This is a genomic window from Mesorhizobium sp. M0771 (assembly GCF_040320155.1).
Taxonomy (GTDB): Bacteria; Pseudomonadota; Alphaproteobacteria; order Rhizobiales; family Rhizobiaceae; genus Mesorhizobium.
The window spans coordinates 55,512-112,279 of record NZ_JAMYPC010000008.1 but is presented as its reverse complement, the minus strand read 5'-3'; the positions used below and the strand labels follow the sequence as shown (position 1 = coordinate 112,279).

Annotated in this window: 53 protein-coding genes (2 of these 53 cut by a window edge); 14 read left to right on the top strand and 39 right to left on the bottom strand. The window is 63.3% G+C overall.

Features of this window, described 5'->3' with window-relative positions:
* From NKI05_RS14675 to NKI05_RS14665, 3 genes are all read right to left on the bottom strand, one after another.
* Positions 1-1,304, bottom strand: the 5' portion of a protein-coding gene (locus tag NKI05_RS14675; RefSeq protein ID WP_023697759.1) for an EAL domain-containing protein. Its footprint begins 811 nt before the window's first position; only the first 1,304 of its 2,115 coding nucleotides appear in the window; it begins with the start codon at positions 1,302-1,304; the stop codon falls past the left edge of the window.
* Between the two features lie 142 nt (positions 1,305-1,446).
* Positions 1,447-2,004, bottom strand: coding sequence for an RNA polymerase sigma factor (locus NKI05_RS14670; protein ID WP_023697760.1), 558 nt, complete (start codon positions 2,002-2,004; stop codon positions 1,447-1,449).
* Positions 2,005-2,154: 150 nt separating this feature from the next.
* Complete coding sequence (locus tag NKI05_RS14665; RefSeq protein ID WP_023697761.1) at positions 2,155-2,544, bottom strand: DUF427 domain-containing protein; 390 nt, start codon at positions 2,542-2,544, stop codon at positions 2,155-2,157.
* 819 nt (positions 2,545-3,363) lie between these two features.
* Here NKI05_RS14665 and NKI05_RS14660 point away from each other — a divergent pair.
* Genes NKI05_RS14660 through NKI05_RS14645 form a run of 4 tightly spaced genes read left to right on the top strand, consistent with a single transcriptional unit; the run spans position 3,364 to position 7,964 of the window.
* Entirely contained in the window at positions 3,364-3,855 is a 492-nt protein-coding gene (locus NKI05_RS14660) for a Csu type fimbrial protein (protein WP_023685937.1), read from the top strand.
* Positions 3,856-3,881: 26 nt separating this feature from the next.
* Positions 3,882-4,604, top strand: coding sequence for a fimbrial biogenesis chaperone (locus NKI05_RS14655; protein ID WP_023730420.1), 723 nt, complete (start codon positions 3,882-3,884; stop codon positions 4,602-4,604).
* Positions 4,576-6,993 (top strand): fimbria/pilus outer membrane usher protein, encoded by a 2,418-nt coding sequence (locus NKI05_RS14650; RefSeq protein WP_023814817.1) that lies wholly within the window; start codon positions 4,576-4,578, stop codon positions 6,991-6,993. Before NKI05_RS14655 ends, NKI05_RS14650 begins: the two co-directional genes overlap by 29 nt.
* A gap of 14 nt (positions 6,994-7,007) precedes the next feature.
* Positions 7,008-7,964 carry a Csu type fimbrial protein gene (locus tag NKI05_RS14645; RefSeq protein ID WP_023712558.1) on the top strand — a complete coding sequence of 319 codons (957 nt, stop codon included), beginning with the start codon at positions 7,008-7,010 and terminating at the stop codon, positions 7,962-7,964.
* On the opposite strand, the gene NKI05_RS14640 is transcribed toward NKI05_RS14645, so the two are convergent.
* The 7 genes from NKI05_RS14640 to NKI05_RS14610 all read right to left on the bottom strand — a co-directional run bounded on the left by NKI05_RS14640 (position 7,958) and on the right by NKI05_RS14610 (position 14,793).
* Positions 7,958-8,944, bottom strand: a complete 987-nt coding sequence (locus NKI05_RS14640; protein WP_023712557.1) for a branched-chain amino acid ABC transporter permease — start codon at positions 8,942-8,944, stop codon at positions 7,958-7,960. The two genes, NKI05_RS14645 and NKI05_RS14640, sit on opposite strands and share 7 nt — an antisense overlap.
* Position 8,945: 1 nt before the next feature.
* Complete coding sequence (locus NKI05_RS14635; protein ID WP_023671423.1) at positions 8,946-9,833, bottom strand: branched-chain amino acid ABC transporter permease; 888 nt, start codon at positions 9,831-9,833, stop codon at positions 8,946-8,948.
* 175 nt (positions 9,834-10,008) lie between these two features.
* On the bottom strand, positions 10,009-10,713 hold the full coding sequence (locus NKI05_RS14630) for an ABC transporter ATP-binding protein (RefSeq protein ID WP_023814818.1): 705 nt from the start codon (positions 10,711-10,713) through the stop codon (positions 10,009-10,011).
* Positions 10,710-11,501 carry an ABC transporter ATP-binding protein gene (locus NKI05_RS14625; RefSeq protein ID WP_027049713.1) on the bottom strand — a complete coding sequence of 264 codons (792 nt, stop codon included), beginning with the start codon at positions 11,499-11,501 and terminating at the stop codon, positions 10,710-10,712. The genes NKI05_RS14630 and NKI05_RS14625 overlap by 4 nt, the downstream gene beginning before the upstream one ends.
* Positions 11,502-11,515: 14 nt before the next feature.
* Entirely contained in the window at positions 11,516-12,724 is a 1,209-nt protein-coding gene (locus NKI05_RS14620) for an ABC transporter substrate-binding protein (RefSeq protein ID WP_023814820.1), read from the bottom strand.
* Positions 12,725-12,926: 202 nt separating this feature from the next.
* The gene (locus NKI05_RS14615) at positions 12,927-13,985 is read right to left on the bottom strand and encodes a GSU2403 family nucleotidyltransferase fold protein (RefSeq protein WP_023689846.1); all 1,059 of its coding nucleotides are present in this window, start codon (positions 13,983-13,985) and stop codon (positions 12,927-12,929) included.
* A gap of 211 nt (positions 13,986-14,196) precedes the next feature.
* A complete protein-coding gene (locus NKI05_RS14610) occupies positions 14,197-14,793 on the bottom strand; it encodes a YdeI/OmpD-associated family protein (protein WP_023693762.1) in 597 nt (198 codons plus the stop codon).
* Positions 14,794-14,962: 169 nt separating this feature from the next.
* On the opposite strand from NKI05_RS14610, the gene NKI05_RS14605 reads away from it, so the two are divergent.
* Complete coding sequence (locus tag NKI05_RS14605; protein ID WP_023693763.1) at positions 14,963-15,577, top strand: hypothetical protein; 615 nt, start codon at positions 14,963-14,965, stop codon at positions 15,575-15,577.
* Positions 15,578-15,767: 190 nt separating this feature from the next.
* Here the strand turns inward: NKI05_RS14605 and NKI05_RS14600 are convergent, their stop codons facing one another.
* Positions 15,768-16,679 carry a S1C family serine protease gene (locus NKI05_RS14600; protein WP_023671416.1) on the bottom strand — a complete coding sequence of 304 codons (912 nt, stop codon included), beginning with the start codon at positions 16,677-16,679 and terminating at the stop codon, positions 15,768-15,770.
* A gap of 429 nt (positions 16,680-17,108) precedes the next feature.
* Between NKI05_RS14600 and yghU the strand changes: the two genes are divergently transcribed.
* Positions 17,109-17,978: a glutathione-dependent disulfide-bond oxidoreductase gene (gene yghU, locus NKI05_RS14595; protein WP_023814821.1), complete on the top strand. Its 870-nt coding sequence runs from the start codon at positions 17,109-17,111 to the stop codon at positions 17,976-17,978.
* A 152-nt stretch (positions 17,979-18,130) separates the two neighbouring features.
* Here yghU and NKI05_RS14590 read toward each other — a convergent pair whose 3' ends face one another.
* Complete coding sequence (locus tag NKI05_RS14590) at positions 18,131-19,327, bottom strand: aminotransferase-like domain-containing protein (protein ID WP_031205190.1); 1,197 nt, start codon at positions 19,325-19,327, stop codon at positions 18,131-18,133.
* 268 nt (positions 19,328-19,595) lie between these two features.
* Here NKI05_RS14590 and NKI05_RS14585 point away from each other — a divergent pair, with 268 nt between their 5' ends.
* Positions 19,596-20,336 (top strand): sulfotransferase family protein, encoded by a 741-nt coding sequence (locus tag NKI05_RS14585; protein ID WP_023693766.1) that lies wholly within the window; start codon positions 19,596-19,598, stop codon positions 20,334-20,336.
* A gap of 22 nt (positions 20,337-20,358) precedes the next feature.
* Here NKI05_RS14585 and NKI05_RS14580 read toward each other — a convergent pair whose 3' ends face one another.
* The 4 genes from NKI05_RS14580 to NKI05_RS14565 form a co-directional block, all read right to left on the bottom strand.
* Positions 20,359-20,547 (bottom strand): hypothetical protein, encoded by a 189-nt coding sequence (locus NKI05_RS14580; protein ID WP_023671412.1) that lies wholly within the window; start codon positions 20,545-20,547, stop codon positions 20,359-20,361.
* A gap of 285 nt (positions 20,548-20,832) precedes the next feature.
* Positions 20,833-21,537: a Crp/Fnr family transcriptional regulator gene (locus NKI05_RS14575; RefSeq protein WP_023749898.1), complete on the bottom strand. Its 705-nt coding sequence runs from the start codon at positions 21,535-21,537 to the stop codon at positions 20,833-20,835.
* A gap of 173 nt (positions 21,538-21,710) precedes the next feature.
* On the bottom strand, positions 21,711-21,884 hold the full coding sequence (locus tag NKI05_RS14570; protein WP_023671410.1) for a hypothetical protein: 174 nt from the start codon (positions 21,882-21,884) through the stop codon (positions 21,711-21,713).
* Between the two features lie 140 nt (positions 21,885-22,024).
* Positions 22,025-22,180 carry a DUF1127 domain-containing protein gene (locus tag NKI05_RS14565; protein WP_023671409.1) on the bottom strand — a complete coding sequence of 52 codons (156 nt, stop codon included), beginning with the start codon at positions 22,178-22,180 and terminating at the stop codon, positions 22,025-22,027.
* Between the two features lie 233 nt (positions 22,181-22,413).
* Between NKI05_RS14565 and NKI05_RS14560 the strand changes: the two genes are divergently transcribed.
* The gene (locus tag NKI05_RS14560; RefSeq protein ID WP_023751899.1) at positions 22,414-22,566 is read left to right on the top strand and encodes a hypothetical protein; all 153 of its coding nucleotides are present in this window, start codon (positions 22,414-22,416) and stop codon (positions 22,564-22,566) included.
* 257 nt (positions 22,567-22,823) lie between these two features.
* Positions 22,824-23,717, top strand: coding sequence for an SLC5/6 family protein (locus tag NKI05_RS14555; RefSeq protein ID WP_023814825.1), 894 nt, complete (start codon positions 22,824-22,826; stop codon positions 23,715-23,717).
* Between the two features lie 222 nt (positions 23,718-23,939).
* On the opposite strand, the gene NKI05_RS14550 is transcribed toward NKI05_RS14555, so the two are convergent.
* From NKI05_RS14550 to NKI05_RS14450, 21 genes are all read right to left on the bottom strand, one after another.
* The gene (locus NKI05_RS14550) at positions 23,940-26,570 is read right to left on the bottom strand and encodes a GAP1-N1 domain-containing protein (RefSeq protein WP_023814826.1); all 2,631 of its coding nucleotides are present in this window, start codon (positions 26,568-26,570) and stop codon (positions 23,940-23,942) included.
* Positions 26,571-26,573: 3 nt separating this feature from the next.
* Positions 26,574-27,428 carry a TRAFAC clade GTPase domain-containing protein gene (locus NKI05_RS14545; RefSeq protein ID WP_023814827.1) on the bottom strand — a complete coding sequence of 285 codons (855 nt, stop codon included), beginning with the start codon at positions 27,426-27,428 and terminating at the stop codon, positions 26,574-26,576.
* Positions 27,425-28,438 carry a TRAFAC clade GTPase domain-containing protein gene (locus tag NKI05_RS14540; protein ID WP_023814828.1) on the bottom strand — a complete coding sequence of 338 codons (1,014 nt, stop codon included), beginning with the start codon at positions 28,436-28,438 and terminating at the stop codon, positions 27,425-27,427. The genes NKI05_RS14545 and NKI05_RS14540 overlap by 4 nt, the downstream gene beginning before the upstream one ends.
* Positions 28,435-29,466 (bottom strand): GTPase-associated system all-helical protein GASH, encoded by a 1,032-nt coding sequence (locus tag NKI05_RS14535; RefSeq protein WP_023814829.1) that lies wholly within the window; start codon positions 29,464-29,466, stop codon positions 28,435-28,437. Before NKI05_RS14535 ends, NKI05_RS14540 begins: the two co-directional genes overlap by 4 nt.
* Complete coding sequence (locus NKI05_RS14530; RefSeq protein WP_023814830.1) at positions 29,466-30,806, bottom strand: metallophosphoesterase; 1,341 nt, start codon at positions 30,804-30,806, stop codon at positions 29,466-29,468. Before NKI05_RS14530 ends, NKI05_RS14535 begins: the two co-directional genes overlap by 1 nt.
* A gap of 241 nt (positions 30,807-31,047) precedes the next feature.
* The gene (locus NKI05_RS14525; protein WP_023689831.1) at positions 31,048-32,031 is read right to left on the bottom strand and encodes a substrate-binding domain-containing protein; all 984 of its coding nucleotides are present in this window, start codon (positions 32,029-32,031) and stop codon (positions 31,048-31,050) included.
* A gap of 120 nt (positions 32,032-32,151) precedes the next feature.
* Entirely contained in the window at positions 32,152-33,204 is a 1,053-nt protein-coding gene (locus NKI05_RS14520) for an ABC transporter permease (RefSeq protein ID WP_023727074.1), read from the bottom strand.
* Positions 33,204-34,721, bottom strand: a complete 1,518-nt coding sequence (locus NKI05_RS14515; RefSeq protein ID WP_023671399.1) for a sugar ABC transporter ATP-binding protein — start codon at positions 34,719-34,721, stop codon at positions 33,204-33,206. Before NKI05_RS14515 ends, NKI05_RS14520 begins: the two co-directional genes overlap by 1 nt.
* Positions 34,718-35,731, bottom strand: coding sequence for a LacI family DNA-binding transcriptional regulator (locus tag NKI05_RS14510; protein ID WP_023814831.1), 1,014 nt, complete (start codon positions 35,729-35,731; stop codon positions 34,718-34,720). The genes NKI05_RS14515 and NKI05_RS14510 overlap by 4 nt, the downstream gene beginning before the upstream one ends.
* A 266-nt stretch (positions 35,732-35,997) precedes the next feature.
* Positions 35,998-36,462: a GFA family protein gene (locus tag NKI05_RS14505; RefSeq protein ID WP_023814832.1), complete on the bottom strand. Its 465-nt coding sequence runs from the start codon at positions 36,460-36,462 to the stop codon at positions 35,998-36,000.
* Positions 36,463-36,493: 31 nt separating this feature from the next.
* Positions 36,494-37,030, bottom strand: a complete 537-nt coding sequence (locus tag NKI05_RS14500; protein WP_023814833.1) for an isochorismatase family protein — start codon at positions 37,028-37,030, stop codon at positions 36,494-36,496.
* 80 nt (positions 37,031-37,110) lie between these two features.
* Positions 37,111-39,114 (bottom strand): amidase, encoded by a 2,004-nt coding sequence (locus NKI05_RS14495; protein ID WP_031205192.1) that lies wholly within the window; start codon positions 39,112-39,114, stop codon positions 37,111-37,113.
* Positions 39,115-39,346: 232 nt separating this feature from the next.
* The gene (locus NKI05_RS14490) at positions 39,347-40,729 is read right to left on the bottom strand and encodes an SEL1-like repeat protein (protein ID WP_155929541.1); all 1,383 of its coding nucleotides are present in this window, start codon (positions 40,727-40,729) and stop codon (positions 39,347-39,349) included.
* An 80-nt stretch (positions 40,730-40,809) separates the two neighbouring features.
* Positions 40,810-42,417, bottom strand: coding sequence for a WD40 repeat domain-containing protein (locus NKI05_RS14485; protein WP_023814836.1), 1,608 nt, complete (start codon positions 42,415-42,417; stop codon positions 40,810-40,812).
* Between the two features lie 106 nt (positions 42,418-42,523).
* Positions 42,524-43,294: an exodeoxyribonuclease III gene (locus NKI05_RS14480; protein WP_023685879.1), complete on the bottom strand. Its 771-nt coding sequence runs from the start codon at positions 43,292-43,294 to the stop codon at positions 42,524-42,526.
* 7 nt (positions 43,295-43,301) lie between these two features.
* Positions 43,302-43,949 carry an alpha/beta hydrolase family protein gene (locus NKI05_RS14475; protein WP_023814837.1) on the bottom strand — a complete coding sequence of 216 codons (648 nt, stop codon included), beginning with the start codon at positions 43,947-43,949 and terminating at the stop codon, positions 43,302-43,304.
* The gene (locus NKI05_RS14470) at positions 43,939-44,301 is read right to left on the bottom strand and encodes a hypothetical protein (protein ID WP_155929543.1); all 363 of its coding nucleotides are present in this window, start codon (positions 44,299-44,301) and stop codon (positions 43,939-43,941) included. The genes NKI05_RS14475 and NKI05_RS14470 overlap by 11 nt, the downstream gene beginning before the upstream one ends.
* Positions 44,302-44,308: 7 nt before the next feature.
* Positions 44,309-45,436 (bottom strand): tetratricopeptide repeat protein, encoded by a 1,128-nt coding sequence (locus tag NKI05_RS14465; RefSeq protein WP_352792521.1) that lies wholly within the window; start codon positions 45,434-45,436, stop codon positions 44,309-44,311.
* Complete coding sequence (gene ku, locus NKI05_RS14460) at positions 45,433-46,338, bottom strand: non-homologous end joining protein Ku (RefSeq protein WP_023685883.1); 906 nt, start codon at positions 46,336-46,338, stop codon at positions 45,433-45,435. Before ku ends, NKI05_RS14465 begins: the two co-directional genes overlap by 4 nt.
* 449 nt (positions 46,339-46,787) lie before the next feature.
* Positions 46,788-49,280 (bottom strand): DNA ligase D, encoded by a 2,493-nt coding sequence (gene ligD / locus NKI05_RS14455; RefSeq protein WP_023814840.1) that lies wholly within the window; start codon positions 49,278-49,280, stop codon positions 46,788-46,790.
* A 117-nt stretch (positions 49,281-49,397) separates the two neighbouring features.
* Positions 49,398-49,622 carry a hypothetical protein gene (locus tag NKI05_RS14450; protein WP_023673483.1) on the bottom strand — a complete coding sequence of 75 codons (225 nt, stop codon included), beginning with the start codon at positions 49,620-49,622 and terminating at the stop codon, positions 49,398-49,400.
* Between the two features lie 398 nt (positions 49,623-50,020).
* Between NKI05_RS14450 and NKI05_RS14445 the strand changes: the two genes are divergently transcribed.
* The 5 genes from NKI05_RS14445 (at position 50,021) to NKI05_RS14425 (ending at position 55,707) form a co-directional block, all read left to right on the top strand.
* Positions 50,021-51,028 carry an aldo/keto reductase gene (locus NKI05_RS14445; RefSeq protein WP_023814841.1) on the top strand — a complete coding sequence of 336 codons (1,008 nt, stop codon included), beginning with the start codon at positions 50,021-50,023 and terminating at the stop codon, positions 51,026-51,028.
* Positions 51,029-51,434: 406 nt separating this feature from the next.
* Positions 51,435-52,382 (top strand): substrate-binding domain-containing protein, encoded by a 948-nt coding sequence (locus tag NKI05_RS14440; protein WP_023673481.1) that lies wholly within the window; start codon positions 51,435-51,437, stop codon positions 52,380-52,382.
* 171 nt (positions 52,383-52,553) lie between these two features.
* Entirely contained in the window at positions 52,554-54,185 is a 1,632-nt protein-coding gene (locus NKI05_RS14435) for a sugar ABC transporter ATP-binding protein (protein WP_460221801.1), read from the top strand.
* Complete coding sequence (locus NKI05_RS14430) at positions 54,182-55,198, top strand: ABC transporter permease (protein WP_023685887.1); 1,017 nt, start codon at positions 54,182-54,184, stop codon at positions 55,196-55,198. The genes NKI05_RS14435 and NKI05_RS14430 overlap by 4 nt, the downstream gene beginning before the upstream one ends.
* An 11-nt stretch (positions 55,199-55,209) precedes the next feature.
* Entirely contained in the window at positions 55,210-55,707 is a 498-nt protein-coding gene (locus NKI05_RS14425; protein ID WP_023814844.1) for a GNAT family N-acetyltransferase, read from the top strand.
* A gap of 66 nt (positions 55,708-55,773) precedes the next feature.
* Here the strand turns inward: NKI05_RS14425 and NKI05_RS14420 are convergent, their stop codons facing one another.
* Together NKI05_RS14420 and NKI05_RS14415 are read right to left on the bottom strand one after the other, a co-directional pair.
* A complete protein-coding gene (locus NKI05_RS14420) occupies positions 55,774-56,007 on the bottom strand; it encodes a hypothetical protein (protein ID WP_031193476.1) in 234 nt (77 codons plus the stop codon).
* A gap of 145 nt (positions 56,008-56,152) precedes the next feature.
* A protein-coding gene (locus tag NKI05_RS14415) for a glutathione S-transferase family protein (RefSeq protein WP_023703088.1) crosses the window boundary here: on the bottom strand, positions 56,153-56,768 show its 3' portion. It continues 14 nt past the right edge of the window; 616 of the gene's 630 nt are visible here — the last part of the coding sequence; the start codon falls outside the window, past its right edge; it ends in the stop codon at positions 56,153-56,155.

The window sequence follows — 56,768 nt, the reverse complement described above, 5'->3', positions numbered from 1 at the left end:
CCGCCGGAGCCCGACGCCGCATCGGCCGAAAACACCGCGAAGCGATTGCGCCCGGCCGCCTTGGCGGCATAGCAGGCGTCGTCGGCGCAGGCCAACGCATCGGCAACTGTGGTGGTGGTGTCCTCGACGAAGGCGATGCCGATGCTGGCCGCGAGTTTTCGCGAGGTCGCCGGCAGTCCGAGGTCGGCGTCACGGACCGCCGCAAGAATCGCGCCGGCCAGCGCCTCGGCCTTGGCCGATTGGCAATTGGGCACCAGCAGCGCGAACTCGTCGCCGCCGAGGCGCGCGGCACGCGCCGATGCCGGCAGGCAGCCCAGAATACCGGCGGCGACACCCCTCAGCGCCAGGTCGCCGGCGGCGTGGCCGGCAAAGTCGTTGAGCGCCTTGAAGTAGTCGAGATCGACATAGAACACCGCCAGCGGCAAAGCCCGCTCGGTGGCGATATGCACGGCCAGCAGCCGGTCGAAGGCGGCACGGTTCAACAGGCCGGTCAGCGCATCGTGGTGAGCGGCGTAGGCGAGTTCCCGCTCGCGCTTCTTGTCCTCGGTGATGTCGCGCACGGTGCCGAGAATCTGGCCCGCCGTCTCGGGCGCCGCGATGAAGCGCACCAGCGATTCGACATGGCGGATTTCGCCGTCGCGCCTGACGATGCGGTATTGCGCGGCGACGACGCCGTCGGTCGAAAGCGGCGCCAGATGGGCGCGCTCTGCGGCATCCTTGTCGTCGGGATGCAGATAGGAATGCCAAAGGTCGGCAGCCACCTCGTCGGTGTCGGCGACCAGGCCGAATATCTCCCTGGTGCGGGCGTCCCAATAGCTCTTGTTGGCGTCGATGTCGTGATGCCAGATGCCGGTGCCGCTGGCCGCCAGCGCCAGGCGAAAGCGCACATTGACCCGCTCGAGTTCGGCTTCCGCCTCTTTCTGCCGGCTGATGTCGGTCTGCACGCCCATCAGCCTGACCGGCTTGCCCGTCTCGTCACGCTCGACAATGCCGCCGCGGTCCAGCACCCAGATCCAGTGGCCGTCCTTGTGCTTGAGGCGCAGCTCGGTCTCGATCGAGGCGGTCAGGCCGGAAATGTGCCGCTCGCCGCTGGCCAGCGCCCGCTGGCGGTCGTCGGGATGCGTCAGCTTCAGCCAGAGGTCGTCGCTGTTGGCAAGCTCGCCATCCTCATAACCCAGCATGTGCGACCAGGTCGGCGAATAGAAACAGTCGCCGCTCAAAATATCCCAGTCCCATACGCCGAGATGAGCGCGTTCGAGCGCAAGCGCCCAGAATTCGCCGTTGCGTATTTTCTCTTCAGCCATGCCCTGGTTTCGCTCACTCCGTCGCCGCCACTATGCACGCAAGCAGAGAAGAAACCGTTACCGGGTGCGCCGCGCCCACAGTGCGGACAAGGCCTGCAATCGTGGACCATGCCGTAAGGCGTCATCATGCGATTGGGGCTCGTCATGCCATTGGCGCCCTGATTGGAACCGCCCTGGCCGGGCCTGGCTCGACGATCCTTATCGCGCGGCGGCGCGCATTGTCCTCGAGCAGGCCGCGCAGTTCCTCACGGCCGCGCGCGATGCGCGACATCAGCGTGCCGGCCGGAACGCCGAGCATCTCGGCGGCCTCGGCATAGGAGAAGCCCTCGATGGCGACCATGGTCAGCGCGGCACGGCGGTCCGGGCTGATCGCCTGCAGCGCGTCGATGATCTCGCGCGCGGCGACGTTCTCCAGCTGGTCGGCGGGAGAGGCTTGCGCCTCGCCGGCCTCCAGCGGCAGCATCGAGGCCTCGCCTCGCCGGTTCACCTTGCGCATCTGGTCGATGAACAGATGATGCATGATCGTGAACAGCCATTTTCGCGGGCTCTCTCCCGTCTGCCAGTTGTCCAGCCGCAGCAGCGCCCGCACCAGGCAGTCCTGGACGAGATCGTCGGCGGAATCGCGGTCGCGCAGCAGCGAGCGCGCATAGCGGCGCAGGCGCGGGATTTCGTCGAGAATGGCTCTCTGCTTTTCGTCCATGACATTTTGTCTTTGTTTCGGCATGCCGTTGCCGCAAAACCGCTGCGCCCCCGGGTGAGGACAGCTTTGGCTGATCTGAAAAATTCCTCTGTTCATGCCTGTCGTCGGCTCCAAAAACGCTGGGCACTTTTGGGCGACAGGCATGACGCGCTAGCGCGGCGTGGCGTCGATGGCGACCCGGTCGGGATAGAAGGCGCCGTGGGCGCGAATCTCGGCCATCTCGTCGAAGGGCTGCTCATAGGCCCACATCGCGTCGTTACCGGTTTCGCCCGCCGGCAGCACGTTCCAGTAGCTGGAGTCGCCCTTGTAGGGGCACAGCGTCGACCGCTCCGTCTTCCTGAGCTTGCGGAAGTCGATGTCCTCGAACGGGATGTAGAAGGAGAAGGGATGGGGCGGCTCGGTCACCATTTTGGCTTTTGCCGAGGAAGCGATGATGGTGCCGTTTGCAAACACGACGACACGCCCGTTGAAGGGCTCGACGGTGATCACCTTGCCCGGATTGCGCCTGAAGCCGGGTGACGGGTTCGCATGCTGATCCATGACTGCTCTCCTTGTCCGCTGGTGGCTCGATGCCGGTCGACGGCGTCAGCTCTCACTGGCCACTGATGGGCCGGCGACAGCGGTCACACGCGACAGCTTCTGGCGCTTTTCGAGCTGTGGCTTTTCATAGGTCTTCTTCATCGTTCTTCCTTTTCTGACGTCTGGCAGCCGGTCCGCGCGGCTGCCGGCCGTGGATCATGGCTCCAAGGGACAACAGGCGCATCTCCCGTCTGGCCGATGCGCCGCCGAAGGAAATCCGGGCCAGCGTGGCAAGAACGATTCGCATGTGTTTCGCCGCGATCCGACGGCGGTGGATTTATCTCAGCCGGGACGGCCATGCTTGGGCCGGGCGGAACACGGTTTTGGCGAATGCGGCCCTGTCAGCACGACCGCAAGGCTTGGACAGGCGCGAACAGCTACCGGCGCGGCTATGGCGATGGCCGCTTGGCGCCGGTGCACGCCGCGAAATATCGATAATAAAGGACGACAGGTGAGACTCTACAAAATCAAGATGATTTGCCAGATATTTTCGCCTTTTCGGCACGAGAAGCAAAATAAATTTTCGACAGACGAACTTTCATTTCGGAAAAATGTCCATTTCATCTCTGTTAACCAAATATTAACCAAAATTATCCGATACATACCGAAGTTATTCGCTGTCGTAATCCGAATCTAAGTTGTAATAATCATTGCACAGTTCGCTTCTGACATTACTGTATCGTTGATGTCTTGCGAAGCATGCAACGGAGGAGCTGTAGGAGTGAAATCCGGGTCAAGACTGTGTTGCGAGGAACGGTCTGCCCGACGGAGGAAACACGCATGAGATTGCTGAAATATGCGCTGCTGGCGGGAGCGTCGCTGCTTCCCATCCTGCCCGCGATCGCCGCGACCGCGACGGGCAGCATGAATGTCCGCATCACGATTACCGACGAATGCAAGGTGCAGACGGCGAGCGATCTCGATTTCGGCTCGCACGGTGTCATTGATGCGAATGTCGACCAGACCAGCACCATCAACGTGCAATGCACGACCGGCAAGTCCTACAATGTTGGTCTGAGCGCCGGAGCGGGCGCGGGCGCAACTGTTGCTGTTCGCAAGATGACCGGGCCGGCGTCGGCGACGATCGACTACACCATCTACAGGGAAAGCACCCGGACGCAGCTTTGGGGCACCACGATCCCCACCGACACGGTCGGCGGAACCGGCAACGGCGCCATTCAGCCGCTGACGGTCTACGGGCGTGTTCCACCGCAGACGACACCGGCGGCGGGCCTCTACACCGACACCGTTGCGATCACCATAACGTACTGACAATCGATACCAACACGAGGACGATCATGCGATCCATGCTTTCATGCATCGGAGCCACGGCTGTTCTGTTGCTGTGCGCCGGTCTCTCACAAGCCGCTTCGCTCAGGGTGGCGCCGACAGGTCTCGAGCTGATCTCGCCCGACGCCTCGGCGGTTCTCAACCTCAGCAACGATGACCCCAAGCGGCCGATCAATGTGCAGATACGCGTCTTCGCCTGGAGCCAGGCTGGCGGGATCGAGCAGCTGACGCCGACTACGGACGTCGTCGCCAGCCCGCCATCGACCAAACTCGGACCCAATGCCCAATACGTGGTTCGCGTCGTGCGCGTCAGCAAGGCGCCGGTGCGGGCCGAGGAAAGCTACCGCGTCATCGTCGACGAGTTACCCGACCCGTCGCGCAAGAAGGCCGGTACGGTCGCGCTCGCGCTGCGCTATTCGGTCCCGGTGTTTTTCCGCGACGCCGATGCCGCCGCGCCGGCAGTCGCCTGGAGTGTTTCGCGCAAGGGCGGCAGTCTTGTGCTGACAGCCAGCAATACCGGTGAAAGTCGTCTCCGCTTGTCCAACCTATCCCTGACCCAGAACGGCAAAAAGCTCGGCAACCGAAACGGGCTCGTCGGTTATGTGCTGGGCGGCGCGACCATGCAGTGGCCGATCGGCAGCGGCAAATCACTGTCCGCGGGCTCCGTGCTTTTGAAGGCACAGAGCGATCTTGGACCCTTCGATGCCAACGTTGCCGTCAAGGGCAAGTAGCGTCGCTGTCATCGTCGCGGTTGCGACTTTCACACCTTGCTTGGCGGTGCGTTCGCAGGAATTTCCGGCCGTGACGAACCTCGAACAGCCGGCTTCCGTTTTGCCAGCGGGCCGCAGCCTCTATCTCGAGGTGTTCATCAACGACGTTTCGACCAAGCTGGTCGGCAATTTTATCGAGATGCCGGATGGTGGGCTGGCGGCGGCGCCCCAAGAGCTGAAGGAGGTCGGCCTGAAACCGCCGGAGGACATAGCCGACGCCGGCGGCCTGGTCAGGCTCGACCAGTTGGCCGACGTTTCGTTTCGGATCGATGAGGTAGCCCAGCGCCTCTACGTCACCGCCGCCAATGACAGCCGCGAGGCGCGCATGGTGGATCTCGGCTTGCGCTTGCAGGACCGGCCGGCGCCGCAATCGGGCTTGGGCGCGGTTCTCAACTATTCGCTGTTTGCCAGCTCCAACACATTGTTCGACAAGGACGTCGAGCTGTTCCAAGGCGTTTCCGGCGGCTTCGATGCGCGCGTGTTCAGCCCCTATGGAACGCTCAGCCAATCCTTCATCGCCGGCTATTCCGACGGCAGGCTGGGCGGCTTCACGCGGCTCAACACGACATGGAGCTATTCCGACCCCGACCGGCTGATGACCTACCGCGCCGGCGACTTCATCTCCGGTGGATTGTCGTGGACGCGTCCGGTCTATCTCGGCGGCATCCAGGCGCAACGCAACTTCCACCTGCGATCGGACCTGGTGACGCTGCCGCTGCCCTCCTTCGGCGGCACGGCGGCGGTGCCGTCGACGCTCGAGGTCTATACGCAGAACGTGCGCACCTATTCCGGCGACATCCAGCCCGGGCCGTTCCAGGTCACCAATCTGCCGGTGTTCACGGGCGCCGGACAGGCGCAGGTGGTGCTGCGCGACAGCCTCGGCCGCGAGACCACGGCCACCTTGCCGTTCTATGCCTCCAGCATGCTGCTGCGCCAGGGACTGCTCGACTTTTCCGTCGAGGCAGGGATGGCGCGGCGCAATTTCGGCATCTCCTCCGACGATTATGACGGCCGCGTCATAGGGGTCGCCAGCGCGCGTTACGGCGTGACCGACCGGCTGACATTGGAAGCCCATGCCGAGGGCGGCGCCGATCTGATCAATGGCGGCACAGGTGCTGCCTTCCCGCTCGGGGCATATGGCGCGGCTTCGCTGGCGGTCGCCGGCAGCCATCATGACCGGCGCACCGGCTCGCTGGTCGATGCCAGTGTCGAATTCGGCTATGACGGCTGGGCGATCAACGCCCACATGCAGCGGGCCTTTGGCGGCTATGAAGACATCGCCTCGATGACGGCGGAGCCGGTTCTCGACCCCGACGACTTCACCCGTTTCAGCGCCGGCGTGCCGCGCGCGGTCGACCAGGTGACGCTCAGCGTGCCGATGCCGATCGATTTCTCCAGCTTCAACCTGTCCTATACGCATTTGAAGAGCGCCGAGGGCGAAAACAGCCAGATCGTCGGCCTGTCCTACAGCCAGGCGATCTTCAAGCGCAGCACGCTCTATGCCACCGCCTTCGCCGATCTCGACGACGACAGCAGCTATGGCGTGTTCGCCGGGATTTCGATCCCGTTCAACGACGACATCTCGGCGTCGACAGGCGTCGAGCAAGGCCCTGACGGCCTCAATGTCACTGCCGACCTCGCCAAATCGGAGCGGGCCGAGGACGGCAGCATCGGCTGGCGGCTGCGCACCTCGGAGGGCGAGGTCCCCAATCGTTCGGCAGCTGTCAGCTACCGCGCGCCGTTTGCGCGTTTCGAGGCCGGCGCCCAGCAATTCGACAAGGACTTTCGCGTGACCGGCCAGATGGACGGCGCCATTGCGGTCGCAGGCGGCGGGGTGTTCGCCACCAACCGCATCGACGATGCCTTTGCCGTCGTCGATGTCGGCACGCCTGATGTCGAGGTCTTGCATCAGAACCGGCCTGTAGGCAGGACCGACAGCAAAGGCCGCATCCTGGTCACCGGGCTCAACTCCTATGAGCTGAACACGGTCTCCATCGACCCGAAGAATCTACCAGTCGACGCGGATGTCCCTGCTACCAAGGAGACCGTCGTCCCAGCCGACCGCAACGGCGTCGTGCTGAAGTTCGGCGTGTCCGAGGCGGCGCAGGCCGCGCTGGTGACGCTGGTCGACTCGAGCGGAACGCCGCTCGAAGCCGGACTGTCGGGACGCGTCGATGGCGGCACTGAAGACTTTGTCGTCGGCTATGACGGGCAGGCCTACATCAAGGGCCTCGGCAAGCAGAATTCAGTGCAGGTCGAGCGCGCTGACGGCGGTTCATGCCGGGCAGAGTTTCCCTTCGAGGCGGCGCGCGGCCGACAAGTGGTGATCGGGAACGTGGTGTGCCAATGATAGCTGGAGGAAAAATGCTGCGCGCCGTAATCATCGCCCTGCTGCTGGTGCTGCTCCCGTCGCTCGCCCGGGCGCAGAGCTGCAGTTACACCGTCACCAGTTTGAATTTCGGCCTCATCGACACGCTGTCGGGCACCGCGGCGACATCGACAGCCACCTTCACCGCGACTTGCAGCGGCAGTTTGCCATTGCTGCTGCCCGTCCTGGTCTGTCCGCATATTGCCGCCGGCACCGGCGGTGCAACCTCGGCGGCGGCCCGGCAGATGGCGAGCGGCGTCAACAGCCTCAACTATCAACTCTATTCGGACCCCGCAATGAGCGTTGTCTGGGGCACCTATAACTGGGCCTATGCCTCGCGCCCGCCACCGCTGCTGCTGAGCCCCAATCTCTTCGGCAACTCAATCGACACCCTGACGCTCTATGGCCGGGTTCCCGGCGGCCAGGCGACCGTTCCGCCGGGCACTTATCTGTCGACATTTTCGGGCGGGCAACTCGAGTTCCGCTCCCGGACAACCCTGTTGAGCAGCAGCTGCAACACCGGCGCGGGCAACTTGGGCACCAGTCCGACCTTCACCATCAACGCCACGGTCGCGGCAAACTGCCTGGTCGCCACCCAGAACATCGATTTCGGCTCCAAGGGCGTGCTCGACGCCAATGCCGATGCCACCGGCCAGGTTACGGTCACCTGCACCCCGTCGACCGCGTACACGGTTTCCCTCAATGGCGGCACGACAGGGGGCACACCGACCAATCGCAAGATGTCGAAGGGCGCCGAGAGGATCACCTACGGCCTCTACAAGGATCTGGCGCGCTCGCAGCCTTGGGGTGACGCCGGAACGCCGGGAAGCACGGTGGCCGGCACCGGAACCGGTACGGCCCAGGCGCTCACCGTCTATGGCCGCGTGCCGCCGCAGACGACGCCCTCGGCCGGCGTCTACACCGACACGGTGGTGGTGACCATCACCTATTGATCGCGGCCCGCCTCGCCGTTGGCCGGCGCCAGCCAGCGCGCGTAAATCTCGCCGACGATGCCGCGGCGAAAGACCAGCACGCAGATCATGAAGATCAGGCCGGTGGCGATGGTCACCGGGAAGCCTGAGGTGGCGAGCGTGTTTTCCAGGCCGACGACGAGGCCGGCGCCGACGACAGGACCGACCATGGTGCCGATGCCGCCGAGCAGCGTCATCAGGATCACCTCGCCCGACATCTGCCAGGTGACGTCGGTCAGCGTCGCGAACTGGAAGACGATCGCCTTGGTCGCGCCGGCAAGCCCGGCAAGGGCTGCCGACATGACGAAGGCGGCGAGCTTGTAGCGGCCGACCGAATAGCCCAGCGAGATGGCGCGGTTCTCGTTCTCGCGGATCGAACGCAGGATCATGCCGAACGGCGAGTTGACGATGCGCCAGACGGCGAAGACGCCGATGAGGAAGACGGCAAGCACGACGAAATACATGTTGAACGTGACGTTGAGATCGACGATGCCGAACAGATGCCCGCGCGGCACGCCCTGTATGCCGTCCTCGCCTTCGGTGAACGGCGCCTGGACGCAGAAGAAATAAAACATCTGCGCCAGCGCCAGCGTGATCATCGAGAAATAGATGCCTTGCCGGCGGATGGCGAGGAAGCCCATGACCAGGCCGAGCACGGCCGCTCCGGCGGTGCCGAGCAGGATGCCGGCCTCGGGCGGCCAGCCCCATGCCTTGACGGCGTAGGCGCAGAAATAGGCGGCGGCGCCGTAGAAGGTGGCGTGGCCGAACGACAACAGCCCGGTGTAGCCGAGCAGCAGGTTGAAGGCGCAGGCAAACAGCGCGAAGCACAGCATCTTCATCAGGAAGATCGGATAGACGAAGAAGGGCGCGGCTATCAGCGCCAGTATGGCCAATGCCAGCAATACCCGCTCCAGCCGCACGGAGGCGGCGGTGCGATGTTGGTGAAGGGTTGCCTCGCTCATCTCAGGCGTCCCTTCCGAACAGGCCGGCGGGGCGCAGGAGCAGCACGACCGCCATGATGACGAAGACGACGAGGTTCGACGCCTCGGGATAGAACACCTTGGTCAGGCCCTCGGCGAGGCCAAGCATATAGCCGGTGACGATGGCCCCGAGGATCGAACCCATGCCGCCGACCACGACGACGGCAAAGACGACGATGATGATATCGGAGCCCATCAGCGGACTGACCTGGTAGACGGGCGCGGCGAGAATACCGGCAAGGCCGGCGAGCGCCGCGCCGAGCCCATAGGTGAGCGTCAGCAGCAGCGGCACGTTGACGCCGAAGGCCTGCACCAGCTCGGGATTTTCGGTCGCGGCGCGCAGATAGGAGCCGAGCCTGGTCTTTTCGATCAGGAGCCAGGTGCCGATGCAGATAATGAGCGAGGCCACCACCACCCAGCCGCGATAGTTGGGCAGGAACATGAAGCCGAGATTGGTGCCGCCGGCAAGCTGCGCCGGAACGGCATAAGGGTTGCCCGACACGCCGTAGTAGAAACGGAACACGCCTTCGATGACCAGCGCCAGTCCGAAGGTGAACAGCAGCCCGTAGAGCGGATCCAGGCGGTAGAGCCGCGACAGCGCCACGCGCTCGACCGCCATGCCGAAGACGCCGACGATGAGCGGAACCAGGAGCAGCGCCGGCCAGTAGCCGATGCCGAGATGGACGAGCAGCAGGTAACCGATGAAGGCGCCGAGCATATAGAGTGCGCCATGGGCGAAATTGATGATCCGCAGCAGGCCGAAGATGACGGCCAGGCCGAGGCTCAGCATGGCGTAGAAGGAGCCGTTGATCAGCCCGACCAGCATCTGGCCGAGCAAGGCCTGGACGGGGATGCCGAAGATCATGGTCATGGCGTCACCGAGGGTGTTGCAAGCGGGATGCGTCTGTGCGGCACGTACCCCCACCCGGACCTTCGGTCCGACCTCCCCACAAGGGGGAGGTAGGGCGGTGGCCCTCCACCCTCCCCCTTGTGGGGAGGGTCGCTGCGCAGCAGCGGGGTGGGGGTACTGCCGTGGGCTGTCGTCATCATACCCCCAATACCTCGTGCAGCTGTTGCGTGTGAGCGGCAAGCTCGCTTACGGCAAAACCCTCCACCACCTTGCCGTGCTCCATCAGGTAGAAGCGGTCGGCCATGCGGGCGGCGAAGCGGAAATTCTGCTCGACGAGCAGGATGGTCATGCCGCGCTTTTTCAAGGTCGCCAGCAGTTCGCCGATGCGCTGGACGATGACCGGCGCCAGGCCCTCGGTCGGCTCGTCGAGCAGCAGCATCTGCACGCCCGTCCGCAGGATGCGGGCGATGGCCAGCATCTGCTGTTCGCCGCCGGAGAGTTTGGTGCCGGGGCTGTTGCGGCGCTCCTTGAGGTTGGGAAAGAGATCGAAGATTTCCTCGACGCTCATGCCGCCCTTGGCCACCACCGGCGGCAGGATCAGGTTTTCGTCGACGGTGAGCGTGGCGAAGATGCCGCGTTCCTCCGGCACGAAGCCGATGCCGCGATGGGCAACACGATGCAGCGGCAGGCGCATCAGGCCGCTGCCGTCGAAGGCGACGCTGCCGCTGCGCTTGCGGACCAGCCCCATAATGGCGCGCAGCGTTGTGGTCTTGCCGACACCGTTGCGGCCGAGCAGCGTCACGGTCTCACCGCGAAAAACGTCGAGGTTGACGCCATGCAGCGCATGGCCCTCGCCATACCAGGCGTGGAGATCGCGCACGGCAAGCAGCGGCTCACTCATGCTCGGTTCCCCTGCTCGGTCCCCATGTAGGCGACCCTGACGCGCTCATCGTTGCTCACCGTTGCGTAGTCGCCGGCGGCGAGCACCTGGCCGCGCTGCATGACGGTGATCCAGTCGCAAAGGTCGGCGACGACGGTGAGATTGTGCTCGACCATCAGCACGGCGCGGTCCGTTGCCAGCGAGCGGATGATGCCGGAAATGAGGCCGACATCCTCGTGACCCATGCCGGCCATCGGCTCGTCGAGCAGCAGCACTTTCGGGTCGAGCGCCAGCGTGGTGGCGATCTCGAGCACGCGCTTTCGGCCATAGGAGAGATCGCCGGCCGGACGATGCGCGACATCGTCGAGACCGACGACGGCAAGCAGTTCGCGCGCCCGTGGAGTCAGTTGGTCAAGCGCGGCCAGCGAGCGCCAGAACTGGAAGCCGAGCCCGCTCGGCCGCTGCAAGGCGACGCGGACATTGTCGAGCACGCTCAGATGCGGAAAGATCGCCGATATCTGGAACGAGCGGACGAGACCCATGCGCGCCACCCTGGCCGGCGCGGTGCGGGTGATGTCGTTGCCCAACAGTTCGATCCTGCCGCTGCTCGGCTGCAGGAACTTGGTCAAGAGGTTGAAGATTGTCGTCTTGCCGGCGCCGTTCGGCCCGATCAGCGCATGGATCTGGCCGTGATGGACGTCGAGGTCGACATTGTTGACGGCGACGAAACCGGCAAAGTCGCGCCGCAGGCCGCGGGCGGAGAGCACCACCCGCGGCTTGATTTCGGCACCGTCCGGCTGGACGGCCACGGCTTGCGCCAGTGTCACTTGGTGACGAGCGGGCAGCCGCTGTCTTCAGCCTTGATGAAGGCCTTGTCGCCCGGAATGGTCGCAAGGTAGGTGTAGTAATCCCAGTCCTTCTTCGACTCCTCGGGCTTCTTGACCTGGTAGAGATACATGTCGTGCACCATCGAGCCGTCGGCCTGTACCTTGCCGTTGGCGTTGATGATGTCGTCGACGGGCATTTCATGGAGTTGCTTGGCGACCGCCTCGGTCTCGTCGGTGCCGGCCTTGTCGATGGCCTTGAGATATTGCAGCACCGCCGAATAGGTGCCGGCCTGGATCATGTTGGGCATGCGGTTGGTGCGCTTGAAGAAGCGCCCGGCGAAGTCGCGGCTCTTGTCGTCGCGGTCCCAGTAAAACCCTTCGGTGAGCACCACGCCCTGCGCCGCCTGCAGTCCGAGGCCGTGCACCTCGGCAAGCGTGAACAGAAGTGCTGCCAGCCGCTGGCCGCCGGCGACGATGCCGAACTCGGCCGCCTGCTTGATGGTATTGGAGGTGTCGAGGCCGGCATTGGCAAGGCCGATAACCTTGGCGCCGGAGGACTGCGCCTGCAGCAGGAAGGAGGAATAATCCGTCGATCCCAAGGGGTAACGCACCTCGCCCAGCACTTTGCCGCCGCTTGCCTCAACAACCTTTGTGGTCTGCTCCTTCAGCGAATAGCCGAAGGCATAGTCGACGGTGATGAAATACCAGCTGTCGCCGCCCTGCTGCACCAGCGCGCCGCCGGTGCCGACCGCCTGCGAGTGGGTATCGTAAGCCCAGTGGAAACCGTAGGGCGAGCATTGCTTGCCGGTCAGGTCGGCCGATGCCGCTCCGGTAACGATGTCGATCTTCTTCTTTTCCTTGGACAACCCCTGGACGGCGAGCGCCACCGAGGATGTCGTCAGTTCCATGATCGCGTCGACCTGCTCGGTGTCGTACCACTGGCGCGCAATGTTGGAGGCAATGTCGGGCTTGTTCTGGTGATCGGCGTTGACGATCTCGATTGGCGCGCCCTGCACCTTGCCGCCAAAATCCTCGACCGCCATCCTGGCGGCCTCGACCGACCATTTGCCGCCGAAATCGGCATAGACGCCCGACTGGTCGTTGAGGATGCCGATCTTGACCTTGCCGTCGGAAATTTCGCCGGCCGCCGCCGGCATCGCAGTCGCCGCAAGCAGCGCGGCTGAGACGAGATAGGATGCTTTCACAGGTGGTTCCTCCCTTGTGGCCGACGCTGGAAAACGCGGCGGCCTTGCAATGGTTCAACAGCTCCGTCCGGTACTCGCTGAAATCCGGGCCAGCGCCCGCCACTTCTCCTCTTGGCAACCCCTCCGCCCTGGGTGCGCCGGGAACCGTAGCATCACATTTCGCAAGGGGAGAATGCTATTTTCGTAGCATGGCGTGTGGGCGCTACCAGTCCGGCTCAATTGGAAGGTCTTCGGAAAAGCCGCTCGGGCCAGGAAGGGACAGCGTTGCGGCCGCGGCGTCTCGCAATGCCGCCGGAGGCCTTTTGAGATGTTCGCTGTCCAGCGGAAGGGCAAGATAGGCGGTGGCAATGCGTGCAGCCGCTTCCGCCTGTTCACGATCTCTCATTGCCTTGACCGCAGACCGATCAGGCAGCGTGGCCAGCCAAGCCTTGTGCAGAGCGAACATTCGAGGGTCGACCGTCGGCATGCTTACGGGATAGCCACGCTCATCGATCGCCACAGCCTCCACCTTCGGGGCGTTGATGAGCCATTGCAGCCCCTCCATGGGTGCGCTGTCGAGATCGTCGGCATGCTGTGTAATCGAGGTAGTGGCGTTGTCCTTGAGGACATGTCTTGCCTGCGGACGGATCAGGTCGACCAGATAGCCATCACGGTTCGCTGCCCTGAAGGCCCGGGGCTGGAGCGGCTTGAAGGACCTGTCCACTTTACGCAACACGCCTATCAGGCCGGACTGGCTTACCCTCTCGCCGGTCACGAAGCTGATGCGACGTCGCGAATCGAAGAGCAGGTCGATGTCGCCGGTTGCCGTGAGACCGCTGGTGATCTGGACGCCCGCCAGAGCCTCGTAAGCGAACAGCGCATTCGTGCCGACAACCAGCAACTGCTTGCCCAGCAGGTCTGTTTCGGCGCACCGCCGCAATATCCGTGCGGCGATGGCCGGTACCCTGCCCAACCCCATTGCCACATTGACTTTCGCCAGGCCGTTCAGGCGATCGGCCAGACCTGCCAGCAGATCCTTGTTCTGCACCCTGCCCTCGGAAAACGCAGCGAACGCCTTCTCCGTCTGGCTGCTTTTCGGCCCGAGTGAATTCTCGACCTGCCGGACCTTCCGCAGCAGGTATTCAGCACCGCTGCGCTCAACCCAGCGCATGCTGCCTGCAAAGCGCCTTTGGCGCTGGTCATCAGCACGCTGCCAGGCCTCGTAGACCTGTTGCGTATCTATGAGTTGGCGCCGCTGCTCGCCGGTCAACTCTCTCAGCATCGTTTTCCACTCTTAAGCCAGGATCAAGTTAACATAGTGGAAAACTCTTAATTAACAATACGTTGCTATGCTTTTTCCACTATCGCAGCTATCACCCACACGCCGAGTGGAAAATACCGTAAAAACAATAGGTTATGTCCGAGAAAGGGAGGCCAGAACCTCACACGCGGGTTTTTAGCTGCGCGCACCATGGCAGCCGCTTGCCGTCGCCTCACCGCTTCTGCGGATAGATCGTCTCGCCGCGCTTCAGCATCTCGACAAAAGCCTCGATCTTCTTCCTGCGCCCCGCCTCCGTCTTCATGTTGTGCGTTCGAAACGCCAGCGCGAACCGGTTCTGGGCGGAAAGCTTTGCCAGCATCTCCTTCGCCTTCGGCTCGGCGTCGATGGCGGCCTGCAGATCGTCAGGGATCTTCATGTCCTTGCCTGAGGCATAGGCGCGGTCCCAGCGGCCGTCGGCCTTGGCCGCCTCGACCTGTTTCAGCCCGTGTTCGGTCATGCGGCCCTCCTCGACCAGGCGGGCGACATTGTCGATGTTGATCTTGCTCCAGATGCTCTTCTTGCCGCGCGGCGTGTAGCGCTGCAGAAAGCTCTTGTCGTCGAGCGGCTTGCGTATGGCGTCGATCCAGCCGAAGCACAGCGCCACGTCGATGGCCTGCTTCGGCGTGATCGAGGCGAGGCCCGAGCCGACCTTGTGGACCTTGATCCAGACCTCGCTCTCGCCGGCATGATTTTCGCGCAGCCAGGCGTAAAAACTGTCGGGATCGGGGAATTCATGAACCTTGTCGGGATCGACCTTGAACGGCGCCATCATCACCTCGTTGTTGCCGGGCCGGCTGTATCGGCTGTCGATGCCAGTTTCCGTCAGCGGCGTCGATACCCCCTAGCCTATTGCGAGCCGGCTTGCGCCGCAGCCGACGCCCGTGGCAGTTTCCTGCTGGTCAGCCGGGCAAGGCAGACTGCAATTCGGGGGAAATGCCATGCGAGCGATGTTACTCGGCCTCATCCTTCTGCTGCCGACCTCGGCACTGGCCGAACCGATCGAAACCCAGAAAATCATCACCGCGCTGACCGGCGACTTCAATGGCGACGGCGCCGCCGATCTGGCGATGATCGTCGAGACCGAGCCCGAAGACGATACCATGGACATGCATTTCTTCCTGAGGGACAAAAAGTACAATTTTCTGAAACCCGCCGGCGTCGTGCATGAGCAGGTCTACGGCGAATGGAACGACTACGACCAGCCGCATTATGAGGGCTCCGGCATCGAACCGGAGTTGACCTTGCTGCCCAACGGCTCGATCAAGATCTATCTGCCGGGGCTGATCGGCCCCGGCGAGCGGACCGACATGACGCTGACCATCGCCTGGCGCAACGAGGCCTTCGTCGTCGCCGGCGTTGCCTATGACCATTACAAATACCAGTCCGTTGTCGTCTACAGCAGCTGCGACTACGACGTGCTGACCGGCAAGGGCAAAAGTATGCAGACGCAGGATGATGACAGCAAGGTGAACAGTATCGTGTCTGTCGAAGGCCAGGTCGTGCCCTTCGCGGAGTGGGACACGGGGACGCCTTTTAGGGTGTGCGGGGATTGAGGGGGCAGCCAATCTCCCCCCTTGTGGGGGAGATGGCCGGCAGGGGGGCCGCTGTCCCGCCAACGCACCGGCCAGTGTCAGCCACGTTTATCCCGCGATTCTTGTCAGAAAATAGATCGAGAGGTCGCGATCCTTCGTGTCCCCCCCTCTGCCCTGCCGGGCATCTCCCCCACTTGGGGGGAGATTGGCTTCACTGCAGATGCGGTTTCTTCAAAAAGCTGTTTCGGTCGGCGGATTTCACTCGCAGCCAAGTCTCACGACCGTCACGCACGACCCTGAGAGGAATCTCCGAACCCGCCGGATTCTGCCATAGCTTGCGGTAGAAATCGGCGAGACCGTCGACCTCGCCATCGCGCACGTCGGAGATGATGTCGCCCTGGCGCAGACCGGCCTTGGCGGCGGGGCCGCCTTCGGCGACGCTCATCACCACGACCGCACCGTTCGACTCGGCCGAGAAGGCGCCGAGCCATGGGCGCGGCGGCTTCGCCACCTGGCCGCGCGTCAGGAGATCGTCGAGGATCGGGGTCAGAAGGTTGATCGGCACGACCATGTTGATGTCGGCGACCTCGCCGTTGCGGCTCATCTGCAAAAGCAGCGAACCGATGCCGAGCAGGCTGCCATCCTGGCCGATGAGCGCCGCGCCGCCCCAGGACGGATGCGCCGGGGCAATGAAGATCGCCTCGTCGAGCAGATATTCCCAATAGCCGGCGAATTCCTGCTTGGTGACGATGTGTGCCTTGACCGAGCGGCCGGTGCCGTCGGCAAACACCACGGGGTCGCCGATCTTCGCCTTCGAGGCGTCACCCAGCGCCACCGCCGGCAGGCCGAGCGGCGCCAGCGCCTGCACCAGGCCGAAGCCTGTCTCCTGGTCATAGGCCAGCGCATGCGCCGGCACGACGCGGCCGTCCTGGTCGGTCAGCCAGACCTCCTCGGCCTCGGTGATGAGATAGCCGATGGTGAGCACCAGCCCGTCGCCGCGGATGACGACGCCGCTGCCTTCCCGGCGCGTGCCCAGGGCATTGGCCGTGAAGGCATCGTCGGGAACCATGGCGCGCACGCCAACGACGGAGCGCAAGAGCGGGGAAACGGGATCGATCGGCATGCTTTCATCCTGGCAGATATGCGTGGGCAGTATCCTCTATAGGTATGCCGCGCTGCACAGGGCGCAAGGGCTTAGGCAACAAGGCAATCATTTCAGAGGCTGGCGCTGCTCCTCGTCCGCCTGCCGGCACCTTCTCCCCGTATAGCGACGGGGAGAAGGGAGATGGCCGCAACATCGGCGCTCTTGGCAACGCTGGCAATTGGGGAAATCAGTAGGCGACAGCGTCCTTCTCCCCGTCACTATACGGGGAGAAGTGCCCGGCAGGGCGATGAGGGGCGGCGCCGACATCGATAATAGTTCAACACAAGTTGAACCTTTCTGAATTGCACCTATGTGTTCCCGTATCTAGGTTCCGCCGACTTTTCCGCCATCAGTCTCGCGCCGTCGCGCAAGTCGTTTTCGCCCCGCCAAACCCAAGGAATTTCCCGCATGACCGAATACACCCCGCCGAAAGTCTGGAGCTGGAAGAAAGCCAATGGCGGCACGTTCGCCAGCATCAACCGGCCTATTGCCGGTCCGACGCATGACAAGGTGCTGCCGGTCGGCAAGCATCCGCTGCAGCTCTATTCGCTGGCGACGCCGAATGGGGTCAAAGTGACTGTCATGCTGGAGGAGCTTCTGGCGCTCGGCCACAAGGGCGCCGAATACGACGCCTGGCTGATCCGCATCAACGATGGCGACCAGTTCGGCTCGGGGTTTGTCGAGGTCAACCCCAACTCCAAGATCCCGGCGCTGCTCGACCGCAGCGGCAAGACGCCTGTCCGCGTCTTCGAGTCCGGTTCGATCCTGCTTTATCTCGCGGAAAAGTTCGGCGAGTTCCTGCCGACCGAACAGCCGGCGCGCGCGGAAACCTTGTCCTGGCTGTTCTGGCAGATGGGTTCGGCGCCCTATCTCGGCGGCGGCTTCGGCCATTTCTACGCCTATGCGCCCGAAAAAATCGAATACGCCATCGACCGCTTCGCCATGGAGACCAAGCGCCAGCTCGACGTGCTCGACCGGCGGCTGGCGGAGACTGAATATCTCGGCGGCGCCGGCTATTCGATCGCCGACATGGCGGTATGGCCCTGGTATGGCGGCCTTGCGCTCGGCCGCATGTACAATGATTCCGCCGAATTCCTGTCGGTGCAGGACTACGAGCACGTACAACGCTGGGCCAAGGCGATCGACGCCCGCCCGACCGTGCAACGCGGCCGCATGGTCAACCGCGCCTTCGGCGACCCGGCCATGCAACTGCACGAGCGCCACGACGCCAGCGATTTCGAGACGAAGACGCAGGATAAATACGTGGTGGCGGAGTGAGCTAATCTCCCCCCTTGAGGGGGAGATGGCCGGCAGGCCAGAGGGGGTCGGCTCGACTGGGCGCGACCTCCTGCGACTGATGAAGGTTAGCGCTCCACGCGCGGCGACCCCCTCTGTCGCCTTCGGCGACATCTCCCCCCCGAGGGGGGAGATTAGCCCATCAATTTCGCCAGCCTCGGCACGCCTTCACCCACGGCGCGTTCATCTGCGAGCGTAAAGCTCATCCGCATCGTGTTGCGTCCCGAACCGTCGGCGTAGAATGCGTTGCCCGGCACGAAGGCCACGCGGGCTTCCTTGACCGAGCGGGCGAGCAGTGCCGTGGCGTCCGCACCTTCAGGCAGCGTCAGCCAAACGAACATGCCGCCTTCCGGCCGGCTCCAGCTGACGCCATCCGGCATTTCCGCTTCGAGTGCCGCAAGCAAGCCGTCGCGGCGCTGGCGGTAGGCGCCGATCAGCTTTTCCACCTGGCCGTCATACACGGCCTCGGAGACGCGGTGCATGACCAGCTGGTTGATCGACGGGCTGTGCAGGTCCGACGCCTGCTTCATCAGCACCAGCCGCTCGACGACACGGCGCGGCGCGCAGACCCAGCCGACGCGCATGCCCGGCGACAGGATTTTGGAGAACGAGCCGCAATAGAGCGTGCGGGCGTTTTCGATGCCGCCTGAGCGTTCGCAGTCGAGCGCCAGCATCGGCGGCTGGCCCTCGCCGTCATAGCGCAGCGCGCGATAGGCGGCGTCCTCGATGACGGCAATGTCGAGCTCGCCGGCGAGGTCAAGCACCGCCTCGCGCTGCTGGCGATTCAGCGTCTCGCCGGTCGGGTTGGCGAAATCGGGCACGAGATAGGCGAATTTCACTTTGCCGCCTGCAGCGGCAGCCGCCGCCTGGTAGGCGGCGGGCGTCATGTTGCCGCCATCCGGCGTCAGCCGGTCGTAGCGCGGCTCATAGGCGTTGAAGGCCTGGAGCGCGCCGAGATAGGTCGGCCACGTCACGAGCGCTGTGTCGCCGGGCGACAGGAACAGCTTGCCCAGATAATCCAGCGCCTGCTGCGAGCCGGAGGTGATGAAGATGTTGTGCTCGTCGCAGCCGATGCCAAGCTTGCCCATCTGGCCGGCCAGCCATTTTCTGAGCGGCAGATAGCCTTCGGAGACCTGATACTGAAGTGCTGCGCTCGCCTCCGCGCCGCCCAGCACCGAGGCGTAAGCATCGGCGATCGCCTGCGCCGGAAACAAAGCCGGATCGGGGATGCCGCCGGCAAAGGAGATGATGTCGGGCTGGTCGAGCAGTTTGAGCAGCTCGCGGATTTCCGACGCCTTCATGCGCGAGGCGCGCGACGCCAACAGGTCCATCAAACTCACGAGCCCACCTCCCGGGATACGGCATCTGGTCCAGCATGACCGTTCCGGCCCATGCGATTAGGTCAATCTGACTGACCTATTATCAGGCTCCCTCACCCGCTGGAATAGCCAGACCCTCATTCCGCGTGGCCCAGACGAAAAAGCAAACACATTTCTGCCCTGGACAGGGAAAATTGTTGCGCGCCGAGGGGCGCGGATGCAACCTCATTCCGAGCGGACCGACATAAAAAGAAAAGCGGTCTCAACAAGGGGGGTTAAAATGACGCTTGAGCTCATCGGGGCCGGATTCGGCCGCACCGGCACATGGTCGACCTTTGCCGCGCTGAACAGGCTGGGCCTTCCCAGCTACCATATGCAGGAAGTCATCCTCAACAAGGCCAACAAGGGCCATCTCGACTTCTGGCGCAAGGTGGCCAACAGCCCGCCCGGCAGCCAGCACGACTGGACCAGAGTCTTTGCCAATTACAAGGCGACGGTCGACAATCCGGGATGCTGCGTGTGGCGCGAATTGATGGCCGCCTATCCCGACGCCAAGGTGCTGCTCACCCTGCATCCGCGCGGCGCCGAGGCCTGGTACGACAGCACCATCGACACCATCCACTTCACCGAGACATTGTGGCAGTTCAAGGTGCTGGAATGGCTGACGCCGTTCGGCCGCAAATTCGGCGACATGTCGCACAGACTGATCTGGGGCCGCACGCTTGCCGGCGTGATGGACGACCGCGCCAAGGCGGTGGCGCGCTACAACGCCTACACCGAGGAGGTGATAGCGGCCGTGCCGCCGGAGAAGCTTCTGGTGTTCAAGGTCAGCGATGGCTGGGCGCCGCTCTGCGGCTTCCTCGGCGTGGCGCTGCCCAACGAGCCCTTCCCCAACCTCAACGACCGCGAAAGCGTGAAGAAGATCATCCGCGACATCATCAAGGGCAGCTACATCATGCTGGGGCTGTCGGTGGCGGCGGTGCTTGCGGCGATCGCGGCGCTGTGGTGGTGGCTGGGGTAGCCGCCGGACCGTCAGGATATTGCTACTTGCGCGTGATCCAGCCGAGCAGATCCGGCTCGACGTCTTCGTGGTCGGTCAGGTCGCGAACCAGGGAAGCGGCGAGCGCGCGCCAGCGCTTTTCCGGGACATTGTCTTCCATCACCGATTTGATGAAGGCGGCGCGCAGGATGGCGCAATCGAAGGCGGATACATCGAAAAGCAGTTCTGCCATTTCGGTTTTCCCCGTTCACATCGGGCGCGCGAGCCTGTCGAAGCCTCAGGCGCCAGCGCCCCATATACATGGTCGACGACAGCAGATTCATACTCTTGCCGAACCAAGGTTCAACACAATTCGATTGTACGGTTTTTACCAAGCCATTGCGGTTCGTTGCCCGCTTTTGCGCCGATGATAGATTTGCCGGGCGGCCTCTCCCCAGATGGCCGCAAATGGCCGGCGCGGCTCTGGCAACATGCTTTCACCGGCATTCGCGTCGGCCATTTCCAGCCCGTGCCAGGCTCAGCCCAGCAGGCGTTCGTATTCGGCCTCGGCCTGGCCGTAGAAGCCGTCGGCAACGGCGATCAGGCCATCCCGGTCGCGAATGACGATCTCGCCGCGCCTGGACCGGATCAGGCCGCGCCCTTCCAGGATCTGCAGGCCGATGGTGACGCCTGGACGCCTGACGCCGAGCATGACGGACAGGAACTCATGCGTGATCTGGATCTGATGGCCGACCACCCTGTCGTCACACATCAGGAGCCATCGGGCCAGCCGATCCTCGAGCTTGGCGCGGGCATTGCTCAGCGCCGTGGATTTGGTCTGGCCGTGCAGATAATGGGCATAGCGCAGCAGGAAGGCGCGAAGCGTCGGGCTTTTCTGCAGCGCTGCCTTGAACGGCTCGGAACCGATGCACACCGCCTCGCCCGGCATCTGCATGTAGCAGTCATGGGGCGCCCAGTCGGCGCCCATCACCAAAGCGGAGCCCGACATGCCTTCGTGGCCGATGATGCCGACCTCGGTGTCCAGGCCTGGCCGGTTCCTCGCCACCACCGAGGCCAGGCCGCTTTCCAGGAAGCAGACCGAGGCGACCGGCTCGCCCGCCATTTCGAGCGGAGCTTTGAGATCGAGCACACGATGGTGCAAATGCGGCGCAAGCAGTGCGAAGTCGGCCGGGTTCATGCGGCGCAAGAGGCCGCTTTTCTCCTTGCTGACCGACTGGTCCATCGCTCTCTCCCGTCAAGGGCAAGAGCACATGTCATCTCCCAGCCGTCGGCGCCCTGCCCAAATGCAAACGGTCATTGGACGATAGCTGACTCGGATTCAGCCATTGTACTTCGTACAAAACCGACAAATCAGGGGCGACGCCCCATGGATCAATCCAGCAGCTTTTTCCTGGATCAGCGCTTCGGGCGGTCAGCCGCAACCATGCGCGCTTCGCGCACGATGGACGAGCGATCGTTGCCGATCAGCGATGCGATCTCTTGTATCTGCTGCTCGGAGGCCCCGGTTTCCCGCGCCAAGGCCGCGAGCGTCTCGGCGCTCAGACCGGACTGTCTCGGTTGCTCCGCCATGGCTCCAATGCCTCCTGTCGGGGCAGGAGTGCGATGGTCGCTCCCAAGCGTCAGCGCCCATTGATGTGGCCGACGATGCTGCACTGTACGCTTCCGAACAATCGATGGCGAGCGATATATTAGCGACGCTGGATGCGGCCCTAGAACGGCAGCCTTATCTCATCGATCGACCTCGACTCCGTCCAGCCAATGTCCTTCTGGATCTCCGTGGGCAGCGCATTCAGTGCGCGCACGGTCTTCCTGTGCTTGCTGGCGCGCGCCAGGGCAGCGCGAATTCTGCTGAGACTTTCAAACATCGGTTACCTCCATGCAGCAGCAGAGCGCTGCCTTAGGCCCGCTCTTGCGCCACCTCTGTAACCGATCGATTGCGCGGCAACGGTGAAGCGCTTCACAAACCGATGTCGCCCACGAAACATTTGTATACAAATCAATTCAGGGAACGGGAGAGTCGCTAAGGAGGCCGCGCCAGACTGCCCGCGTCCAAAGGGCCGACATCCGCGTCGAGCTTGCGGGACGCTGGACCAAGGGCATGACGGTCTGCAATTTCGAGAAAATGGGCGCGATGCACCATTTCGGCGGTACGGCGAGCGAGCAGACCGACTTCCGCCATAGCGTGGCGATGAAGCTCGACCATGCGAAGCTCTGTGATCTGATCGTCGATGCGCTGGGCCGGTTCGTGTAGGCCAAGGGGTGACTCCCTCTTCCCGGGCAATCGCATGGGATTGCGCCAGCCCCTTATGCGATTGCGCTGCCCTCCTCCGCACCATTGCCCGCATCCTCGTCCGCCAGCCTCGGCTATGGACGAATCCCATCATGCGCAATAAGGATGGGGTCTGCCGTGGCGCTTTCGCGCCGGAGCAGGCGACGTTCGATCAATGACGCTGCGCCGGGCGCCTTTGACGCCGCCCCGCAAAAGTGTCGACACCGGGGGATCTGGTCATGACCGACAACAAGCCGACCGTAGACGGTACCAAGGACTGGCAGGCAACGCAGGGCCAGAAGTCCGGCGCCACGCGGCTGCGCCTGTTCGCCGTGCTTTCGTGGGTCATCGCCATTGGCGGCGAGATCGCCGGGATCGTACTGCTCTACAAGCACAAGTTCGACCAGGGCAACCTGCCGCTGCTGATCGGCATCCTGGTCGGCATCGCGATCTTCGCCATCGCCGGCAGCCTGCTCTGGAAGGCGGCCAACCGGAAGGACCCGGCCCGCGAATCCGACACGTTCCGGTTCTTCGTCCAGAACCAGCTCGGCGCGATCATCACCCTGATTGCCTTCCTGCCGCTGGTTATCTTGATCCTCAACGACAAGAACATGGACCCGAAGAGCAAGAAGGTGGCCGGCGGCATCGGCGCCGTGCTGGCCGTGCTGGCGACGCTGATCGGGGTCAGCTACCAGCCGCCATCGGTCGAGCAGTACACGCAGGACATGAACACCTGCGCGGAACAGATCAAGGCGGGGCAGCCGACCACGGCCTGTTCGCCCGAAGTCGCCGCCCAGGCGCAGGCGATCGCCACCGACTCCACCACGGTGGCCGCGGCGACGAAGGACGCGGCGCACCCCAATGGCCAGGATATCGTCTACTGGATCGCGCCGGAAAACGGCGCCGCCAAGTCCGACACCGAGCATGTCTTCCACCTCTGCGCAGCGGTCAGCCCGCTGAAGGACAAGACCGTCAACAGCGGCTCGGTAACGCAAGCCTACGCCCAGAACGCCATCCGCATCACGAAGCAGATCGAGATGGAACAGAAGCAGTGCGGGTTCACGACAGCGGCGGCACCCGCAGCAGCGGCCCCTGCACCAGCGCCGGCGCCCGCGCCAGCGCCGGCACAATAATCCGACGGCGCGCTGGCGGGCGGCCAAAGCCCGCCAAAGGCTCCTCAGCGGAGCAACGAGCCGCGGCGTGATCGGCTGGCTATGTCAGCGTCGAGAAAGCGCGAATGCTGTTTGCGCGAAGCGGCCATCACCTGCGCGCTGCGCGGGAATGAACCAGCGCGCGGCCCGGCGGGGCAGCCGACCACAGCCTGTTCGCCCGAAGTCGCCCAGGCGCAGGCGATTCTAATCGCGCCAGTCGTATTTGGCGGACCAATCGGATTGAATGTCCCTAATTGTGCGTTTGACTTCATTTCGGCAAGTGCTGGGTAACATTTCCACGTCTGCGGCAACGCGCGCGATATAGGCTTCGCCACGATAGGATTTAGCAGCACGCCGCAGGATCTTGCCGACGTCCGAAGCGCGGCAAGCAGTCAGAGCAAGATCGCTGGGTCGCCACGCGTCAGACGACAGGAACGTGTCGACTAGCTCGCGACGCGCCGCCTTGCAGCGATCCCAGTCGATGAATGGCACGAACTTGAAGAAATCCGGAACGTCGTCCTCTTTGGCCAACTCGCGATACACCAACGGAAAGGTTGCGGCGACGATCGCTGAGACAGGAGACCTCCCGGACCGGAAGAGCGTGGGCAACAACCGGCCTGCGCCGCGCAGAAGGCCTGTCAAATTAACTGATTGCGCATCCCAGAGAAGTGCAGCACAGGCAGTCGATGCGACATCATTGAGATCAAGCGACGATCGGGCGGCTAGCGCCTCAGCGAACTCCCCTATCGCTGCGAGGATGCGCTGCCTTGCCTGCTTAGTCGAGGTATCAAATGCCACGAGATTCCGGTTGATTAGTGAAGCGGACATCGACCTGCCCAACCCCGTCCGGATCGCCCAGCCGCCATCCAGCGATGATCCGATAATCTCGAACAGCGTAGAGATGGCGGTCAGTTCGTCGCCCCCGAAATGTGCCCGTAGGCAATCACCCAGCAGTTTGGTCGCAAGCTCTGTCCTTTGCGGTTCGGGACTAACTGGTAACAATTGAAATACAATCGGGGCACGAAGCGTTAGCGGAAGGTTGCCCTCGTTCACGGCACGAAGCAGGAGATCCGCCACTCCCGCAAAGCGTTCGATCAGCCACGTTGCCATCGAAGCATTCTCGAGCAGATTCTGAAACTCCTGAGCGTCTGCTTTTCGGACGACGTCGTACAGCAACTCGTTTGCAGTGCTCGTGCCTAGATTCGGTTGTTGCAAGAGCCACCAAACATCGTCGGCGACCGGCGAGAGCGTCATTCGTAAGAACTGATCGCGCCCCGGTGACGGCGCGACAGTAAGGAGCGTGGCTCGCAAGTCCTCAATTGCCGACAATTGTCGTGCTCTTTCAATGAGCAGTAGCAGTAAGCTCGTCGGCTGAAAATGGATGGTCTGGCTTAGACGCTTGACTTCGGTAAGCACGCCGGCGACGCCTAGAGAGGCGAAGAGAGGACGCGCCACAGCAACGTGCCTGTCGTCGACGAGTGCGGGCATAATCTCGTCCCGTAGCGCATCGAATGAAGGTGGTCCTAAGTCAACGATTGTCTGCGCCAATCGCTCGACCAGCTTAGGGTTGGCCAGTGTGGCCCGAGCCAACTGCGGGTTTGCCACAATTAGCCGTGTGAAGGTTTGCGACTGAGCTTCTACAAGTGCCCTCTCAGCCGCGTCTCCAAAATGTGCGGAGAGGCCATCGGCGATGGCCGGCACCATCGCTTCGATAGCGTCATCACCACCTGCATGATCAAGGAGAGCAATCGCGCCGGCTGGAGACCGGGCGGCGAGAACACCTGCAGCAATGCTTACCGAAGGCAATGCCGGCGTTAGCGGGGTCCCAGAGATCTTGCGAACCATAGCTCCGAGAAACTCCCATGCCTCCGGCGCAGGTAGTGTTTCAACTGCGCGAAGCGCAGCATTGGCAAGCGCCGGCTGCAGGTCCTGCAACACGGTGGAACGATGATGCATCTTGGAATTGGCAATATCGAGCAGGCCGAGAGCTGCGGACGGCGATTGCTCAAGCTTAGCCAGCAGTTCGTCCCAAAGCAGCGCGATCCGGAGGGCCGCGGGAGTTCCGCTCTCGTCCTCACTGATCAGGCGAATCTCACGATCATCTAACAACCAAGGTACAGAAGATTGGAACACTCTTTCGACGACCTCGCTCGTCCACCGATGTCGTGCCGCCTTGCCGGCGCGCGCATCTATGCGCCTGCCGGGCCAATCGGCGAAACGGGCGCGCGCATCCTTGGGGGCAAAAACGAGATCAAAATTCCGACCTTCAATCTTGCGCGGCGACAGCGCGAAAGTGGACAACGCGAAGCGGCGGCGCAACGCTGGCCAGAGCGCAGTCAACAATCGGACCGCGATAAGATCCGGCGATGGCACGTCGAACATGGCTACAGGCTTTGGATCTTCCAGAAACAATGCCTCGATCAACTCGCTAGCACGAAATTCAGGAGCCTGCGGCATCAGAGTCGCAGCTGTATTGATCAACCTTGGAGGAGGCGCACTGGTAGGAAGGGTCTCCGGATCAAGAATGTCCAAAAATGACTGAACCCCGCGTGCATCCTGCCAACCATCGGTCGGGATGATTAGGCTCAGCGTCCTTACACAGCCAGCGCGCGGAACTGTGAGATCCTGCCAGGTTCGCGCGAGCACGTAAAATCGACTGGAAGGCAGCGGATAAGCGCTCAGATAAGGTTCGAAGAATTCCCCAGGGCGTAGTGGGCCACTAATGTCAGACAAACGATCGATGACCGACTGATCAGTCTTAGACAGCTGCGCTGATGAATCGAGGAGTTGATGCCCCTGTCGGTAGCCATGAAGCTGTGTGTCCACGGTGATCACTGGTTAGGTACCGACCAACCACCACACAGGCAAGGTAATGTCAGCTTGTTTTCTCCACACCCCGGTTTTGTTATCTTGAATTGCAACCCAGCCATGTTGATCGAGAGATGACTCGAGGAACTGGTCCCTAAACGCAGCATCATCTTTGAGGTCGCCACCAACGACGCTTAAACCGAAAACCTGTATGTCCAGATCAGTGCAATCCTCCAGCCGCCCGGCGAACAACGGATACTCCTTGGCAAGATATGCGGGAGGCCCGAGGTCGAAGGTCATCTCATCTACACGGTCCCAAGCGGAAACGACCACTGAGAGTCGGGGTTTCGTTCCGTTGGGGCGAGCGGCCATTGTCATTTCCAGATAGCGGATTAGCTCGCATAGCATAACTTGCGTGGGGAGCTTGGCTCGATCCTCGTCTTGGCCGAGTTTAGCCAAAAGCCTGCGCGAAGTTACCCAATCCAGCGGACGAACATCCTGATCAGAGCCAATTCGGACGAACAGAAGCGCTCCATCCGCACGCCGCAGTTCCTCCATCCAATCCGCGGAAATTTCTGAGTCGAGTACGGCATTGCGCCAGAGTTCACCAGAAATGTCAGGAACTATGATCGAGGTTTCGTCGCCGCCAGTCGCAGGTCGCACGACAACCTTGAAATCACGGCGTTCCTCTGCATGCTCCGAGCGGGGGGCGAAATGCCCCTGAAACAAATGCTCTGCCGTATCCAGAACAAAGCCAATTTCCTGGGGTTGTTCTGCCGCGACCAAACTTCCTGTCTTGGCGTCTAGTGCGGGCCAGAGGCGACCAACATAATTGGTCTTACCCGAGTCTGGTCCGCCGATGAGGATTATTGATCGCGCGCTCATTGGTCTCGCCGATAGGATAGGAAGGAAGACGTGCCGGGCGCAGGCGGGGTTGCTGGCCAAAAGGTTGGCGCAGCGGTCGGCCGTCCGACGCTCGCGGTAACAAGCGCAGCGAGCCCGAACCCGGCCTTGAACTCCTCATTGTCTGAGAAGGGCGCTACAGGCATCAGCTCGAAGAAAACGTTATGCTTGGATAACTCGGACGTCATCCTTGCGATGGTGGCATGGTCCGGCGGATGCTGGTCTCGATGGGTGATGACCACCAGCAGGCGTGGCATTAAGCCTTCGATCACCCCGCGTAGCCTCCCGGCAAGCTGACCGAGCCGCGTGATCGCGCCTTGGCGGCGTTCGCGGTCGGCAAGTATCCGACCATCGACGACGAGCCAAACGACATCAGCGGATTTCAAAAACTCGAAGCGCTCGGACTGCGCTGAGCGGATCAGGGTTTTAGTCCATTCGCCAGGAAGGTCGGGCAATGCGAGATCGACGGTCCGCCCATCTGCTGTCTGCCGGAGTCGCAGATGAAGAAAGCCGGGCTGACGCTCGTCCGCCATTTCGGTGTGTACCGTCATTTGCTCTGGCGGGTGACCCTCGTTCCACCGACGGGCCCCGCGAGCAATCTCTTCAAAGGCCATTAGGCTGTGACTGTCAGCGAACGACCAGCCTTCGAGCATCGCGTTGGAGACGAGCAGGTAAAGGCTGGCCAGACACGCTGTTTTTCCGGATTCAGGATCACCTAAAATGCCGACAACCGTAATATAGCGACTGCGCATCATCGTCTCGATCGCCTGGGGATCGAGAGTGATGCTGGGCGGGAAACTCGGATTTTCGTCCGGCGAACGCAAAACGGGGGCACTGGAATCTTCGCTTGGCGCCAAGACGTCGTAAGCCGTGTTGGATCCAGCGTCAGACTGGCTGCCGATGCGGTTGGCGCAGGTTGCCGGGTCGCGCTCAAGGGCGCAGCGCCCAGTTTCGGCGACCGTACATCCCTCATATGTGCAGCCTGCGCTCATAGTGTGCTAGGTCCTGACGCCCGCATCTTGAGAAGCGCCGCCTCGAGGAGCGCGCGCGAGCCCCATTCCTCCGCTGTGCGTTCGATCGTGGCTGCAGGCAAGCCGTCTGATTCCCCTGTGATGATAGCCGCGAGAAGTGGAAATAAGATTGCTCCACCTGCCGGAAGTCCATTCGGATAAAGCGCCGCAAGCGTCTCGCGATCCGGACCGAGGGCAGTCAGCACTCCGACTAGCGCGACGGACGGATTGGCGTCGAGAGTCCGCAGTACAATCTCACGATGCACATCACATGGCATGCGACGCAAATACGCTGCTCCTTCAACGCCGCAGGCGACGACGCGCGCTACTTCGTCGATGCTGTCGAGCGGTTGTCTAAGCAAGCGGCTGCGCCGCAACTGCGCCCACCAGAGGAAGTCGAGTTCCTCGCGATCCAAGGCGCTATTGCGGCGCAAGGCGTCGATTGTCGGCGCTGCCGCCTCCTTCAATGCATTGCCAAGTTTCCCCTCTTCACCGGCAGAGAGCGAAACCGCGCCTAAATTTGGGACCATGACTCGCTCGCGAGCCTTTTCGGCTCCGGCGATGCAGCGATCGCGCGCCACTTGCAACACAGACATCCGCAGCGCTTCGCGCTTCTCATCGGGAAGCGGTGGCTGAAAGCCTAGCGCTGACCAAAGCGCTGCGGCCCAGATATCTGCAATCAGCCAGCCCGAAGTGTTGGGGATCGTCCCCATGATTTCGGTAGCGACCAACCCGGCGACGATCCCTACCTCGAGCGGCCGTTCTTTATGAAGAAAGGCAGAGGCCTTTTTCTGAACTGCCGCCTCAACTTCCTTGCCAAGTGCTTCGGAAGGCGTACCGTCGCCGCCGAGCGCGGCAGCTACGTCTGCTGCTTTCACAAAGATGCTGTCGAGCGTAGTGATCTTGTTCCACACGGTTTTGATGGACGTGATTGCGGCTTTGCGCGAGTCGACGTCTTCGTTAGTGATCTGTAGCCCCGAAATCCGCATGTGGTTTGCGAGCGCACTCATCAATCCGTCCCCTCACTTCTTTTTTGTATAAGTGTTTCGATCATCGTTTCGACCTCGCCTATGCGACCTTCACGTACTAGCCAGTCGAGCAGTTGGCGTTCCACGGCTTGGGTGATTCGTTCATCCGAATTGGTTTCAATAGCTCCAAGCTCAACGAGAATGGTAAGGCGCTCGCCTTCGGAGAGATCTCGAAAGAAGCGGAGCAGCACGAGCCGATAGCCGGTATCTTCGGGTGGCACAGCAGGATCTCCTTTGGTATCGAGAGCGGCCACAACTTCGACAATTGGTTCGGATTCGTTAGTTCCCGCTAAGGCTGGCGTAGTCCGTTCGTGCGGCCGAGGAGCCTTACGGAAATTGGGCGAACCGAGCACGAACTTCGGGTCTTTACCACCTAAACGCTTGTCATCGGGTTCAAAGCAGGTCCGTAGCGGATTCCAAGCACGCGGGTGGACCGTTACCGCCAACGCGTCCCGCTCGGAATCCCAGTCGAATTCGATGATGTTGTAGGTGAAAGTGTACTTGTCGTCGGACTTGAATGGAACGGTCGCGCCGGCAGCAAGCATCATGAAATCGGTGTCGTCCCCGACGGGTTCGATATGCACTTTCGGGTCATGCTCGTGGCCGGAAATCATAACACGCACACGACTCTGTAGGTAGCGCGCAGCATCCTCATTGTCCTTGAACCAGTTGAGCGGGTGGTGAATGAGGACGACCGTCTCCTCTCCGGGGTTTCGCTCCACGGTGAACTGGCGAGCGCCGACCATGAGTTCGGGCTCCTCGTCATTCTCATTGCCGGTACACAGCAACGAGGAGTTCATGCGAATGAAACGTATTGTTCTGCCGGGTACAAGTTCGACAAGAAGGTTAGTCGAATAACGGCCTTCCGCATCGAGCGGACAGTCATAGCCTTCACAGAATCGGGCGAATTCCTCAAATCTAGCGAATAGCGCAGCACGATCCATGTCGTTAACAAGGATCTTCTCATATTCGGTAGCGCCCCCTTGTCGTATCACGTCGAGGAGGTGCCCCGCGCCAATAGACATCTTTTCGCGATCGACATCATGATTCCCAGGCACCATCTGAATTCGATGGATTTCGCAGCCGACGGCATGCGCCAGGTTGTCAAGCCACACGCCGGCGTCGGTGTATTGCGTTTGCGAACCGCTAAAGGCGATATCACCAGACACGAGGATGCCGTGGGCGGTTCCACCGGGCAGTGCGCGGATCACTTCTGCGGCATCGAGGATCAACTCCTTCTTGACGTCGCCATGGATATGAACGCGCTCATCTCGCTCTTGGCCAAAGTGAATGTCTGAGAGATGTACAAAAATTGCCGACATTTATTCCTTGCGACGTTGAATGAACAATGGCGTTAACTTGTTCGCTATTCGCCACAATCGCAACTCCCTTCTGAATTTGAATCCAGATTAATATCGATCAGTGACGAAACGACATAATTCATGAGGAACACTATGACGCAACAGCTGACATAGGCCTAGTAGTGGTATTTCCATCCCCAAAACAAACAAGGCCCCTTCCGGGGCCTTGCGCATCAACCTCAGTGCCGGGCTAACCGCCCCCTCACTTCCCCATCAGTTGCTTGGCATTCTCGGCCGTGATCGCGGTGGTTTCCACCGTCACCGTCTTGTCCACCTCGGTGGCGCAATCGAGCAGGATCTTTTTCGACATCTCGATCGCTTCCTTGGCGCCCGTCGGGTAGGTGAAGGTTGCGACCCAGTCGCCCTTGGCCACGGCTTCGATGCCGCCGGCCGGGCCCGGCAGGCCGTCGGTGCCGATGATCTTGACGTCCTTGCCCGCGCCCTTGGCGGCGAGCAGCGCGCCGGCGGCCATCATGTCGTTGGAGGCGTAGAGCACCTTGATGTCGGGGTGCGCCTGCAGCATGGCGGCGAAGGCGACCTGCGCCTTGTCCGGCACCCAGTCGGCGGCCTGCTCGGCGACGATCTGGACCTTCGGGTTGCCTTTCACGCCTTCCTTGAAGCCGTTGAGGCGCTCCACCGCCGGCGTCGAGCTCGGCAGGCCTTGCAGCACGGCCGCCTCGCCGCCATCGGGCAGCAGGGTCTTGGCGGTGTACTTTCCGGCTTCCTCGGCGATCTTGAAATTGTCGCCGCCGATGAAGGCGGTGTAGTCCTTGCCCGGGTCGCCGACCGTCTTGCGGTCAAGCTCGATGACCGGGATGCCGGCATCCATGGCGCGCTTCACCGCCGGCGTCAGCGGTGCGGCCTCGAAGGGCGAGATCAAAAGGATATCGACCTTCTGGGTGATGAAATTGTCGACCTGCGAGGTCTGCGTGTTGACGTTGCCGGCGCCGTCGGCGATCTGCAGCGTGAAGCCAGGCACTTCCTTGGCCGCCGCCTCCAGCTCGTCATTGACGTGCTGGCGGTAGGGCTCGGCATTGTTGGCCTGCGAAAAACCGATGACGAACTGGCCGTCCTTGGCGCAGGCTTTCACCAGCGGCTCGGCGGCGTAAGCGGAGCCTGCAATGCACAGGCCGGCGCCTGCCAGCAGCACGGCCTTGAGGGTCGATCCTCTTAGTGTCGTTTTCATAACTCACTCTCCTCCTCGTCCGGCCGGGGGGCCAGACCTTGGTTTGACGTTCACGTGTTGCCGTCTCCTCCTTGTTTGTTTGTGCATGTCGTCATCGCAAAACCTTTTGCGCGACATGCACTAACGACCCAACCCCTCGCGGCGGCGAACGAGGGATTGAAGCACTGCCGCCAGGACGATGATCGCGGCGGTCGCGAGCAGCTGCATGGCGGGCGTGATGTTGTTGAGCTGCAGGATGTTGGCGAGCGCGCCCAGCATGATGGTGCCGGCAACGGTGCCGACCATGGAGCCGGCGCCGCCGAACAGGCTGGTGCCGCCGATGACCACGGCGGCGATGGCCGTCAGCTCATAGCCCATGCCGTCATTGGCGCTGCCGAAATTGAACTGGCCGGCATGGACGATGCCGGCAAGGGCGGCGGCAAAGCCGGTGATGGCGTAGACCGAGATCTTCACCATCGACACCGGCACGCCGGATATGCGCGCGGCGCGCTCATTGCCGCCGACGGCAAAGACATAGCGGCCGAAGCGCGTGGTGTTGAGCACGATGGTGGCGATCGCGGCAAAGACGACGAACACGAGCGTTGCCACCGGCACGGTGTTGTTGAACAGCCGCTCGCCCAGCACGGCGAACACCGGCGGCGCCAGGCCCGGCCCTTCGCCATAGGAAATGTTGATGTACTGGTTGCCGGAGACGACCAGCGCCAAGCCGCGCGCGGCCTGCAGGCCAGCCAGCGTGACGATGAACGGTTCCAGCCTGAAACGCGTCGAGATGGTGCCCTGTATGGCGCCGAAAACGATGCCCAAAGCGAGCACGGCGAGGATGGTGGGGATCAGGCCGAAGCCGCCGGAGATCATCATAGAGGCCGTGACGACGCTGGACAGGCCAAGCACCGCGCCGACCGACAGGTCGATGCCGGCGGTGATGATGACGAAGGTCATGCCGATGGCGATGATGCCGGTCTCCGACACGGCGCGCACGATGTTGGCGATGTTGTCGGGGTTGAGGAACAGGATCTCGCCATGGCGGCGCGGCGAGAAGATGATGCCGCCGATCGCCACCAGCACCAGGCCGATCAGGCTCTGGAAGCGCACGATGAGCGCCAGCGGGTCGCGATGTTTTTGAGGCGCCGCCATCACCGGGCTCGCTGCCGCTGGATTGTTGTCCTGAGACATCAGGCCTCCCTGCCGTTAGCCGCGGCCAGCACCGTGTGCTCGTCGACGCCGCCCAAGAATTCCGCCACATTGCGCCCCTGGCGCAGCACCACGATGCGGTCGCACAGACCGATCAGCTCCGGCATCTCGCTGGACGCCACCAGAATGCCCAGCCCTTGCGCCGCGAGTGCCCTGAGCCGCTGGTAGATCTCGCCCTTGGCGCCGACATCGACGCCGCGCGTCGGCTCGTCGAGCAGAAGCAGCCTGGGGTTGCCGAGGATTTCTTTTGCCAGCACCACCTTCTGCTGGTTGCCGCCGGACAGTGCGCCGACGGCGATATCAGGGTTCTTCGGCCGGATGTCGAACTGACCGAAGGATTCCTTCACCGCCTCGGCCTGGCGGCGCGGCGAGACCAGCCAGTTCGGCGATATCCTTGAGATGACCGACATCACCAGATTGAGGCCGACGGCCATGCGCAGCATCAGGCCCGAGCCCCTGCGGTCGTCGGTGACGAAGGCGATGCCGGCGTGGCGGGCAGCGCTGATCGAATCCAGTTTTACCGGCTTGCCCGATATGGCGACCTCGCCCTCCCAGCGGCCCGACAGGCCGGTGCCGTAGAGGGCGGACAGCAGCTCGGTGCGCCCTGCCCCCATGATGCCGGCAAGACCGACGATCTCGCCTTCATGGACATCGAGCGAAACGCCTTGCGGCGCCTGCCAGCCGGCGCTGTCGCGGGCGAGTTTGAAGCTGGCGTTCCTCAGGCTGAGCAGCGGCTTGCCCGCGGCCTTGGCGCGTTGCGGATAGAGTTCGTCGAGCGGACGTCCGACCAGCAGCCTGACCAGCTCGGCCTGCGGCGCGTGCGGCTCGGTGATGCCGGCGACACGGCCGTCGCGCATTACCGTCACCCGGTCGGCAATGCCGGGCACTTCCTCCAGCCGGTGCGAGATGTAGACGATGCCGACGCCGGTGGCGGCAAGCTTGCGCATGATGTCGAACAGCCGCTCGACTTCGCCGACGGTAAGCGCCGCCGTCGGCTCGTCCATGATCAGCACGCGCGAGGCGTAAGACAGCGCCTTGACGATCGCCACCACCTGGCGCTGGCCGATCGACAGGTCGGCGACCATGGCAGCCGGATCGATGGCGATCTCGATGGCTTCCAGCCGCTTCTTGGCCTCGCGGCGCATTGCCGGCACGTCGAGGAAGCCGCCCGGACGCATCAGTTCGCGGCCGAGGAACAGATTGGCGGCGACATCCAGCGACGGCACCAGGTCGAGCTCCTGGAAGATGGTGGCGATGCCGGCCGCTTGCGCCTCACGCGGGTTGTTGAAACGCACGGGTTTGCCGTCGATCTCGATCGTGCCTTCGTCCGGCGTGTAGACGCCCGACAACAGGTTCATCAGCGTCGACTTGCCGGCGCCGTTCTCGCCGAGCAGCGCGTGGATCTCGCCCGCCTTGAGGTCGAAGTCGACACCGCGCAGCGCCTGCACGCCGCCGAAGCGTTTGACGGCGCCGGTCATCACCAGCAGCGGCGCGGTCATGTTAGCCTCGTGTGGGTCGGCCTCCCGCAGGAGGCGCGCGCCCGCAGCGTCGCCTGCAGCCGCACCGAACGTGGCTCTGAACCGGTCGCCGCGATGCGGGCGCTGAGCAGGGCCGCGGCCTGCCTGCCTATCTCGGTGCAGGGCTGGGCAACCAGCGTCAGGCGCGGTTCGAAACAATCGGCCCATTCGAAATCGTCGAAGCCGGCCAGCGACAGATCGCCCGGAATGGTGAGGCCCTTTTCGCGGATGGCGCGGACGGCTCCGATCGTCGTCATGTTGTTGCCGGTGACCAATGCGGTTGGTGGCGACGGCAGCGACAGGATGGCGTGGGTGGATGCGGTCGCCGCCGCCGTGTCGACATTCTCGGCCGAGAGATAGCGCGGCACGCACTCAAGTCCATTGGCGGCGAGCGAAGCCTGGAACGCCTCGATGCGCTCGCGCGTCGTCGTCAGGCCGGGCTGTCCGGCGATATAGCCGATGCGCTTGTGGCCGAAGGAGGCGACATGGTCGATCAGCGCGCGCATCGACGTTTCGTTCTCGACGCCGATCTGGTCGAAGCGCTGGTCGGCGAAACGGTCGATCAGAACGCATGGCATCTTCTTGTCGGCGAGGTAATCGATGGCGCGCTGCGGCGAGCCCGACGGGGCCAGGATGACGCCGTCGACGCGGCGCTGATGGAAAGCGCGCACCACCTGCAGCTCGCGGTCGGGATCCTCCTGGGTATCCGACAGGAAGACCATCAGCCCGAGCCGTGCGCATTCGGCCTCGACCGCGCAGATGATGTCGGTGAAATAAGGGTTGGAGATCGCCGAGATCGCCAGGCCGACGCTGTTGGTGGTTGAGGCCTTCAGCGAGCGCGCCAGCTCGTTGGGCTGGTAGCCCATGGCGGCAATGGCGTCGTTGATCAGCCTCGCCTTTTCCAGCGAAACGAAGCGCGTGTTGTTGACGACATGCGAGACGGTCGACACCGACACGCCGGCGCGCCGCGCCACTTCAGCCATTGTCGGCAAGACATATCAGCGCCTGCAAGCGCTCCTCCCTTATGCGTTTCCCGTCCGCTCTGATGGCGGATTTCAAGGGAGCTTAGGGTGATCGAAACGTTTGCGCAATCGATTCGATGGAAATTTTTAGCGGGGCTTATCTCCCCCCTCGAGGGGGAGATGTCGCCGAAGGCGACAGAGGGGGTCGCCGCGCGTGAAGCGCCAACCTTCCATCTGCAGCAAGGACGTCGAGCCCAGTCGCACCGACCCCCTCTGGCCTGCCGGCCATCTCCCCCTCAAGGGGGGAGATTCGCGGTTTCACCGAACTCCGCCACCAGCCCCTCATATTCCTCAAAGGCCGGCAGCGCCTCGTAACTGTGCACCGCAGGCGTGGTTGCCCAAGGCAGCTTCTCGCTGGTCCATGTCTCGATGAACGGCGTGAACCAGCCGGGCTCGTCGAGCATGGTCGGACGCAGATTGACGAACCAGTCGAGCCCTTCGGGGCGCGTGAACATCCAGCTCATGCAATGTGGGCAGAAGAAATGTTTCGAGGCGCCGTGCAGCCCGCCGAATACCGGCTCGCCTAGCGTGATCTCGAAGCCGTCGGAGGGAATGGCGGCGCTTAGCGAATAGGCGCTGGCCGACATGCGCTGGCAGCCGGTGCAATGGCAAGCCATGGTCAAAAGCGGTTTTGCGGAAATCTTGAGCCGCACGCGTCCGCAGCGGCATCCGCCTTCGGCCGGCAAGGTCAGGGTTGGCACGGCAGTCTCCCACTCTTCAAAGCGCGGTGCTTCAGTCGCCGGTCAGCGCCTTCGTCGTGACCAGCGTGACGCCGGCATCGGTGAAGTCCGCATTGTACCGGGCGATGATCTCGGTCGCGGTTTCGCCTTCAGTGTCCAGCGTCGAGTGCGCATCGGAAACGACGGTGACGCCGAGGCCTTCGGCCAGGGCGCCCTCAACGGTGCCGGCGATGCAGAAATCGGTTTGCGCTCCGGCAAGCACGACTTCGCCGGCCCCCTGCCCGGCCACCCAGGCGCCAAGCTCGGCATTCGAGAAGGCGTTGCGGACGGTCTTGGAGAATGTCGGCTCGTCCTTGGCCTGGCCGAGTTCCGGCCATACCGGCCAACCCGGCTCGCCCGGCGCCAGCGGATCGCCGGCCGGCCCATCATGCCGCACGAACGCTATCCGGCGCCCCTCGCGCCGCGCCCAGTCGATCAGCGAGCGGGTACGCTCGGCGATACCCGGCGCATCATGGATCGGCGGCTCGACGCGCCCGTCGAACATGTTGGTCTGGAGATCGATGACGATGAGGGGAGCGAGGTTTGGCATGGCGCGAAGATAACGCGGGCGATGGGAGGGTCAAGACGGCGAAGCTGCTGATCTCCCCCTTGGGGAGATTACCTGTACCCTCACCCGATTCCACCCGCGACCACGTAAGCACCAGCCGTGCGTCCATCCTCCAGCCGCATGACGGCCGTAACGATCGAGCCGTAAGCGCCTCGCCACACACTGTGCATTCTTTCATGCTCGCCGGCCGGCACCAGGATGAGACCGTGAAAGCTTGTGCCGCTTCGCTCCATGACAACGGCTTCGCCATTGACGTGAACCTTGAGATCAGCGGTCTCCGCATCGAGTTCAACCGTCACGGCGATCTCGGCCTGGTCTCCTCGCCCCATCGTCTCCGCAACAAGCCTGAGTGCCGGCGGCGGCGCATCGCTGGACTTCGATCCACCATGTTGCGCAAACACATCGCCCGGCAATTCCGGCGTGCGCGGCGGGGCCGTGCGGCGTTGGGTGGCGCGCTCGTAATCGCCGGCGAGCCGCAGCAACTCCGCATCATCATAGGCCTTGCCCGCAAAGGTCAGCCCGACCGGCATGCCGATATCGGCCATCGTTCCCATCGGCACGGTGACGGTCGGGATGCCTAGATGACGCCAGACCAGATTGCCGTTGGCGACCCAGGTGCCGTTGCGCCAGGCGATTGCTGCAGAGGTCTCGTTGACGTCGGCATCGGCCGGGCCGACATCGGCGACCGCCGGCAGCACGACGGCGTCGAGCCTGTGCTCGTCCAGCCAGTCCTCGAAGTCGATGCGCCGCGTCGCCTCCAATCCCTTCAGACCTTCCGCCAGCGTTGGGATATCCAGCAATGGCATCACGCCCTGCTTGGCGCTCGTGACGTAGTCGGCCAGATCGAAACCGTCGTCGCCATAGCGGTCCGGCAGCGCGCCCGGCGGCCGCGGGAAGATTTTTGGCCCGTCGACCGTGGCCAGGTCGGGGATGGCCGGGTCGGCATTGGCGCGCAGGAAATCGTCCCAGCCCCAGATGCAGAGATCCCAGATTTCGCGCTCGGCGAATGCTTCCGGCACCAGCCCGCGTTCGACCATGGTTTTTGTGCCCGGACGGTCGCGCTCATAGTTCGAGACGACGGGGAAATCGACCTCGACCACCTCCGCGCCGAGCTTTTCCAAGTCACGCGCTGCCTGCCGCCAGAGGTCGAGCACCGAGGCGCGGGTCTCGATGGGTTTGAGCGCGCCGCCGTCGCGGCCGATATACATTTTCGGCACGCCGAGGCGTTTGCCTTTCAACGAGCCCTCCAAGGCGAGTGTAGTGTAGCTTGGCGGCCTGAGATCAGCGCTTTTCGCGATCGACACCCAGGGCTGCGCGCGCCAGAAATCGCCGCGCGTCTCGGTATCGTCGGCGACGATCACGTCGAGCAGCTCCAGCATGTCGGCAATGCCGCGCGTGTGCGGCACCACCACATCCATGGTCGGCACCAGCGGCCAGTTGCCCCTGACCGAAATGACGCCGCGCGACGGCGTGTAGGCGACAAGTGCATTGTTGGACGCCGGCGCGCGGCCGGAAGACCATGTCTCCTCGCCCAGCCCGAAAGCGGCAAAGCTCGCAGCGGTCGCGGTGCCGGAACCGTTGGACGAGCCGGAAGCGAAGGCGGCGGTCAGATAGTCCGCATTGTAGGGGCTCTCGGCGCGGCCATGGACGCCTCGCTGCATGCCGCCATTCGCCATTGGCGGCATGTTGGTCAGCCCGATCAGCACAGCACCACCGGCCCTCAGCCTGGCAATGGTGAAAGCGTCCTCATTGGCGACGAGATGCTCGAAGGCGGGCGAGCCGGCGGCCACCGTCAGGCCCTTGACCTTATAGCTGTCCTTGGCGGTGTAGGGGATGCCGTCGAGCGGCCCGAGGGAAGCGCCTTTGCGGCGGCGCAGGTCGGAGGCCGCCGCCTCCTCGAACATTGCCGGGTTAAGCACCGGCACGGCATTGAGCGCGATGCCATGGCGGTCGTAATGCGCGATGCGCCTGAGATACGCACCGACCAGCTCGACGCTGGTGACGGTGCCGGCCTCCAGCGCCCGGCGCAGGTCGGCGATCGAGGCTTCGACGATGTGGAGGGGCATGGGATTCTCGAGATGCAGCGGCAAATGAGTCTTCGCATCGTGCGATGCGAGTGTCACGCCTCAAACGGAAGGCGTGACGGCGACGCTGCTGGTCTCCCCCAAGTGGGGAGATGGCCGGCAGGCATAAGTGGCCTCCGAAATTGACTGATGAAAGACAGTTTTGGTGTCCGCTGCTGCATGTCCGTTATATGACACGATCTCGGCGATTTCAGCGGAGTTGCCTGACCTCAGCTCACAGCGTCTTGCTGTCGAACCGGCCTTTTTCCTTCATCATTTCGAGGAAGATCCTGGCCTCGGCGTTTCCGTGGCTTGCCGATGTGGAAAACCACTTGGCAGCTTCCGGATAGTTCGGCTTGCCGTCGATGCCGGTGTAATAAAGCTTGCCAAGGTTGAGTTCTGCTTCGACATTTCCCACCTTGGCTGCCTCCAGCAACCAGAATTCGGCGGATTTGTCATCCTTGGCTATCCCTCTGCCGCGGGCATAGGCAACAGCCAGGTACAGTTCAGACGAAACGTCCCCCTGCTTTGCGGCCTTGAGCCACCACGAAACGGCATCAGCGTCGCTCTGGGTCAGTCCGACGCCCGTCCAATATGCAAGGCCGAGGTTCGCCTGCGCATAAGCGTCTCCCTGGCTCGCCGCCTTCAGCCACCAGGACGATGCTTCGGCATCACTTTTGGCAGTGCCCTTGCCCGTAGCATAGGCATAGGCCAGCGCAGACTGCGCCCGGACATTGTCCTGTTCCGCCGCCTTGACCAACCAGGCGAACGACTGGGCGTCGTCCTTGCCGATGCCTTTTCCCAATTCATACGCATTTGCTAATGAGTATTGCGCTTCCGGCACACCGGCGACCGCGGCCTTCATCCACCATTCGAAGGCCAGGCGGTCATCCTGACCGACGCCGTGGCCAAGCGAATACAGCGTGCCCAACAGAGACTGGGCATTCGGCTCACCCTTGTCGACCGCCTTTCGCACCCACGTCACGGCGAGCTGATCGTCCTTCTCGACGCCTTCACCGAGATAATAGGATCGACCGATGCAGTAGGCAGCTTCGGTACTGCCGCCATCGGCTGCCTTGCGCCACCAGGAGAGAGCTTGCTCATAGCTTTGCGGAACACCTTGGCCCTGCGCGTACAGGGTGCCGATGGCATAGTAACCATTCGCGTTGCCCTTGTCGGCCGACTGTGTGGCAAATTTTAACGCCAGCTGGTCGTTTCTTTCGACACCTCGGCCATGGGAATAGGCCTGGGCGAGCAAGGATGCCGCATCTGCATTTCCTTGCTCGGCTGCTTTGCCCCACCAGTAGGTCGCCTGCCTGTCATTTTGGGCAATACCCTGGCCACGCCAGTACATTAATCCCAGATTGTACTGTGCGTCAGCATTTCCCAGGTCGGCCAGCACGGAGATCTGATGGAATTGCTCGCGATAATCCTTTGCCAGGACAGCCGCTTGAATCTTCTTAATGGCCGACCACTGCACATAATAATTTCGGCCAGGACCGAGCAGCACATAAGCCGCCAGCAACACCAGAACGACGGTAAGGACCCCTCGGCGACGCGACTTGGGCGGGCTGTAGACAGGTGTATCCACTTTGGGCGCCCAGTCGTTGTTGCTCACCGTCCCCAATCCATTTGCAGCCACCAGTAATCCATAGCGCAAGCCAGGCTGTTCTGGAATATCCAAAGCATTTGATGTCGCTACTGCGGTGCGCCGGCGAACAGGATTTCGCCATCGCCGCCAGCCGCCGGCCAATCCCTGATGGTGCGATCGTCGCCGCCGGTGACCAGTGTGCCGTCGGTGGCGAAGGCAACGGCGTAGATCGGGCCGGTGCGGCTGTCGAACATGGCGATCTGGTCTCCAGTGCCGAGATCCCACAGCCGCGCCGTGCCGTCGAGCGAGCCGGAGGCCAGGCGCTTGCCGTCGGCCGACAGCGCCAGCGTATAGACGGTGCCTTCGTGGCCCTCGAAGCGGCGCAATTCCCTAAACGTGTCGAGGTCCCAGAGCTTGATCGTGTAGTCGCCGCTGCCGGTGACGACATGATGGCCGTCGGCGGTGAAGACGGCGCCGTAGGTGCCTTGCTCGTGGCCGTGCCAGCTTCGCAATTGCTTGCCGCTTTCGACGTCCCACAATTTCAGCGTGCCGTCGATGGAGCCGCTCAGCGCGCGCGTGCCGTCGGGCGAGATTGCGACCGTGCTGATCGGCCAGTCATGTCCGGTCATCACATGCAGCACCGACTTGTTGACGAGATCCCAGACGATGACGTTGCCGGTGTCGTGGCCACTGACGGCGCGCTTGCCGTCCGGGCTGATCGCCAGCTTGCGCACGCCGCCATTCGCGCCCGACGAGAAGACATGCAGCACCGCGCCGTCGGCAAGCTTTCGCAGCACGATCTCGCCATCGTCGCCGGCGGTCAGCGCGGTGGCGCCGTCGGGCATGAACAGCGCCGTGCGCGCCATGTCCTTGTGTTCACCAAGGTTGCGGATCAGCCGCTTGCCGGCGACGTCCCAGAGCTTGATCATATGGTCGGTGCTGGCGCTCATGATGTCGCGGCCATCGGCCGAGACGGCTAGCCAGACGACGGCGTCGCGGTGGCCGTCGGGCTCGGTCGGCAGCGCCGGCGGAGGCGGCGGCAAGGGCGCGACGGTTTGCGGTGGCGTGGCCGGAGCCGGTGGTGGAGCAGTCTCCGGTGGCGGTGTCGCCGGAGCGAGTGCGACTTGTGGCGGCCGAGGGGGAGCAGCCGGAGGCCTAGGGTGCGCCGGTTCCGGCGGTTTGGCAGCCTGCTCAGGCGGGGTTGGCTCGGGAGGCATGGCGAGCGGCGGGGAACTCGGTGGAACCGCCGGCGTCGCCAAGTCCGGTGGGACGCCGGCGATATCCTGGCCCTTCGGCTCGGCTTTGGGCTCCTTCGGGGCGACGACCTCAGCGCCCGGGCCGGCGTCACGCGCCCAAGGGAAGTGGTCGGCCAGCAGCGCCAGAACGGCGAGCACCGGCAACATGAGGAAGGCGCGCCGCCAGCCCGGGCGACCCTTAGATTCGATCCCGGCGTCGCGGCCAAAAAGCGGCGTTCCAGCAGGCTGGCTTCGCCGACCCGGCAGCAGCCCAGCCCAGAACAACAGGGCGCCAAGCAGGCAAAGCCCGCCGACGGTCAGGAACACCACGGGCTGCAGCGTGGCTGGGCCGTGCAGCATGTGGTCGATCCCGCTCCAGCTGAAATCTCTGTCGCCGAGCAGGAGATACGCCCGCACCAGACAAGCCACAGCGGCCGCCAGCAGCGGAAGCGCAAACAGCCTTTCGGCCAACCTGTCCATCGGACTCCCCCTCCGGTGCCGCACCTTGCTCATCATGCGGCCGCCGCAGCGAAACAAATAGCGCAAAACTGCGCCCACGAAAGTGGGCGCGATCACGCAGCCAAATTCACTTCAATTCCACCCATACCGGCGCGTGGTCGCTGGCGCCGTCCTCACCTCTGACATCGCGGTCGATGCCGGCAGCGGTGAGGCGGCGCGCCAGTTTCTTCGACAGCAAGATGTGGTCGAGCCGCAGCCCGGCATCGCGCGGCCAGCGGTTGCGGCGGTAGTCCCAGAATGTGTAGAGCGTTTCCTTCGGATGCTTCTTGCGCAGCGCATCGGTCCAGCCCTGCTCGAGCAGACGCTGGAACGACGCCCGGCTTTCCGGCTGCACCAACGCGTTGTCGTCATAGGAGCGGGTGGCGTAGATGTCGCGCGGCTCGGGCACGATGTTGTAGTCGCCGACCAGCGCCACCGGCAGGCCGGTGTCGAACAGTTCTGCGGCATGCGCCTCCAGCCGCGCGTGCCACGCCAGCTTGTACTGAAATTTCGGCCCCGGCTGCGGGTTACCGTTGGGCGCGTAGAGACAGGCGATGACGACGCCCGACACCGCCGCCTCGATGTAGCGGCTCTGCTTGTCGGCGGTATCGCCGGGCAGTTCGTCACGGGTCAGCACCGGCTCGGCTCCTCGCGCCAGTATGGCTACGCCGTTCCAGGTCGGCTCGCCCTTCCACACCGCGCCATAGCCGGCGTCGGCCAGTGCCGTGCGCGGAAACTGCAGGTCGCGCGCCTTCAGCTCCTGCAGGCAGACGACATCGGGCTTGGCTGCCGCCAGCCACGCCAGCAGGTTTTGCAGCCGGCTGTTGATGTTGTTGATATTGAAGGTGGCGATTTTCATTTGGCGATCAGGAAACGATCCGCCCTGTCCACGCCTTCACCGTCCCGGCCAGCGTCTTCAAATGATCGGCGGTCGAAAACCCCGACACGCTCTTGCGCGGCTTCAGGTCGTGGTCGCCATCCTCCAGCCAGATCACCTCGATGGCTTTGGAAAGGCCGTAGGTCGCGACCTCTTCTTTCGTGCCGAACTCGTCGCGGGTGCCCTGGAAGATCAGCGTCGGCGTCTTGAGGTCGGCGAGATGTTTTGTCCTGAGTTGCTCGGGCTTGGCCGGCGGATGAAAGGGATAGCCGAGGCAGACGAGGCCCGAAATCTCGCCCTTGGCGAACATCTCGTCGGCGACCATCGAGGCGACGCGCCCGCCCATCGACTTGCCGCCGATGATGAGCGGACCAGCGACGCCCCTCGCCCTCAGATCGGCGATGGCCTTGATGTATTCCGGGTTGACCGTCTCGGCACGCGGCGGCGGCTTGCGCTGGCCATAGCGTCGCGCCGCCATATAGTGGAATTCGAAGCGCGCAACCTGGAAGCCGGCTGTGGCGATCGCCTTGGCGGTGTCGGTCATCGAGGGGGAATCCATCGACGCGCCGGCGCCGTGGGCCAGCAGGATGGTGAGGGGGGCTGTGTCAAAGCCGTCGAAGAGGAAGCTAGTGGGCATCAGGCTGCTGGACCCCGATATAGTGGTAGGTGGTTTTGGAACCGTGAACTTCCTTACGCCACTGCTCCGGATGCAGGGAAACATGGGTGAAAATGGCTGCAAAAACCCCCACGAGCACGATGAAGAATGGCCGGCCGAAGCAAACGCGCTGCTTGTTCGACATACGGTCCTCGGGGCGCTGGGGAAATGGCCAAGTTCTGCGGTTGTAATATGTGCCCCAATTGATTTTGCTGTCTTCGAAAAAATTCCAGCCATTGCTCCAGTAGAAGAGCAGCTCGTGGGCCTCCTGCACCGCCAAAACGACGAAGCACGCGGTTAATCCCATACTCGAAATCTGAACAAGATTATCCACGGCAGCCTCACCCCGCCGTCCGCGCCAGCTGCAGATCGACGAACTGTATCCCCTTTTGCGCAGTGCGCGCCCATTCGCTGTCAGCATCGAGTTCGAGATAGCGCACCCAGTGGCGGCGGGCTTCGGTCAGATTGCCGGCGTCGAACTCCAGCCGGGCAAGGTTGAACACCGGATCGGCGTAGCTCTTGTCGAGCGCAATGGCCTTGACCAGATGCCGGCGCGCCGAGGCGATCTTGCCTTCGTCGCTCATCAGCCCGGCGAGGTTGAACCAGGCCTCGACGAACGCCGGATCGAGCTTGATCGCTCTTGCATAGTCATGCGCCGAGTCGGCCACGCGACCGGCGCCACGCAAGCAATTGGCGCGGTTGAACGCGGCGATGGCGTCGCTCGGATCGATGCTGAGGCAGCGTTGGTAGAGCGCCGCGGCATCGTCGTGCCGGCCCTCCTCTTCCGCGCTTTCAGCCTCGGCGAACAATTCTTCCAGCGTGTCGTCGCCGGCTGCGCTTGCGCTGCCGAGATCGAACAGCAGCTGGCCGTCGAGTTCGCTCTGGCCATCCTCGAGATAGATCTGATCGGGCCGGCCATGCTGCGAGCCGACATTGAGCGATTTGGCGGTGAGCGAAGCGACCGGACCGGAGCGATGCACGGAGCGCGCGATCGCGCCCCAGGATGCACCGCCGGCGACCAGCCCGGCATATTTGCGGGCAAGGATCAGATCGCGGAACGAGTAGGGTTCACAATCGTGCTCGAAGGCGTCGAACAGGCTGAGCAGGTCGAGGTCGGCACCGGACAGTCTGGACTGGTCGACGAGAGACTGCCTGGACAGCGAAGACGCCTCCGGCGCCTTCATCAGACCAAGCAGGCGCAGGAAGCCATTTTCGCTAAGGAGTGTTCGGCCAGCGGAGCCCTCGGCTGCAACGCGGCGCTCGATCTCGGCATCGCCGCCCTTCGCCGTGCCGGCCTTTGCGATCAGCGTTCGGCCGAACACAACATGGCTGGTGCGCCTGGTGACGCCGCGCCGCAACTGGCCGTGCTGACGCTCCACCTCACGGGCCGCGAGCCGCAGCGGAAATGCCGCCAGCGCGCCGATGGCGCCGAAGACGGCGCCCGGGATTATACCGGTCGGCGCCGTCACCCCTTGCTCTTGCCGACGGCCTTGAGCAGATTGGCCTTCAACGGGTTTTCCTTGGCCGCACCCGCCTTACCCTTGGCGGCAGGTTTTTCAGCGTCGTCGGCCTTGCTCTTCGACTTGGCCGGCGGCTTGGCTGATTGCGACAGGCTCGCCTTCAACGCGTCCATGAGGTTGATGACATTGCCACGCTCGGGCGCCGCCGCAATGATCGGCTTATGGCCCTTCAGTTTCTCGCGGATCATCGTCATCAGCGCGATCTCGTAGCGGTCCTCATAATTCTTCGGATCGAAGGTGGTTTCCTTCTGCTTGATCAGCGCTTCGGCCAATTGCAGCATTTCGGGATCGGGCTTGCCGGCAGGGATGTTGCCGAAATATTCAGCCGTGCCGCGCACTTCGTTCGGGTTCCTCAACGTACACACGAACATGCCGTTCTCGCGCGCGCCGATCGTCACCACGCGCTCGCGGCTGGACAGGACAAGGCGGGCAATGGCCAGCTTGCCGGATTTGCGCATTGCCTCGCGCAGCACGGCGAAGGTTTCTTCCGCCATGGCGCCATCCGGCGCCATATAGTACGGCGCATCTTGATAGATGACGTCAACCTCGTCTTCGTCGACGAAGGCCTCGATGTTCATCGTGTGATTGGATTCGATGCGCACTGCTTCGAGGTCGGCCTCATCGATGATGATGTACTGCTTGTCCTCGTATTCGTAACCCTTGACCAAGTCCGCGCGCTCGACGAGGCCGAGTTCAGGGTCGACCGGCTTCATGTTGATGCGGTTGTGGGTCTTCTTGTGCAATTGGTTGAACGATATGCGCTCGCTGGTGGTCGTTGCCGGATAGAGCCGGACCGGACAACTGACGAGGCTGAGCTTGAGGTAACCCTTCCAACTTGCCCTGGGCGCCATGATACTCTCCTACGCGGCCATGCACTGACATTTCAGACTGAGCATGATCTTAACCGAAAACCGGTTCCCACGTTTCGGGATCATGCTTACTGCAGCGCTTCGTTCCGAGGACGATTGGCACTGCGCAAATCCTACACCGGCCCCAAACATACCGGCAAATTCCTGACGAAACCTTCCAGGTGAGCTGGAGGGCACCGACGGAGGATAATTCAAATTGTCCGCATGGTCGATGGACTTGGGGAAGTAAGTCATGCCGGAGGGACAGCACCCCCCTCTGTCCTGCCGGACATCTCCCCCGCAAGTGGGGAGATTGGCAGCTTCAACCTTATCGCTCCTCTTGCAAGGTTTGCGATTGGCGAAAGCAGAGGCGACATCCGATCTCCCCCCTTGCGGGGGAGATGTCCGGCAGGACAGAGGGGGGGTGTGCCGGATCGCCAACACCTCCCGATCTACTTCCCCGAAAACAACGGCAAATCTCTTGCGAAATCCTCCATGTCCGCCCACGGATCGCCCGACGTCGCCAACAGCCCCGGCAAGGACGAATAGTTCAGATCCTGCGGCGCATCGATCGTCTCAAGGTCTGCCCAACTCACCGGCGTCGACGCCGGCAGGTTGGTGCGGGCGCGCAGCGAATAAGGCGCCGCGGAGGTGTGGCCGCGCGCGTTGCGGTGATAGTCGATGAAGATGCGGCGCTTGCGGTTTTCCTTGCCCATTGTGGTGGTGAAAGTGTCGGGCGCGGTGGCCGCCAGGTGCGTGGAGATGGCGCTGGTCGCCTGGTGCAGCTTCTTCCAGTTCTGCTTTTGCGTCACCGGCACGGTTATGTGGATGCCGCTGCCGCCGGATGTCTTGGCGAACGGCACCAGGCCGAACCGCTCCAATTCGCCCTTGATGTGGACGGCGGCCTCGACCACCTCGCGCCAGGCGATGCCCTCACCCGGATCGAGATCGAAAACGATCTGGTCGGGCTTGTCGAGGCTCAAGCGATGCGTGCCCCAGGTGTGGAACTCAACGACGCCGAACTGCGCGAGTGCCAGATAGCCTTTTGCTCCCTCGACCGACAGATAGGATTTGGTTTCACCTTCGAAGTTGGTGGCGTCAAAAGTGACCACCGACGGCGGCATGCCGGTGAAGGCGTGGCGCTGGAAGAAACAGTCCTTCGGCAGGCCCGTCGGGCAGCGCACCAGCGACACCGGGCGGCCCATAATGTGCGGCAGCATGAAATCGCCGACCAGCGCGTAATAGACGGCGATGTCGAGTTTGGTCGGTCCGGTCTTGCCGAACAGCCGCCGCTCCGGATTGGTCACCCAGATGGTTGCGAGATCGGCTTCGGCGATCAGCCGCTTGCGCTTCGGCGACACCGGCGTCGACAGGCCGACATCGCGCAAGCCCCGAAACACACCGTGGCGCAGCGAATTGTCCGCCGTGCGGTTGGCGTAGTGGATGCGGGCCGACAGCATCGGCCGCACCCATTTCATCTCGCGCATGATCTCGCGCGGCACACCCTCGGGTGCTGTCGCGCCGTCGCGCAGCGGCTGCAGCCGGGCCAGCAAGTCGCCCGCCGTCGCGGCATCGAAGCCGGTGCCAACCTTGCCGCGATAGTGCAGTTCACCATCCGCGAATTCAGCCATGCCGATTGCCGCCAGTCCTTCGGCCGCGTCGGAAACGGTGTAGCCGGCGATGATGAAATCGCCGGTCTCAAGCGCTTTGACCTTGGTCCAGCTCTTCGTGCGGCCGCTCTGGTAGATGGCGTTGGCGCGCTTGGAGACGACGCCTTCCAGTCCAAGGATCGAGGCCTGATCGTAAAGCCCCTGTCCGTCGCCTTCGACATGGTCGCTCAGCTGGATGGCGGAGGTAGCGCCCTGCCCGGCTAGCAGTTCGGCGAGCAGGGCCTTGCGGTTTGCGAGCGGCGCCTTGCGGAGGTCCCAGCCGTCGAGATGCAGCAGGTCGAAGGCATAGAAATGGAGCTTGCTGCCCGCACCCGCCGACAGCGCATCCTGCAGCAGCGCGAAACGCGAGATGCCCTTCTCGTCCAGCACCATGATCTCGCCGTCGATGATCGCCTGGCTGAGCGGTAGCCGGGAAAAGGCTTGCGGCAGGTCGCCGTAACGCTTCGTACAGTCGATGCCGCCGCGGGTGATCAACCTGACCTCGCCATCTCCGACATGCGCCATGGTACGATAGCCGTCGAATTTTATTTCGTGCAACCAGAGTTCACCTGTGTCTTCCACTGGCCCACCCGGTGGCTTCGGCACCTGCGTGGCGAGCTGCGGCTCGATGCGCGACGGCGGATCGCCCCTGACCGCACCGGGCAACGCACCGGGTTTCAGCGCGCCGGGTTTGGGGGGCAGGCGGGCCGGCTTTTTCGGCGGCGCCACCAGCTCCTCGATGCGCTTGCCGGACTTCACGCTTTCCGGCCGCGCTTCCAGGATGTCGAGGCCGGTATCGGCGGCGAGATCGCGCTCCTTGAACAGCAGCCAGTTTTTCTTCTCGCTGTCTTCGCCGGGCTTGGGCTTCAGACGGGTCAGCATCCAGCCGCCATTCAACTTGTCGCCGGCCAGCCGGAACTTGAAGGCGCCGGTGCGCAGGCTCTTGTCGACATCGTCCATCGGCGCCCACGTGCCGGTGTCCCAGACGATCATCGGCCCGCCGCCATATTCGCCTTCAGGAATGACGCCCTCGAAGTCGATATATTCGAGCGGATGGTCCTCGGTCTCAACTGCGAGCCGCTTGTCGGCCGGGTTGAGCGAGGGCCCGCGCGGCACCGCCCAGCTTTTCAGCACGCCGCCGACCTGCAGGCGCAAATCGTAATGGTCGGCGGTGGCGTGATGCTTGTGGACGACGAAGCGGTTGCCGTCGCCTGAAATGAGCCCGCCCGCCGGTTCCGGCGTCTTCGTAAATTCGCGCTTGGCGCGATAGGCCTTGAGTGTTGGCGGGGTTGGCATGGGTCAGGCGGGAGCGGCGGCGGCGGACGAACCTTTCCGGCGCCGCGTTCCTGCACAGTGCTGTCCCGCCAACATTTCAAATTTCCCAGCGCGGTGCGAAGAATGTGGAGATCACGCTCAATCGTCTGAGGCGGGCGTCAGGTCTAGCTCGGCCGGGGACAGCCCTTGCTGGAGCTGGCTCAGCCGGAACTCGTCGACCCAGTAGGCCTCGCCGTCGACCAGCACGCGGGCCGAGTAGACGCCGCCGGAAAAGCTTTGCGCGGTGACGTAGACCTTGTGGCGGTCGAGCGCCTTGCGCACCGCGGCGCGCTTGGAATTCTGGCTGGTGACGGAACTGGCCATGGCTCACTCATACACAAGACCGCAAGACATGGCGGCGGCATAAGGATGCTGGAGATCGGCCGCTCTGTCAATTTTGACCGCCTGCTTCTGGCAGCGCTACGATCCGACGGCAGCAAAAAACCGCTGCGCCTCGGCAGCGGACTTTGCAATGGCGACGACAATATTCGGTTAGTGGTCCGAAGGAATTATGAGCGCGGTGACGCGCGAGAGCTGCTGACGCCGGTTCAGCGTCGACTTCTCGTAGATCTTCTTCATTGGTATCCCCATGGCCCCCAATGGCCGCCGGCAAGGGCGCTTGCGGCTGGGCTTTGTCAAGGGAAGCGCTGTTCTTCCGCCGAACAGCTATGGAAACTGGAGGAGCGGCCGCTATAGTTTCCTCAGCCCCAAGGAGAACGGCAATGACCCTCAGCACCCGCAAACTCGGCAGCCAGGGGCTGCAGGTCTCGGTGATCGGCCTCGGCTGCATGGGCATGAGCCAGTCCTACGGCCCTGCCGACGAGGCGGAATCGATCGCCACCCTGCACCGCGCCATCGAACTCGGCTGTACCTTCCTCGACACGGCGGAAGTCTACGGCGCCTATGCCAATGAAGAACTGCTCCGGCGGGCGCTGAAGGGCCGGCGCGATGAGGTGACCCTTGCCACCAAATTCGGCTTCCGCATCGAAAACGGCAGACAGGTCGGCACGGAGCGTGACAGCCGGCCCGACCATATCCGCGAGGCGCTGGAGGGCTCGCTGAAGCGGCTCGGCACCGACCATATCGACCTTTACTACCAGCATCGCGTCGATCCGGCGGTGCCGATGGAAGACGTCGCCGGCACGGTCGGCCGGCTGGTTGCCGATGGCAAAGTGCGCTTCTTCGGCCTGTCGGAAGCGGGCGCGGCGAATATCGGCCGTGCGCATGCCGTGCACCCTGTCTCGGCGCTGCAGAGCGAGTATTCGCTTTGGGAGCGCAATCTGGAGCCGGAGATCATCCCGCTGCTCAAGAAGCTCGGCATCGGCCTGGTGCCGTTCGCGCCGCTCGGCCGCGGTTTCCTCGCCGGCGACGTCAAGCGCGCCGAGGATTATCCGGAAGGCGATTTCCGCCGCGGCGACCCGCGCTACCAGGGCGCCAATTACGACGCCAACGTCGCGGCCGCCGCCGCGGTGCAAGAGGTGGCCAGTGCCAAGGGGGCAAAGCCCGCACAGATCGCGCTGGCCTGGGTGCTCGGCAAGGGCGACGGTTTCGGCATCGACATCGTGCCGATCCCGGGGACAAAGCGGCGCAAGTATCTCGAAGAAAATGTTGCTGCAGCCGCGATCCAGCTCGACCCGGCCGAGACTGCTGCGCTCGACGCAGCCCTTGCGCCGGGCAAGGTCTCAGGGCCGCGCTACAATGAGCGGGTGATGACGACCATCGACAGGTAGAGGCGTCTAAGCTGCCAATCTCCCCCCTCGTGGGGAGATGCCTGGCAAGGCAGAGGGGGGCGCGAAGGATCGCCCGCATCAAGTATTCTGCGTAGAGGTTAGCTCAAAGATGTAAGTGAAATTGGCCAATGTCGGCGGGACAGCGCCCCCCTCTGTCCTGCCGGACATCTCCCCCACAAGGGGGGAGATTAGCAGTTTCAGCCCCTCGCCTCACCTTGCGTAATCGATTTTCCTTGGCTAGCATCCTCCGGTCGGCGCCGTGCGGAGGAGAACGTTGCGGCGGACCGGCTGGAGCGCCTCGCGTCCCCTCGGGGCGTTCACAGGACACTCCATTTTTGAATTGACGCAAGGACCGTCCCGAGCCGCTCCCGGTTTCGGGCTCCTGCGTTCATGTGGAGGATATCTGATGAACAGACGCGAATTCCTGTTGTCGACCGTGGCGACCGGCGCCATGGCGCTGGCCGCGCCCATGGCCTTTGCCGCCGACAAATTGACCATATTGGGCTCGGTGCCCAATCTCGGCTTTCCGTTCTTTGTGCACATGCTGAACGAGATCAAGGCGGAGGCGCAGGCGCAAGGCGTCAATCTGACCGAGAGCGACGGCCAGAACTCGGCGCCGAAGCAGACCGCCGACATCGAGGCCGCACTTGTGCAGAAGGTCAACGCCATCGTGATTTCGCCGCTTGACGTCAACGCGCTGGCGCCGGCGATCGAGGAAGCGGTCAAGGCCGGGGTTCCCGTGGTCACTATCGACCGCCGCGTTGACGGCGTCGAGGGCATTCTGGCCCATGTCGGCGCCGACAATGTCAAGGGCGGCGAGGCCGAGGCGCAGGCCATGGTGGCGGCGTTCCCCAACGGCGCCAAGCTGTTCCATTTGCAGGGCCAGCCGGGTGCCGGGCCCGCGATCGACCGCAACAAAGGCGTCCACAATGTGCTCGATCCGCTCAAGGACAAGTACCAGATCATCTTCGAGCAGACCGCTAATTTCGCCCGCGCCGAAGCGCTGTCGGTGACCGAGGCCGGGCTTGCCGCCAACGGCAAGCCGGACGCCATCATCTGCGCCAATGACGACATGGCGCTCGGCGCGCTCGAAGCCTGTGCCGCGCGCAACTTCACCGACGTCAAGATCTACGGCTTCGACGCGCTGCCGGAAGCGCTGGTCGCCGTGCGCGACGGCAAGCTCGCCGGCACGGTCGAGCAGTTCCCCGGCGAACAGTCGCGCAAGGCGGTGCAGATCGCGGTCGCCTTCGCCAGGGACAAGACCGAGCCGAAGGAGAAGCTGGTGCTGTTGACGCCGATCGTCATCGGCAAGGACAATCTCGACAAGGCGGAGAGGTTGAACGAGACGAAGTGAGAGTAGGGCCCATGACGGGTGGAGGTCGCGCTCTGTCGCGCCCCCCTCTGTCCTGCCGGACATCGCCCCCACTTGGGGGGAGATTGGCCGTCACGTCTGCTTTCGCCAATCGCCAACGTTATAGAAATAGTGCTGCCGGCAAAACTGCTGATCTCCCCCCGTGTGGGGGAGATGTCCGGCAGGACAGAGGGGGGCGCTGTCCCGCTGCCTATCGCAATCCGGGAGCAATGCTTGTCCGCCGTTGAACCCACCGCATCATCGCCCCCGCTCCTTTCCGTCGAAGGCGTGACCAAGCATTTTTCCGGCGTCACCGCGCTCATCGACGTTTCGCTCGAGGTGCGGCCCAGTGAGATCCTTGGCCTGCTCGGCGAGAACGGCGCCGGCAAGTCGACGCTGTTGAAAATCCTGTCCGGCGTGATGCCGCAGTCAAGCGGCCGCATCGTCTTCGACGGCGCCGACTACGCGCCGTCCAGTCCGCAGGATGCGAAGCGGCATGGCATCGTCACCATCTATCAGGAACTGAGCCTGATCCCGACGCTGACGGTTGCGGAAAACATTTTCATCGGCCGCGCGCCGCTCGGGCCGCTCGGGCTGGTCAGCTGGCGCAGGATGGAGGACGCCTCGCGCGCGATCATCGCCCGCGTCGGTCTCGACATCGATCCGGCGACGCCGGTGTCCTCGCTGTCGGTAGCCGAACAGCAGCTGGTCGAAATCGCCCGCGCTCTGTCGCTGGAAAGCCGCCTGATCATCATGGACGAGCCGACCTCGGCGCTGACCGAGACCGAGGTGCAGAAACTGATGTCGATCATGGACAGGCTGCGCAAGGACGGTGTCGCCATCATGTTCGTCACCCACCGGCTGGAAGAAGCGTCCGCCATTTGCGACCGCATGACCGTGCTGCGGGACGGCAGGCTGGCCGGTCATCTCGACCGCGACGGCCGGCCGATCCAGATTCCGAAGATCATCGAGAAGATGGTCGGCCGCGCCGCCTCCGAACTCTACGCGCGGCCGACGCAGCGCGACGTCGCCGGCGAGGTCCGGCTCTCGGTGCGCGGGCTGCGGACGGTGCGCGATCCGCTGGCGCCGCACGCCATCGTGCTCGAAGGTGTCAACCTCGATCTGAAGGCCGGCGAAATCCTCGGCGTTGCCGGTCTCGTCGGTTCCGGCCGCACCGAGCTTGCCCGCGCCATTTTCGGCGCCGACCGCATCGCGGCCGGCACGATTGCGCTCGACGGCAAGCCGATCGCCCTGGCTTCGCCCGCCGACGCCATCAAACTCGGCATCGGCCTGGTGCCGGAAGACCGCAAGCACCAGGCGATTTTTGCAGCACTTGGCATTCTCAACAATTTCTCCATCGCCTCGCTCGGCCGCTACAGCAATGGGGCCGGCTTCATGGCCGAACGGCGCGAGCGCGAGGCGCTGGCCGGCTATCGCAAGGCACTGTCGATCCGCATGGCCTCGCCCGAGCAGGCGATCGAGGGCCTGTCCGGCGGCAATCAGCAAAAGGTGATCCTGGCCCGCTGGCTGGCGCGCGACCCGAAAGTACTTATCGTCGACGAGCCGACGCGCGGCGTCGATGTCGGCGCCAAGGCCGAAGTGCACCAGATCCTGGTGCAGCTTGCCGCACGCGGCATCGCCATCATGATGATCTCGTCGGAGCTGCCGGAGGTGCTGGCGGTATCGGATCGCATCGTCACCATGCGGCGCGGCCGTATCACTGGCGAAATGCCGGGCATCGAAGCGACCGAGGAAAAACTGATGGAACTGATGGCGCTCGACCGCAAGCAGGACGCAACGCAATGACCAGCACCACCGAACAGACCCAGCGCAGCGGCATCAACATCGCGCGGCTTCTGATGAGTTTTGGGCCGCTGATGTTCCTGGCGGTGTTGATCGTCATCTTCACCGTGCTGAAGCCTAGCTTCATCGATCCAATCAACCTGTTCAACATTTTGAGGCAGATCTCGATCACCGGGCTGATCGCGCTCGGCATGACCTTCGTCATCCTCACTGCCGGCATCGACCTGTCGGTCGGCTCACTGCTCGCCTTCTGCGGCATGGTGGCCGCGGTGGTGGCCAAGGGCGGCACCGCCAACACGCTGTCGCTGTCGACCACGGGCACGCAAGGCTATGGCTGGTTCGCCGCCTTGCTTGCCGCCGTCATCGTCGGGGCGCTGGCCGGCGGCGTCCAGGGCTTTGCCATCACCCGGCTGAAAGTACCGCCCTTCGTCGTCACGCTGGGTGGTCTCACAGTGTTTCGCGGCCTGACGCTGACCATCTCCAATGGTGGACCGATCTCCGGTTTCGACGCCTCGATGCGCTGGTTCGGCACCGGGCTCATCGGACCGGTGCCGGTGCCGGCGATCATCTTCGCGGCGGCGGCCATCCTGTGCCACATCGTGCTGCGCTATACGCGCTATGGCCGCGCCGTCTATGCCGTCGGCGGCAATGCCGAGGCCGCACGCCTGTCGGGCCTGCGCGTCGACCGCATTCTGATCTCGGTCTATGTCATCGTCGGCTTCTTCGCCGGGCTGGCCGCCTTCGTTTTGTCAGCACGGCTCAACTCCTCCGAAGCCGTGGCCGGCATCGGCTACGAGCTTACGGTGATTTCGGCCGTGGTCATCGGCGGCACCTCGCTATTCGGCGGCATCGGCTCAGTCGGCGGCACGGTGGTGGGCGCAGCACTGATCGGCGTGCTGCAGAACGGGCTGCAGTTCAACAATGTCTCGTCCTACACACAAAGCATCGTCATCGGCCTGATCCTGATCCTCGCCGTGGCCTTCGATCGTTGGCTGAAGTCGCGGGTGAGGCGGTGAGGATTTAGGCCATGGTTCAGATCAGGGCGATGACCGAGAAAAATATAGCGGCGGTGTCGCGGCTGTTGGGGGAATCCTGGCGGCGCACCTATTCGGCGATTATGGGGCCAGAGACCACTGCGCGGCTCTCGGACGACAAGCATGCGCCCGAGCGGCTGGCCGAGGAACTTGCGGACGACAACAAGATGTCGTTCGTGGCCGAACGGCCGGACGGTTCGATCGCCGGCTACGCGATGGCGGCGATGGACGATCGTGGCGATGTCCTGCTCGACCGGCTGCACATCGACAAGACAGAGTTCGGCAGCGGGCTCGCCACCGACCTGCTGCACGCGGTGCTTGTCGCGCATGCCGGCATCCCCAGCATTGCGCTGGAAGTGATCGAGGGCAACGACCGGGCGATCGCCTTCTATCGCAAGCACGGTTTCGAAGTGGTCGAGCGCCGCACGGCCGCGCACGGCGTTGGCGGCCACGCCTCGCTGATCATGCGCCGGCTGCTGTCGAGGGCGTAAGGGGAGGGAATAGGCCGTAGGGAATAGGGAATAAGGTGGCGCAGACCGATACCCTACGCCTACAGCCTACTGCGCCGCCGCTTGCCGGCCGTCCTCGTCGTCCGGCATATCGAGAATTTCGATCAGCCGCGCCACCTTCGTTCCCGGCAAGGGGCGGCCCTCGTTGACCAGCGCCTCGTCGGCACCGAGCCAGGCGAACGCCTCGCGCAGTTCTTGAAGGGTGGCGCCGGTCAGCGCGATGTCGGCTATGACCGCCTCGTCTACCGGCCCCAACACCGAAATGATGTCGTCGCGTGTCATGGTCACCTCCATGCTAAGTGCCGGCAGGTCGTCGAGTTGACGCCGGGATCCGGCCATCCAGTCAACGGATTGCGAGCGAAAGCCGCCGACAAAGCAGAATCTGGGTCTTCTTTTCGACTAAGCAAGGTGAACGCGCCTTTTGCCTTCAAGCAGCCGAATGCCGATCGATGCTGTAGAGATGCACGGGATAGCCGGGACCGATGGCGTCGCGTACCCGGCCCGTCCAGGCACGAACCGCCGGATAAGCCGCCAGCGCAAAGCCGCAATCTTCGGCACGGTGGCCGTAGGCATAGACAGCAATGTCGGCGATGGTGAGCATGTCGCCGACAAGGAACGGCGTGTCGTTCAGGCTGCGCTCCAGCGCTGCCAGCGTGCGGGCGCCGGCTTCGCGCTTGGCCGGAAGCGTCGCCTGGTTGCGCTCCAGCCTTCCGGCCAGCGTCCAGAAGCGCAGGGAGCCGATGACCGGCTCGACATGGTACTGTTCGAAGAACAGCCATTGCATAACTTTCGCGCTGACATAGCGATCCGCCGGCAGCAAGGGCGTGCCTTCGGCGAGATAAATGAGGATCGCATTCGATTCGGCGATAGCACGGCCATCCTCGAGTTCGAGCACAGGAACGGCGCCGGCCGGGTTGAGCTTCAGGAAGGCGTCGGTGTGGCTCTCGCCCTCGAAAATCGACACCAGGCGGCTTTCATAGGGAATGTTGAGCAGGCCGAGCACGACCCTCGCCTTCCAACCGTTTTGCGACGGCAAATAATCA

What these genes read in the sequence shown, in the direction of transcription:
- NKI05_RS14670 (WP_023697760.1), bottom strand. Translation starts at nt 2,004, where the DNA reads ATGGACGAAAAGCAGAGAGCCATTCTCGACGAAATCCCGCGCCTGCGC.
- NKI05_RS14665 (WP_023697761.1), bottom strand. Translation starts at nt 2,544, where the DNA reads ATGGATCAGCATGCGAACCCGTCACCCGGCTTCAGGCGCAATCCGGGC.
- NKI05_RS14660 (WP_023685937.1), top strand. Translation starts at nt 3,364, where the DNA reads ATGAGATTGCTGAAATATGCGCTGCTGGCGGGAGCGTCGCTGCTTCCC.
- NKI05_RS14655 (WP_023730420.1), top strand. Translation starts at nt 3,882, where the DNA reads ATGCGATCCATGCTTTCATGCATCGGAGCCACGGCTGTTCTGTTGCTG.
- NKI05_RS14650 (WP_023814817.1), top strand. Translation starts at nt 4,576, where the DNA reads ATGCCAACGTTGCCGTCAAGGGCAAGTAGCGTCGCTGTCATCGTCGCG.
- NKI05_RS14645 (WP_023712558.1), top strand. Translation starts at nt 7,008, where the DNA reads ATGCTGCGCGCCGTAATCATCGCCCTGCTGCTGGTGCTGCTCCCGTCG.
- NKI05_RS14640 (WP_023712557.1), bottom strand. Translation starts at nt 8,944, where the DNA reads ATGAGCGAGGCAACCCTTCACCAACATCGCACCGCCGCCTCCGTGCGG.
- NKI05_RS14635 (WP_023671423.1), bottom strand. Translation starts at nt 9,833, where the DNA reads ATGACCATGATCTTCGGCATCCCCGTCCAGGCCTTGCTCGGCCAGATG.
- NKI05_RS14630 (WP_023814818.1), bottom strand. Translation starts at nt 10,713, where the DNA reads ATGAGTGAGCCGCTGCTTGCCGTGCGCGATCTCCACGCCTGGTATGGC.
- NKI05_RS14615 (WP_023689846.1), bottom strand. Translation starts at nt 13,985, where the DNA reads ATGCTGAGAGAGTTGACCGGCGAGCAGCGGCGCCAACTCATAGATACG.
- NKI05_RS14610 (WP_023693762.1), bottom strand. Translation starts at nt 14,793, where the DNA reads ATGGCGCCGTTCAAGGTCGATCCCGACAAGGTTCATGAATTCCCCGAT.
- NKI05_RS14605 (WP_023693763.1), top strand. Translation starts at nt 14,963, where the DNA reads ATGCGAGCGATGTTACTCGGCCTCATCCTTCTGCTGCCGACCTCGGCA.
- NKI05_RS14600 (WP_023671416.1), bottom strand. Translation starts at nt 16,679, where the DNA reads ATGCCGATCGATCCCGTTTCCCCGCTCTTGCGCTCCGTCGTTGGCGTG.
- yghU (WP_023814821.1), top strand. Translation starts at nt 17,109, where the DNA reads ATGACCGAATACACCCCGCCGAAAGTCTGGAGCTGGAAGAAAGCCAAT.
- NKI05_RS14590 (WP_031205190.1), bottom strand. Translation starts at nt 19,327, where the DNA reads ATGGACCTGTTGGCGTCGCGCGCCTCGCGCATGAAGGCGTCGGAAATC.
- NKI05_RS14585 (WP_023693766.1), top strand. Translation starts at nt 19,596, where the DNA reads ATGACGCTTGAGCTCATCGGGGCCGGATTCGGCCGCACCGGCACATGG.
- NKI05_RS14580 (WP_023671412.1), bottom strand. Translation starts at nt 20,547, where the DNA reads ATGGCAGAACTGCTTTTCGATGTATCCGCCTTCGATTGCGCCATCCTG.
- NKI05_RS14575 (WP_023749898.1), bottom strand. Translation starts at nt 21,537, where the DNA reads ATGGACCAGTCGGTCAGCAAGGAGAAAAGCGGCCTCTTGCGCCGCATG.
- NKI05_RS14570 (WP_023671410.1), bottom strand. Translation starts at nt 21,884, where the DNA reads ATGGCGGAGCAACCGAGACAGTCCGGTCTGAGCGCCGAGACGCTCGCG.
- NKI05_RS14565 (WP_023671409.1), bottom strand. Translation starts at nt 22,180, where the DNA reads ATGTTTGAAAGTCTCAGCAGAATTCGCGCTGCCCTGGCGCGCGCCAGC.
- NKI05_RS14560 (WP_023751899.1), top strand. Translation starts at nt 22,414, where the DNA reads ATGACGGTCTGCAATTTCGAGAAAATGGGCGCGATGCACCATTTCGGC.
- NKI05_RS14555 (WP_023814825.1), top strand. Translation starts at nt 22,824, where the DNA reads ATGACCGACAACAAGCCGACCGTAGACGGTACCAAGGACTGGCAGGCA.
- NKI05_RS14545 (WP_023814827.1), bottom strand. Translation starts at nt 27,428, where the DNA reads ATGAGCGCGCGATCAATAATCCTCATCGGCGGACCAGACTCGGGTAAG.
- NKI05_RS14540 (WP_023814828.1), bottom strand. Translation starts at nt 28,438, where the DNA reads ATGAGCGCAGGCTGCACATATGAGGGATGTACGGTCGCCGAAACTGGG.
- NKI05_RS14535 (WP_023814829.1), bottom strand. Translation starts at nt 29,466, where the DNA reads ATGAGTGCGCTCGCAAACCACATGCGGATTTCGGGGCTACAGATCACT.
- NKI05_RS14530 (WP_023814830.1), bottom strand. Translation starts at nt 30,806, where the DNA reads ATGTCGGCAATTTTTGTACATCTCTCAGACATTCACTTTGGCCAAGAG.
- NKI05_RS14525 (WP_023689831.1), bottom strand. Translation starts at nt 32,031, where the DNA reads ATGAAAACGACACTAAGAGGATCGACCCTCAAGGCCGTGCTGCTGGCA.
- NKI05_RS14520 (WP_023727074.1), bottom strand. Translation starts at nt 33,204, where the DNA reads ATGTCTCAGGACAACAATCCAGCGGCAGCGAGCCCGGTGATGGCGGCG.
- NKI05_RS14515 (WP_023671399.1), bottom strand. Translation starts at nt 34,721, where the DNA reads ATGACCGCGCCGCTGCTGGTGATGACCGGCGCCGTCAAACGCTTCGGC.
- NKI05_RS14500 (WP_023814833.1), bottom strand. Translation starts at nt 37,030, where the DNA reads ATGCCAAACCTCGCTCCCCTCATCGTCATCGATCTCCAGACCAACATG.
- NKI05_RS14495 (WP_031205192.1), bottom strand. Translation starts at nt 39,114, where the DNA reads ATGCCCCTCCACATCGTCGAAGCCTCGATCGCCGACCTGCGCCGGGCG.
- NKI05_RS14485 (WP_023814836.1), bottom strand. Translation starts at nt 42,417, where the DNA reads ATGGACAGGTTGGCCGAAAGGCTGTTTGCGCTTCCGCTGCTGGCGGCC.
- NKI05_RS14480 (WP_023685879.1), bottom strand. Translation starts at nt 43,294, where the DNA reads ATGAAAATCGCCACCTTCAATATCAACAACATCAACAGCCGGCTGCAA.
- NKI05_RS14475 (WP_023814837.1), bottom strand. Translation starts at nt 43,949, where the DNA reads ATGCCCACTAGCTTCCTCTTCGACGGCTTTGACACAGCCCCCCTCACC.
- ku (WP_023685883.1), bottom strand. Translation starts at nt 46,338, where the DNA reads ATGGCGCCCAGGGCAAGTTGGAAGGGTTACCTCAAGCTCAGCCTCGTC.
- ligD (WP_023814840.1), bottom strand. Translation starts at nt 49,280, where the DNA reads ATGCCAACCCCGCCAACACTCAAGGCCTATCGCGCCAAGCGCGAATTT.
- NKI05_RS14450 (WP_023673483.1), bottom strand. Translation starts at nt 49,622, where the DNA reads ATGGCCAGTTCCGTCACCAGCCAGAATTCCAAGCGCGCCGCGGTGCGC.
- NKI05_RS14445 (WP_023814841.1), top strand. Translation starts at nt 50,021, where the DNA reads ATGACCCTCAGCACCCGCAAACTCGGCAGCCAGGGGCTGCAGGTCTCG.
- NKI05_RS14440 (WP_023673481.1), top strand. Translation starts at nt 51,435, where the DNA reads ATGAACAGACGCGAATTCCTGTTGTCGACCGTGGCGACCGGCGCCATG.
- NKI05_RS14435 (WP_460221801.1), top strand. Translation starts at nt 52,554, where the DNA reads ATGTCCGGCAGGACAGAGGGGGGCGCTGTCCCGCTGCCTATCGCAATC.
- NKI05_RS14430 (WP_023685887.1), top strand. Translation starts at nt 54,182, where the DNA reads ATGACCAGCACCACCGAACAGACCCAGCGCAGCGGCATCAACATCGCG.
- NKI05_RS14425 (WP_023814844.1), top strand. Translation starts at nt 55,210, where the DNA reads ATGGTTCAGATCAGGGCGATGACCGAGAAAAATATAGCGGCGGTGTCG.
- NKI05_RS14420 (WP_031193476.1), bottom strand. Translation starts at nt 56,007, where the DNA reads ATGACACGCGACGACATCATTTCGGTGTTGGGGCCGGTAGACGAGGCG.